Origin of the sequence: Alistipes senegalensis JC50 (genome assembly GCF_025145645.1) — a bacterium.
In the GTDB taxonomy this organism is placed as follows: Bacteria; Bacteroidota; Bacteroidia; order Bacteroidales; family Rikenellaceae; genus Alistipes; species Alistipes senegalensis.
Window position 1 is genome coordinate 807,253 of sequence record NZ_CP102252.1, and the last position, 57,392, is coordinate 864,644.

Here is a 57,392-nt window from a genome sequence, read left to right on the forward strand (position 1 = left end):
CGAACTCAAGCAGCAGTTCGACTTCATCACCAAAGGGCTGAGCGCCCGTGTGCTTTTCAACACGACGCGCTACTCCTATTCCGACGTAATGCGCTATTACGAGCCATTCTATTACATGGCCACCGGGTACGAGCCGGTTACCAATTCTTACCGCCTGACGCAGTTGAATCCCGACGGGGGAACCGACTACCTCGGTTACCACGAAGGTGCGAAGGACGTAACTACGACGAACTACATCGAAGCGTCGGCCAATTATAACCGGGAGTTCGGCGACCATGGCGTAAGCGCCATGCTCGTGTATACGCTGAAATCGTCGCAGTATTCCAATGCCGGCGACTTGCAGAAATCGCTCCCCTACCGGAACCAGGGATTGTCAGGCCGTATAACCTACGATTATGCTAAACGTTACTTCCTGGAATTCAACTTTGGCTATAACGGCTCCGAACGCTTCTCTCGCAACGAACGCTACGGGTTCTTCCCTTCGATCGGTTTGGGATACATCATTTCGAACGAACCCTTCTGGGAAAAGCTCGAAAAGGTAGTGAGCAAGCTGAAATTCAAGGCAACCTACGGGTTGGTCGGCAACGACGCCATCGGAAGCGCGAATGACCGCTTTTTCTACCTCTCGAATGTGAACATGAACAACGGCAATCGCAAGCAGTACTTTGGCCAGGACTATGCTTTCGCCCCCGACGGGATCTCCGTGATGCGCTATGCCAACGACAAGATCACGTGGGAGACCGCCCGCAAAACTAACATCGGTATCGAACTGGAGCTTTTCAACAAACTGGAGATACAAGCCGACTTTTTTCATGAATACCGCAGCAATATCCTGATGGACCGCACATACATTCCCTCGACCATGGGACTGACAGCCGGCGTGAAAGCCAACCTGGGCGAGGCCTCGTCGCGGGGCGTCGATATTTCGGTCGACTATTCGTTCGTCAACAACAAAAGTTTCTGGATTAGCGGTCGCGGCAATTTCACCTATGCCACGAGCCGCTACGAGAAATACGAAGAGCCGGACTATGCCGGACAGGGAGCACCCTACCGCACCCACATCGGGCAGAGCATCTCCCAGCATATGGGCTATATCGCAGAACGGCTCTTCGTCGACGAGGCGGACATCGCCAATTCGCCCCGCCAGAACTTCGGCGAATACAAGCCGGGCGACATCAAGTACAAGGACATTAACGGCGATGGCCAGATAACCGACCTCGACCAGGTCTTCATCGGCTACCCAACGATTCCCAAAATATCCTACGGATTCGGCGTTTCGATGGGTTACAAGGGATTTGACCTTTCGGTCTTTTTCCAGGGCAACGCCCAGGTTTCGTTCTGGCTCAATCCGAACACCATCGCCCCCTTCATCGACCCGCACACGGCGGGGCAGAAGAGCGGAATGCTCATTCCGTCGAACAGCCGCCTCTCGAACGGCCTGCTCCGCAGGATCGCCGACGACCACTGGTCCGAATCCAATCGCAACAGCTACGCCTTCTGGCCGCGTCTTTCGGACCGCGAAGTCAAGAACAACTCGCAGCCGAGCACCTGGTGGATGCAGGACGGCAGTTTTTTCCGCCTCAAATCACTCGAAATCGGCTACTCCATTCCTTCCAAGGCACTCAACAAGGTACGGATCGACGCATTGCGCATCTATTTTTCTGCCAACAACCTGTTTACCAGCAGTCCGTTCAAGATGTGGGACCCCGAAATGGGCGACAACGGACTGGGATATCCCATCCAGCAAGTCTACAACATCGGACTTACCCTGAACTTTTAAACGACGCACAAAATGAAAAGAATATTTACCGCCCTGATCTGCTTAGGCTCGCTCTGCTCGTGCGTGGATTATCTCGACGTGGTCCCCGACAACATTGCGACGCTCGACATTGCGTTCAACAACCGTTCCAGCGCGGAACGTTACCTCACGACGTGTTATTCCTACGTACCGCTCTACGGCGACCAGGATTGGAATCCTGGACTCACCGCAGGGAACGAGATCTGGTACTATTCGATGGACGACAATGTTTATGTCCAGAATCTCTGGGCATTCGGGATTGCCAATGGATTGCAGAACATCGTAACTCCGCTCAACAACTATTGGGACGGGGAAGAGCGCGGAATGCCGCTCTTCCAGGCTATACGCGACTGCAACATCTTCATCGAATACGTTTCCGACCGTAACCGGGTGGCGGGGTTGTACGAAACCGAACGCCGCCGGTGGCTCGCCGAAGCAAAGGTGCTCAAGGCCTTCTTCCACTACTACCTGTTTCAGCTTTACGGCCCGATTCCGATTATCGACAAGAGCCTGCCCATCGATGCGTCAGTCGAAGAGGTACGGGTGTCGCGCAACAAAGTGGACGATGTGGTAGACTACATCGTCCGGACGATCGACGAATGTTATACCGACCTGCCGAAAGTGATACAGATGGAGGCCGTCGAACTCGGCCGTCTGACCCAGGCTGCGGCGCTGGCCATCAAAGCCAAGACGCTGGTGCTGGCGGCGAGCCCATTGTTCAACGGCAATACCGATTATGCCAACTTCCTCGACCACGATCACAAGCCGTTTATCAGCCAGGAACAAAGCACGGAGAAATGGGAGCGTGCAGCGGAAGCCTGCCGGGACGCAATCCGGTCGGCAGTGGACGACGGAAAGCACGACCTGTACGATTTCTCACTCGATGCGACGTACCCAATGCCGGACGAACTGCTGTACGGTATGAACACCCGCCAGGCCGTTACTGAACGATTCAATAAAGAACTGATATGGAGCGTCGGTACACAGTCGACATTCGACCTGCAAATCAATGTGATGCCGCTGATTACACCCGGCACGAACAATATCAACGCGTCCAATGCGAACAGTTATTGCAAGGCAAACTATGCACCTACGCTGGCAGTCGCCGAACGCTTCTATTCTTCGAACGGCGTGCCGATCGAAGAGGACAAGGTCTGGAACGATCCGGCCAACGATTACTACAACCGCCGTTACCAAACGCAGAGCACAAACGGTTACAGCGAATACCTATTCAAGCAGAATTACGAGACGGCGATCCTGCACTTCAATCGGGAACCCCGTTTCTACGGTTCGCTCGGATTCGACGGCTCGACGTGGTACGGCAACGGTTGGAAAAATCCGGACGATGTGGATACGCGCAATTACGTGGAGGCAAAGAAGAACCAGCGGGCAGGCCAGACTAAGATGGGCATCTATTCGATTACGGGCTATTATGCGAAGAAACTCATCTATTACGACAATACTTACGGATCTTCGGTTTCAGTCCGGGAGTATTCTTTCCCGATCATCCGGCTCGCCGATCTCTACCTGCTCTACGCCGAGGCGATGAACGAAGCCAACATCGACAAGAACGTCCCCGACGATGTATATATCTATGTGAACAAGGTACGCGCCCGCTCGGGGCTGAAAGGGGTTGTGGAGTCGTGGCAGAACTATTCCATGAATCCTTCGAAGCCCTTGACTTCGCTCGGGATGCGCGAGATCATCCGGCGCGAACGTTCCATCGAACTCGCATTGGAAGGACAGCATTACTTCGACGTGAGACGCTGGAAAACGGCCGTAAAAGAGTTCAACAAACCTGTGAGCGGCTGGTCGGTGGACCAGGAGACCGTCGAAGGGTATTACAATGTAAGGAATATTTTCAACCAACGGTTCTATCAACGGGATTATCTCTGGCCGATAAAAGAGTACGATCTGGTGATTAACCCCAACCTGGTTCAGACCAAAGGATGGTAGACCCAAACCTGTAAAAATCAGAAGAATTATGAAAAATAGCATGTTATATGTGATATTCGGGGCTGCCGTCTGGTTTTCGGGGTGCGAAGAGCACAACCACCTGAAACCTTTTGGCCCGAACGACAGCCAGGCGCCCGGCGCAGTATCGATGGTCTCTTACGAGCAGTTGCCCGGGGGCGTTGAAATCACCTTCCTGGCTCCTTCCGATGAAGATTTCATGTACGCGAAAGCCACCTACACCCTCGATACCGGCGAACGCCGGGAGGCAATCTCTTCCGCCTATACCAACAAACTCGTGATCGAAGGTTTCGGCAATACGGAACCGAAGGAGATCACCCTTTCGGCCGTAGACCGGATGGAGAACGAAGGTCCGGCGAGCACGTGTACCGTTGTTCCGGGACGGCCGGTTTACCTCGACGCCTTCGAGTCGATGCAGCTCGGTAGTACGTTCGGCGGAGTCTACGTTTCGCTGTCGAACCCCGACAACGGAAACCTCATCATCGAACTGCTCCAAAAGGACAAATTCGGGGAGTGGCAAAGCCTTCACACGGAATATACGTCGCGAAAGGATATCCGCTTCGCAGTGCGCGGCATGGAGATCGAGGAGCAAGAGTTCGGCGCATTCGTGCGCGATCCGTGGTCGAACAGCACGGATACGATCAAAGCCAGAATTACCCCGATTTTCGAACAGGAACTCGACCGGTCCAAATTCTCTGAGCGGTTCGAGAAGGGGGATATCCGCGTCGACGAGTTCGGATTCCGGATGGCCAATATCTGGAATGGCAATTACGGCTGGGGCGTATGGAACATGCTCCATACCCCGGAACAGGGCAATACATGGCCGGCCCATTTCACGTTCGATCTCGGGGTACAAGCCGAGCTGAGCCGCCTGAAATACTGGCAGCGGCTCGACTCCGGCGGAGGATGGCTCTATGCACACGGAAACCCGCGGATATTCGAGATCTGGGGGCGGGCCGATGCGCCCGATCCTAACAGCGAATGGGACGGATGGATCCTGCTGACGACCTGCGAGAGTGTCAAGCCGTCGGGGCTTCCCCTCGGATTGGGCATGTGGAATGCCGAGGATCGGGAGTATGCCGAAAAAGGGGAGGAATTCGAATTTCCGGCAGGCTTGTCACCCGTCAGATACATTCGCATAAATGTACTGACCAACTGGAGCAACACGCAGTTTATCTGTTTCCAACAGATGTGGTTCTGGGGGCGTGAAGTGGAATAAACAAATCTGTTTTTAATCGAGAGACAGCTATGAAATCACTGAAACTATTTTCGGCAGGAGTGCTGGGATGTCTGCTCGTCTCCTGCGGAGACATGCTCGAAAACATCGAACAGTATATTGACAAGGGCGAAACCATCTACGTGGGCAAGGTTGATTCCCTGAAACTTTATCCCGGCCGCGAACGAATCGGACTTCGGGGCGATTTGCGCTACGGACTCACGCAGACCCGGTGTACGATCTCTTGGTTACACCCTTCTGGGGAGGAGCAAAGCAAGAGCATCGACATCGTACGCACGTCGCCCGACGATAAATTCGACGTCGTCCTGACCGACATGCAGGAGGGCCCCTACGAATTTACGGTCATCACCTACGACGGTCTGGGCAACAAGTCGATACCGGTTACGGCCAACGGCTATGTATACGGCGATCTGTATGAGCAGTCGTTGGTAAACCGGAGCATCGAAGGCGATATCGTCACCTCCTACGAGGACGGGGAGTTTATCGCCACCATTAAGTGGTTGCCCCTCAATTACGAAGAGGCGCAGGAAACTTGCTTGACCTACGAACTGGCCGACGGAAGCGGACAAAAAAGCATCAAAGTGAACACCGGCGATAACAGAAGCGTCATTACCGGTGCGAAGCCGGGCGGCGAGTTCGAATGGTATACCGTCTACAAACCGGATTCGCTTGCCATCGACATGTTTCGTTCGGACGTGAGCTCGCAACGGAGCACAACGCAGTACAGGATACCGGTCGTGAACGCCGGAAATCCCTTTGTGCACGATGACCGGGGATTGGTCATACACCAGCGCTTCGGTTATGTCAAAGGGTGGATTGCAAATGCCGCCGCCGAGGCCAACGGAACATTCGACACGTGGGGTGGACGCAATTCGCTGAGTTTGTGGACCTACCCGAATTACTCGCCGGTAGGCACCATCGAAAATGGCAAAATATACCAGGAAATCGAACTCCCGGCAGGCAGTTACCGATTCGATGTCTACATGAACAGCTTCAATCCGAACGGGTCTCCTTATGAAATTTACGCAGCCGTGGCAACCGGACTCACGGAGGGGCTGCCCGATGTAGCCGAGGTGCATACCAAAGCGATCGGGTCGGCAAAATGTCCCGATGATGTGACGGATAATCGGCTTTCCGTATCCTTTACATTGGACAAACCCATGAAGGTCGCTTTCGGCTTCGTGGGAACACTTGGCGGTGATGCCGATTTCAACGTAAGTTATGTCGAACTGTGGAGCAACTGAACCGACTCCGATTAAACAACCCAAATAATTACTTCAAACCAAAATCACGAGAGATGAAAAAACAATTTTTGATTGCATTGCTCGCTTTCGCGGCGCTTTGTCCGGCGTTCGGACAAGAAACGGAGAAGATTCCGTCATGGGCCCGAGAAACCAAGGAACAGAAAGCCGAGCGCATGGCCTGGTGGACACACGACCGTTTCGGACTGTTCATCCACTGGGGCGTTTACAGCCTCCCGGCGCGTGGCGAAGGTGTCAAACGCAGCGAATGGATGTCCGACGAGAGATACCAGCGTTATTTCGAGAATTTTAACCCCGATTTGTACGATCCGGCCGAATGGGCGGCAACAGCCAAGGCTGCCGGAATGAAATATCTTGTCATCACGACCAAGCACCTTGACGGATTCTGTCTTTGGGACACCAAATACACGGACTTCAAGGTAACCAACACTCCTTATGGCAAGGACCTCATCCGGCCACTCGTCGACGCTTTCCGCGCCGAAGGCATCCGCATCGGATTCTACTATTCGCTGATCGACTGGAACCATCCGGATTTTCCTTACGACTGGCTGCATCCCAACAGCCCGCGGTCTGACGAGGAGCGTATCGAGGCCAACAAACACCGCGACCTGAAAAAATACCAGCAGTATATCAAGAACCAGTTGACGGAGCTCTTGACAGAGTTCGGACAGATCGACGAACTATTCCTCGACTACTCCTATCCGGGCGAGAACGGCAAGGGGCACAAGGAGTGGGATTCGGAAGGCATCCTGAAGCTGGTGCGCAAATTGCAGCCACAGATTATCGTCGACAATCGTGCCGACATGCACCACACCACGTGGGGCTGGGACTTCATGACGCCCGAGCTCTATGTCCCCTACGAATGGCCCAAATTCAACGGCGAGCGGGTTCCCTGGGAGATCTGCCAGACTTTGGATGCATGGTCGTTCGGCTACCACCGCGATGACGAAGCGTGGAAATCGGTCCGGCAACTGGTTGTAATGCTTGCCGAAACGGTCAGCAAGGGAGGCAATCTCCTGCTGGACGTAGGACCTACGGGACGCGGCACGTTCGAGGGACGGGCCATGGACCGGCTGGCGGGCATCGGCAAGTGGATGAAGTACCACTCGCGTTCGATCTATGGTTGTACGCAAGCTCCCGAAGAGTTCGAAGTTCCGAAAAACTGTCTGCTCACCTATAATCCGGAAACCCGCCGACTTTACATCCATGTATTGGAATGGCCGTTCAAGTCGCTCCATCTTCCGGGATACGAAGGCAAGGTCAAATACGCTCAGTTGCTGAACGATGCTTCCGAACTGACGTTCTATGCGCAGACGCATGCAGACCCCGGAGCGCACACAGTCGAGACCTCCCGTCCGGGCGACCTCATCATGCCCGTTCCCGTGAAGCAGCCGGACGACGTACTGCCTGTTATCGAATTGATTCTCGAATAGTTTTTTATCGGGGCATGCAGCCGGACGATCCGGACCGTACGCATGCCCCGATTTTTTATCGTACCGTTCAAAATGTCTCTCCTAAAAAAATCGATTCTCTTCCTGTTCATGGTCGTATTGGCCGGATGTGGTTCGCACACGTACCGGAATCCGCTCGATGTGGCATTCGGCGACCCGTTCGTACTTCATGCCGCCGACGGCAAATTCTACATGTACGGCACGAGCGACGATATCAACGGCTTCCGCGTCTACGTCTCGGACGACCTCGTTACTTGGCAAAAGGGCGATGTCATCTATGACGGCAATGCCTCGACATGGGGGACCGACTGTTTCTGGGCTCCCGAAGTGTACGAACGTGACGGCCGGTATTACCTGTTTTTCAGTGCCAACTGGCGGCATAACCCGAACGGCGACTCCGAAACGTTCCGCATCGGAGTGGCGATTGCCGATTCGCCGACGGGCCCCTTTTCCGACCTGTATGACCGTCCGGTCTTCGATCCCGGCTATCCGGTGATCGACGCCAATGTATTGTGGGACGATGACGGCCGGGTGTATCTCTATTATTCGCGCTGCTGTTATAAGCATCCTGTCGAAAGCGAACTTTCTGCGTGGGCACGCGACAAGGGGCTTTTCGACGAGATCGAGGAGAGCTGGGTATACGGCGTGGAGATGAAGCCCGACTTCAGCGGCGTCATCGGCGAGCCGGTCGCACTGCTGACACCCCCGCAGTCTATTTCTGACCCGCAAACCCGGTGGGAGAGCCGTTCGGTCACCGCGGGAGAGGTCAACCGGCGCTGGACCGAGGGGTCGTACGCCTTCAAGGAAAACGGGATGTATTACATGATGTATTCCACCAACTTCTACGGCGGACAGCATTATGCGGTGGGCTATGCTACGGCCGGTTCGCCGCTGGGTCCCTTCGTGAAATCCCCGGACAATCCGGTTCTCGAAAAGAATACGGACAAGGGCGGCAAGGTCACGGGAACGGGGCACAATATGGTCCTGAAGCTTCCTGGTGGCGGAATGTATTGTGTCTATCATGGCAGGACGATTCCGACGGGCAATGCTCGTATGGTCTTCATCGATCCTATGGAGGTAACCGAGGACGGTCATCTGAAGGTTTTCGGTCCGACTACCTCGCCTTGCCCCGTACCGATCAAATGACAAAAAAACGGGTCTTGTCTTCGGGCATTCTCGCGGGACGGTCAGCGGCCTATTCAGTGATGTTAAAAAAAGTTCCTGTCACCCGTCGGCGAAAAGCGTCTCCCATTACCGGATCAGACCGGCATTCGCCAGCAACGTTTCCGAGAATTCGATCTAACGCTCTTACAGTCAATGTTTCCTGAATTATTTTTTTACACAATGTAACTTTTAAGTTATAACCTTATTCAATATTATTACTATCCGCTAAACATTTTTGAGCTAAAACAAAATTAGGGCACACCCGATAAATATAGGGAAATGATTCTTTCAATCAACCGCAAAGCCATATCTTTGCCGTATGAACAATCAAGACCTATTAGCCTTGGTGTAGTTAATTCTGCCATTAGAGATGCTTTCAAATTTTGAAGTGGTACGTGTAGAGGAAGAAGTCTCCCTAATTCGTATTTACCTTGACAAGGCTGTTAAGGAAGAATACAAGGATAATCCCAATGTGGAATCCAAGGGTTTCTGCGATGCCGTGACCATTCGTGATTCCCCGATCCGAGACAAAGGCGTGGATTTGGTTGTCAGAAGGTGCAGATGGTATGACAGACAGAGCAACCGGTATTTCAGGCACTTATACAAGGCAGCAAGAACCCATAGATGGGATGCCATTCAGGCCGATACGGATGCCAAAGAGGAGGCCAAATGCCTGAGGAAGACATACACCCCGGTCATACTTGCAAATGAGAATACGCACAAGTAGCTACTGGCACGTTGCAGATACCTGCTTTTCAAGTCTGCCGATAAATAGACGGAAAGTCAGAGGCAAAGGGCGTAGGTTCTCTTTGAAGTATATCCGGATTTGAAGAAAGTTTATTCATTCACGCATTCTCTTCTGATAATATTCTCCAGAAGCACCATTAAAGACGCTGCGAGGCTGTCGCTTGTACGATGGTACAACAAAGTGGACGATTCCGGCTTCAAAAGCTTTAATGTCATTGCTGCCACTTTGTACAAGCATTATGATGAGGTCTTGAATTTCTTTGTCAACAGAGCTACAAACACATTCGCAGAATCATTTAATGCTAAAATCAAAGCGTTTAGGACTTCGCTGAGAGGGGTGACGAATTATTAGGTTCTTACTCTCCAGACTTACAGGACTATATACTTAATCCCTCAGAATTATCGGGGGCCTATTACCGGGTCAAGGCTGACGTTGCGGAGTTTGTCCTCCGGGAGATCACTCGCATCGAGGCCGATCCAAAATTATCGCAGTTGCTCTCCAAGAAAAACAAGGATGAGTGTGGGCATTTTCTGGAAAAAAGTTATCTTTGCCGTCCGAATTTTTTAATGCCGGAAACGGATACATGCCGCCGTTTTTAGTAAATTTTCCCGGTCGGAAAATTTTTCGTATCTTGCAGTAGGTTATTTGAAATGCGGTATTTCAGCGCAACAGACTGAAAACAAACCGTTGCCTTCTCGTTACCTATTCTTCTATACAAAAATGTAACTACCTGATATATCAGGTAGTTACATTACTTTAATCCCATACCGGAAACGGACCCTGCCTTTAATCATACACCTGCCTGCGGTCACCTCCCGGCGACGCGGCAGTATCTGTCGTAACGTCCTATCACGTCGTTCACATAAGCCAGCGTCTGCCGGCTGCCGGTGAAACGTCCGCATTTGACCACTTCGCTCTCGTAATACGCGGGATCGGCTTTCAGACTGAGATAACGCGCCACGACCTCCCAAGAATCGGGATTCTCTCCGTCCAGCTTCGCCAGACGGCGCGCGTCGTTCACATGACCGACGCCGCTGTTGTACGACGCCAGGATGATGCTCATCCGGTCCTTCTCGGAGATGTCCTCGGGAAGGCAGAGCGTCGATGCGATCTTCGTCAACAGCTTGTTCGCCAGCCAGATATTGGTCTCCGGATTGGAAACCTCCGTCACGGGAACGTCGAACTGGCGTGCCACCGAAGGCATGATCTGCATCAGTCCGCGGGCCCCGCGGCGCGAGATGATGTCGGGTCTGAAGCGCGATTCGTGGTAGGCGATGGCGCTCATCAGCCGCCAGTCGTTGCCCTCCTGTTCGCTGATATGGCGGATCACATCGTCGTAAGCCGAGATGACGTAGCTGCCCTCGGGGAGCAGCGAACGGTTCATCGCCTCCATTCCGTTCGGCGCGCCGTCCGTCGCAGGTGCGGCGAACCGGGCGTTGAAGCCGTAGAAAGTGGTCAGAATGGTCAAGAACGCAAACGTTAATACGGTCTTTTTCAACATAAAAGGTTGTTTTGCGGGCAGCTTACACCGCGCAGAACAGCACGCTAATCATAGAATCCCCACGAGATACCGATTTTGAACATGCCCGGATTCAGCGGATAACGAGCCGCCGAGAAATACTCTCCGTTACCGAACAGTCCCTTGTTCACATGCTGATATTTCAAGAATATCCGCATTCTCTTCCACTTCGCCATTGCGAAGGCGTCCACGTAGGGATAGTTCCCCACTTCGACCTCGCGCTGGTTGTAATACACCGACAGAGCCGGATTGTAACCGGGCGCATAATACCGCGTATTATAGCGTCCGTCCAGACCGATCTGCAAGCGCAGCACGTCGCGCACGACCCAGAACTCGTAGTAATACGAAAGGAAGGCGCTCAAAAGCGGAACGGGTACGACATCCTGATCCGTACTCCACTGCAACAATACCCTGTTGTCCAAATGAAGTCCGCCCAAGCGGAAATCTTTGCGAGCATACACACTCGTGAGGCTGACGTTTCCGCCGTGCTGGGCGACGTTGCTGTCCGACGCATAATAGATCTTGTCGGAGACGACTCCCTGCCATGCCCCCGCTTCGAAAGCGAAATCGGGGACCGAAAACTTGACCTCGAACCGAGTTTCATTCTCCTTGTCCAAAGGAGTGTTCCATATATAATGGTTCGAGAATAGATTCTCCTGCCAGTAGTTGGGCGAACGGCGGTCCATCGTGAACCGTCCTTCGAGAATCAGGGGGTGTCCGCGGAGGTAGCCTTTCAGCGCGAGGTGCGCGCCGATCGAAAGGTCTCCGCCTCTGTATCCCGACGGGTAGAATCTGAGATTCCCGTCCCAATCGACATACTTTTTTATCTTTCCGCTGACCGAGCCGTAAAAGAAGTAACTCGTCTTGTTGACCTTCGTGTACTTGCCCGTCAGGTAATCTTTCAGTTCGAACTGCGAGTAGGTGTGCATGTCGATGCCGACGCCGGCGTCGATCGTTCCCACCACCCCGTTTCGGTCCCAGGGCTGCGCCTGCACGAAGAAGCGGTTCGAGACGACCCGTTCGTAGATCGAGTCGCGCGTCTCCGTGGGGTTGATGTACCAGTTGTCGTAGTAGCGGCCCTCTGCCGACACGTAGTTGCCGTTCTCGTCGCGGTGGTCGCGTTCGTTGGTATAGGGCTCGTTCCTGTCGGTGTAGACCTTGCTCCACGAACTGTACTCGAACGAGTGGCCTATATAGACCGCCGAAAGGTTAGCCATCGAGAAATCGTGCTCGGTGAGCCGTTGCAGCGGAATGCCGTAGGACTGCGTGACGAAGAAGGCGTTGTTGCGGTAGAGGTTCTTGGCCTCGGCGTCGGCCAGCCGCATCGGAACGCCCGAGGGCATCTCGAAAACGGTGTCCGCAATGGCCCAGTTGCCGACCACGCCGCCGTTCTCCTGCTGCTCGATGTGGTTGTTGTAGTAACCCGCATGCACCGAGTAGCGCTTTCCGGTATGGCTGACGGCCACCGAGAGGTTGTGGTTCTTGGTCCGCGACCACACATACTGCCCGCGCGTGCCCCGCGCCTTGTAATCGACGTTGAATCCCGTCGTCGGCGAGATGTTCTGCGCGTGCATGATGTTGAAATTCTCCTCGCGGAAACGCTTCTGCCCCGACTCGGCGTAGCTCATGCGGATGATCGGCTTCTTCGTGTTGTAGAAGGGCACGTTCTCCATGTTGTAGGTGTACGCATAGTAGGGACTCGCAAAACTGAAATCAAAGAACTGAGGCCGCCGGAAGTAGTTCAGCGGCAGCGACGTTTGCCCCAGGGCTCCCTGGGCGATGTCGCCCACCTCCTCCCGGTAGAACGGATAGTCGATCCGGTAATCGGTCAGCGTGGTGTCCAAAGGTCCGATCTCGACGCGGTTGAAATCGCGGCTCACGTGCCATTTGAAGTTGTTCAGCGCACGTATCGAGTCGTTGAACAGATAGGACTCCAGCGGCTTGCGGATCTTGCGCTCCTTCTTGGTCGTATCCTGCGGCTGCTCCCCCTCCTCGCCCTCGGGCTGTTCGAAAGGGTTGTTGCCGTAGAGATTTCCCGACTGGCCGTTCTGCTGGGCGCGCATCAGGGTCTTCGCATCGAAGCCCTGGCAACGCCCTGTCTGAGGCACTGCAAAAAACAGGCCGAACAGGAGCACCAGCAATATGCGATTCGAAAATCCCGACATATCCAACCTAAAGAGCGGAAATCCGCGACAAAGGTAATTAAAATTTTTTAATAAACTATTCGGCTTTCCCACAGCCGTTTGCCCGGCAGGCGAACCCCCGGACGAGCGAAATCAGGACGTAAAGCACGATGATCAGCGGCACGGCGTATCCGCGCAGGACGACCGCCATCGCGGCGCTGACGAGAATGAACGTATAGCGCAAACCATTCCCCTTCCAGCCGAATCCGTGGAATTTGAGGGCGAACATCCTCACGTCCGAGATCATCAGCAGCCCCACGACCACGGCCACGGCCAACACCGTCTCGCGCAGGAGCGTCAGCCCGTAACACTCGGCCAGCATACCGAGCGAGGCGCAGAGCATCGCGGCGGCCGGCGAAGGCAGTCCGCAGAACTCCGTGCGCTGCGTGTCGTCGATGTTGAATTTCGCCAGCCGCAGCGCAGCAAAGGCCGTGAAGGCGAAGACGACGAGCCCGAGGGCCCCCTCCGGCAGCCAGACGCCCGGCATCCGCTGATAGAGGACGTACATCGCGGCGGCGGGCGCGAACCCGAAGGTGATGTCGTCGGCCAGCGAATCCAGTTGTAGCCCGATGGGCGAACTCTGGTCGAGCAGGCGCGCCGTGAAGCCGTCGAAAAAGTCGAACACGGCAGCCAGGATCATCAGCCCGAAAGCCAGCGTCAAGTTGCCCCAGACCAGCGCGGCGACCGCTGCGACCGAACCGCAGAGCAGGTTCGAAAGGGTCAGCAGGTTGGGTATGGTGAAGAATTTGATTTTCATTGCCGGGTCGAAAATTAATTTTCCAATAGGCGGCAAAGTTACTAAAATATTTTTATCTTTGTCGAACTTAACTCCATATAATAACTATGGCAAGCAATAAATATTGTGTCATCATGGCGGGCGGCATCGGATCGCGTTTCTGGCCCAAAAGCCGGCAGTCGATGCCCAAACAGTTCCTCGATATTCTGGGAACGGGGAAATCCTTTATCCGCCACACGTACGAACGCTTCGCAAAAATCGTCCCGCCGGAGAATTTTCTGGTGGTGACGAACGACAAATACAAGAAACTGGTGCTGGAACACATTCCGGAGATCGGCGAAAAACAGGTGCTCTGCGAGCCCGTGGGCCGCAACACCGCCCCCTGCGTGGCCTATGCGGCCTATACGCTGATGAAGCGCAATCCCGACGCCGAAATGATCGTCACCCCGGCGGACCACCTGATCCTCAACGAAGACGACTTCCGGGAGATCATCGCCGAATGTCTCGCTTTCGCATCGGAGCACAACGCGCTGATGACCGTGGGCATCAAACCCACGCGCCCCGACACGGGCTACGGCTACATCCAGGTCTCGGACAACCGCCCCATCAGCAAGGTCAAGTGCTTCACCGAAAAGCCCGACCTCGAACTGGCGCAGGTGTTCCTGCAATCGGGCGAATTCTACTGGAACTCGGGAATCTTCGTGTGGACCGTGCGCGCGATCGTCGAGGCTTTCGAGAAATACCTTCCCGAGCACCACGCGATGTTCAGCGGCGTGATGCGCGCCATCGGCACCGACGCCGAGCGCAACGTGCTGGAAATCGCCTATTCGGAGTGCCGCGCCATCTCGATCGACTACGGCATCATGGAGAAGGCCGACAACGTCTACGTCCGCTGCGGGGAGTTCGGCTGGAGCGATGTCGGGACGTGGGGCTCGGTCTACCAGCACTCGCGCAAGGACCGCTACGCCAACGCCATTCCCGAGAAGGGGTGCTACCTCTACGACACGCGCTCGTCGATCGTCTCGCTGCCGAAGGAGAAGATCGCCGTCATCAGCGGCCTGAAAGAGTACATCGTCGTCGATACGGACGACGTGCTGCTGATCTGCCCCCGCGCCGAGGAGCAGAACATCAAGAAATTCATCGACGAAGTGAAATTCAACAACGGCGACAAGCACATCTGATCCCGGATCAGATATGCCGTCGTCGCACCACCCATCCCCGGAGGCGGTCTGCGACCGTCCTCCATTTATTTTTCACCAGCCATGAGCGAACTTTACGACCTCTTCCTGAAACACCCCCGCATCTCGACCGACACCCGGAAGATCGAGCCCGATTCGATATTCTTCGCCCTGCGGGGCACCAACTTCGACGGCAACCGCTTCGTCGCGGAGGCGCTTGAGAAAGGCGCCGCCTTCGCCGTTTCCGACGACGCCGGTGCGGCGGCCGCCGACGAACGCATCCTCTATGCCGGGGACACGCTGCAAGCCCTTCAGGAGCTGGCCCGGGAACACCGCCGGGCGCTGGGCATCCCCATCCTCGCCATCTCGGGCAGCAGCGGCAAAACCACCACCAAGGAGCTCGTCAGCCGCGTATTGGGCGAACGGTTCGCGGTCTGCGCCACGCGCGGCAATCTCAACAACCATATCGGCGTTCCGCTGACGCTGCTTTCGATGACCCGCGACACGGAATTCGGCGTGGTGGAGATGGGCGCGAGCGCCTGCGGCGAACTGGCCCTGCTGACCTCCGTCGCCGAACCCGGCTACGGCATTCTGACCAACATCGGACGGGCGCATCTCGCAGGTTTCGGAGGACCCGAGGGAATCCGCCGGGGCAAGGGAGAGTTGTTCGACTATCTCGCCGCGAACGGCGGCCGCGCCTTCGTGCCGTCCGACGACCGGGTGCTGACGGAGATGGCCGCCGAACGCGATTCGCTGGCTGCGGAATACTATCCCGTCTCGCTGGCCGACGGCATGGAGAACCACCTCGAAGGGGCCTACAACCGCTACAACATCGCCGCCGCGGTAGCCGTGGGACGCTATTTCGGCATTCCCGACGAACGCATCCGCCGCGCCATAGCCGGCTACGTCCCCGACAACAACCGTTCGCAGCGCACCGAGACGGCCCGCAACACGCTCGTCATCGACTGCTACAACGCCAACCCGCTGAGTATGCGGCTGGCCGTCGAAAGTTTCCTCGCCGAACCGCTCGGCCGGCGGCAGCGCCGGGTGCTGATCCTGGGCGACATGCTCGAACTGGGCGAATGGTCCGCGCACGAGCACACGGAGATCATCCGCCAGGCGGCGCAGTCTCCCGACGCCGAGCTGCTGCTCGTCGGCAGCGAATTCACGCAAGCCTGCGCCTCGCTCCCCGAAAAACCGGCCCGCACGACCCTCTGCCCCACGCGCGAAGAGCTGCTTTCGCGGCTGCGGCTCTCCCCCGTCGAAAACGCCCTCGTGCTGCTCAAAGGCTCGCGCGGCATCGGGCTGGAGAAGGCGATCCCCGAACTCTGAATCCCCCGCCCCGCCCGAAAGGCGGGCGTCCGGAGCGGCGGCAGACCGCGACGGCACAGCACAAATACCCGCCCCGTGCAATCGCCGGGGCTTTTTTCGGCTTATTTCGAAATTATTTTGTTATTTTTGCCTGTTGTAAACCTTCAAATCAAAGCTATGACACTCAACGAATACCAGCAGCACGCCCTCGAAACGGCCATCTATCCCAACGAACGCCGCATCATCTACCCCACGCTCGGGCTCACGGGCGAAGCGGGCGAAGTCGCCGACAAGGTGAAGAAAGTGATCCGCGACGGACACGAGGAGTTCACCCCCGAAAAGAGACTCGAAATCGTCAAGGAGATCGGCGACGTGCTGTGGTACTGCGCCACGCTCTCGCGCGACCTGGGCTACGAACTCGAAGAGGTGGCGCAGATGAACGTCGAAAAACTCCGCTCGCGCATGCAGCGCAACCACATCTCGGGCAGCGGCGACAACAGGTAATCTTTCGGCGACACCGAAAGATTGCGATTAAAAATTCAAAATTCAGCATTCACAACTACACATGGAACAGGACAAGCAACTCACCTCGCTGCCCGAAAACGCCTACCGCGAACTCAAACCGGGCGAAGAGTACACGCCCGTGATGCCCGCCTCGTCGAACCCGAAGGAGGTGACGCCCTACTCGGTCACGATGGGCGTCATCATGGCCATCGTCTTCTCGGCCGCCGCGGCCTTCCTCGGCCTCAAGGTCGGGCAGGTCTTCGAAGCCGCCATCCCCATCGCCATCATCGCCGTAGGCATGGGCTCGGTGCTGGGCAAGAAGAACATGCTGGGACAGAACGTCATCATCCAGTCGATCGGCGCCTCGTCGGGCGTGATCGTCGCCGGAGCGATCTTCACCCTTCCGGCCCTCTACATCCTGGGGCTCGACGCCGCCTTCTGGCAAGTGTTCCTTTCGTCGCTGTTCGGCGGACTGCTGGGCATCGTGCTGCTGATCCCCTTCCGCAAATACTTCGTCAAGGAGATGCACGGCAAATACCCCTTCCCCGAGGCCACGGCGACCACCGAAGTCCTCGTCTCGGGCGAGAAGGGCGGATCGCAGGCCAAACTGCTGGCCGTCGCGGGCCTCGTGGGCGGTCTCTACGACTTCGCGGTCGGCACGTTCGGCCTCTGGACCGAGTCGGTCTCGACGCGCATCTGCGCATGGGGCGCCGTCGCCGCCGACAAATTCAAGGTGGTCTTCGGCCTCAACACCTCGGCCGCCGTGCTGGGACTGGGCTACATCATCGGCCTGAAATACGCCATGATCATCACCGCCGGATCGTGCCTCGTGTGGTTCGTGATCGTCCCGGTGGTGGGCTCGCTGGCCGAAGCCGTCGATCCCGCCGCGATGATCTCGCTGTTAGGCGTGACGCGCGCCGACATCCTCGCCGACCCGCAGTCGATCTTCACGGCCGAGAACCTCTTCGCATTCATCGGCAAGCCCATCGGCATCGGCGGCATCGCTATGGCGGGCATCATCGGCATCATCCGCCAGTCGAAGATCATCCGTCAGGCCGTGGGCCTCGCGGTCTCGGAGTTCGGAGGCGGCAAAGGCTCCGCCGAGATCGCCGAGCGCACGCAACGCGACCTTTCGATGAAGCGCATCCTCACGATCCTGATCGCCACGCTCGTCTCGGTCTTCGTCTTCTTCCACTTCGGACTGCTGGGCGGCGACTGGACCCAGTCGCTGACGGCGATCCTGATCGTCTTCGTCATCGCGTTCCTCTTCACCACCGTGGCGGCCAACGCCATCGCCATCGTGGGCACCAACCCCGTCTCGGGCATGACGCTGATGACGCTGATCCTCGCGTCGCTGGTATTGGTGAGCGTGGGTCTGAGCGGCACGACGGGCATGACCGCCGCGCTGGTGATCGGCGGCGTGGTCTGCACGGCCCTGTCGATGGCCGGAGGCTTCATCACCGACCTCAAGATCGGCTACTGGCTGGGCACCACGCCCAAGAAGCAGGAGGCATGGAAATTCCTCGGCACGTTCGTTGCTGCGGCGACGGTGGCCGGGGTGATGATCATCCTCAACAAATCCTACGGATTCGTGGGCGAAGGCGCGCTGGTGGCCCCGCAGGCCAACGCTATGGCGGCCGTCATCCAGCCGCTGATGACCGGCGGACAGACCCCGTGGATGCTCTACTTCTGCGGTGCTGCGCTGGCGCTGGTGCTCACGTCGATCGGCATTCCGGCCCTCGCGTTCGCGCTGGGCATGTTCATCCCCATGGAGCTGAACGCCCCGCTGGTGGTGGGCGGACTGGTGGCGTGGTTCGTCTCGAACCGCTCGAAGGACGAAGGGCTGAACAAGGCCCGCTTCGACCGGGGTACGCTCATCGCTTCGGGATTCATCGCCGGCGGCGCGCTGATGGGCGTGGTGAGCGCCGTGCTGAAATTCGCCGGCGTGGACTGGTTCCTCTCGGGCTGGGCCGCATCGAACGCCGCCGAATGGGTGGGTCTGGCCATGTACCTCGTGCTGATCGGCTACATGGCCTGGCACACGATTAAAGCAAAAAGTGAAAAATGAAAAGTGAAAGGTTAAAAGTGGAGTGTAAAAAATGCAGATAGCCTGTTTTTCACCTCTCACCTTTAACTTTTAACCTTTAACCTGTTGAAATTATGGAACTCAAAGAACGTTTTCTGAAATACGTATCGTACGACACGCAGTCGGACGAAAACAGCACGACATTCCCCTCGACCGAGAAGCAGAAGGTCCTTCTGGCGGCCCTGCGCGACGAGATGGAAGCCCTCGGCATGACCGAGGTGACGATGGACCAGTACGGCTACGTGATGGGCACGATCCCTGCCACGGCGGGGTGCGGGAACGCCCCCGTGATCGGCTTCATCGCCCACGTGGACACCTCGCCCGACATGAGCGGCAAGGAGGTGAAACCCCGCGTGATCGAGGAGTACGACGGCGGCGACATCGCCCTGAACGGCCAGCTGACGATGAAGGTTTCGGAGTTCCCGGAGCTGGCCTTCTTCAAAGGGCACACGCTGATCCACACCGACGGCACGACGCTGCTGGGCGCCGACGACAAGGCGGGCGTGGCGGAGATCATGACCGCCGCGGAATATCTGCTGACGCACCCCGAGGTGAAACACGGAAAGATCCGCATCGGCTTCACGCCCGACGAGGAGGTGGGCCGGGGCGTGGATTTCTTCGACGTGAAAGCCTTCGGCGCCGATTTCGCCTACACCGTTGACGGCGGCATGGAAGGCGAACTGGAATACGAGAACTTCAACGCCGCGAGCGCGAAGATCGAGATTCAGGGCCGCAACGTCCACCCGGGCTACGCCAAGGCGAAGATGATCAACGCCATCGACGTGGCGTGCGAACTGCAAACGATGCTGCCCGCCGCCGAGCGTCCGCAGCACACCGAGGGCTACGAAGGTTTCTACCACTGCGTCGGTGTGAACGGCACGGTGGAGAGGGCTTCGCTGAGCTACATCATCCGCGACCACGACGCCGAGAAGTTCGAGCAGAAGAAGGTCTTCATGTGGGCCTGCGTCGATCTGCTGAAAAAGAAATACGGCGACGAGGTGCTGACCCTCACGCTCAAAGACCAGTATTACAACATGCGCAAGATGGTCGAGCCGCATCCGCAGGTGATCGACAAGGCGTTGCGGGCGATGGAGATGGCCGGCGTGAAGCCCCTCGTGCGGCCCATCCGCGGCGGCACCGACGGCGCACGCCTCTCGTTCATGGGCCTGCCGTGCCCCAACCTCTTCACCGGAGGCATGAACTTCCACGGCAAGTTCGAATACTGCTCGCTCACGACGATGCGCAAGGCCCAGCAGGTGATTCTGAACCTGACAAGCCTGTGGGCTAATTAAAAATGAAAAATTAAGAATTAAAAATTGAAATTCGCTATCGCCTGCTCCGGGCCATCGATCCACCCGGGATCACCGAAAGCGAGGGTTCGCCCCGACGCTTCGGGATTTCACGACGCTAAGACAAAAGCCGAATTTTTCATTTCTAATTCTTAATTCTCAATTGCGATAGCTATGGATTCCTTTGGATTTCTGAAAGTGGCCGCGGCGATCCCGCATCTGCGGGTCGGCGACTGCGACTACAACGCCGAGCGCATGGCGGCGATGGCCGAGGAGGCCGCCCGGCGGGGCGTCGAGATCGCGGCATTCCCCGAACTGGGCGTGACGGCCTACACGTGCGGCGACCTCGTGCTGCAATCCACGCTGCTCGACGCGGCCGACGAAGCGCTGGAACGCCTCGTGCGCGCCACGCGCAAACTCCCCCTCACGCTGATCGCCGGGGCCCCCCTGCGCCACGGATCGGCGCTCTACAACTGCGCCGTGGTCTTCACGCAGGGCAAGGTGCTGGGCGTGGTCCCCAAGACCTACATCCCGAACTACGGCGAATTCTACGAAAACCGCTGGTTCGCCTCGGGAGCCGGGATTTCGGACGAACACATCGCCGTCGCGGGCCAGCAGGCCGACTTCGGCGCCGACCTCACGTTCGAGGTCAACGGCGCGGAGTTCGGCGTCGAGCTCTGCGAGGACCTCTGGAGCGCCGTGCCGCCCTCGTCGCAGCTGGCGCTGAATGGCGCGAAGGTGATCTTCAACCTCTCGGCCTCGCCCGAGGCGGCGGGCAAGCACGCCTACCTGCGGCAGCTGGTCGCCCAGCAGTCGGCCCGCACGATCGCGGCCTACGTCTACTGCTCGGCAGGCTTCGGCGAATCCACCACCGACCTCGTGTTCGCCGGCAACGGCATCGTCGCCGAGAACGGCACGATCCTGCGCGAAGCCGAACGCTTCTCGCCCGAGGAACAGTTGGTCGTCGCCGACGTGGACCTCGAACGGCTGGCGTTCGAACGCCGCCGCAACACCTCGTTCCGCATGAACGAAGGGGCCACGGAGAACACCGTGATCGAGATGGAGATACCCGAGGGGCTCCGCGGCGTGGTCCTCGACCGCGACATCGACCCGATGCCGTTCGTCCCGAAGGACGAGGCGCACCGCAGCGAACGCTGCGAGGAGATCTTCCGGATACAGTCGCACGGACTGGCGCAGCGGATGGTCCACACCCGCGCCGGAAAAGCCGTCGTCGGCATCTCGGGCGGGCTGGATTCGACCCTCGCCCTGCTCGTGACGGCCCGCACGTTCGATTTCCTGAAAATGGACCGCGCGGGGATCATCGGCATCACGATGCCGGGCTTCGGCACCACCGACCGCACCTACAACAACGCGCTGGAGCTGATGCGCGGGCTGGGAGTCACGATCCGCGAAATCCCCATCCGCGACGCCTGCACGCAGCACTTCCGGGACATCGGCCTCGATCCCGACGACCGGGGCGCGGCGTACGAGAACGCCCAGGCCCGCGAACGCACGCAAATACTGATGGACGTGGCCAACATGGAAGGCGGACTGGTGGTCGGCACGGGCGACCTTTCGGAACTGGCGCTGGGCTGGGCGACCTACAACGGCGACCAGATGTCGATGTACGGCGTCAACGCCTCGGTTCCCAAGACGCTGGTGCGCCACCTCGTGAAGTGGGCCGCCGACACGGAACGAGACGCCGCGACGCGCGCCACGCTGCTGGACATCATCGACACGCCGGTCAGCCCCGAACTGCTTCCGGCCGACGCCGAAGGGAAGATCACCCAGAAGACCGAAGACCTCGTGGGCCCCTACGAGCTCCACGACTTCTTCCTTTACAATTTCCTGCGCGCGGGTTACGGTCCTGCGAAAATCCTGCTGCTGGCCGAGCAGGCTTTCGAGGGGAGCTACGACCGTGCGACCATCCTGAAGTGGCTCACGGTCTTCGTCCGCCGCTTCTTCACCCAACAGTTCAAACGCTCGGCCATGCCCGACGGCCCGAAAGTCGGTTCCGTGTCGCTCTCGCCCCGCGGCGACTGGCGCATGCCCTCCGACGCCTCGGCGGCGGCATGGCTCCGGGAAGTCGAAGAATTATGAATATGAAAAGAACCCTCTTGCTTGCAGCGTCCCTGCTCCTGCTCGCCGGCACGGCTTCGGCGCAGGACTGGAAAGACGCGCTGAAAAAAGCCGCCACGGCGGCCGCCGACAAGATCACCGACGGCAAACTCACCCAGTATGCGCTGGCTGGCACGTGGAACTACACGGGCCCGGGCGTCAAGTTCGAAGGCGGGGACCTCGCCTCGGAACTCGGCGGCGCAGCCCTCGAAACCACGGTCGTCAAACAGCTGGAAAAAGCCTATGCGCTGGCCGGACTCAAAGCCGGCGCCGGAACGTTCACCTTCGAACGCGACAGCGACGATTTCTCGGCGACGCTGGGCAAGCACAAACTCACGGGAACCTACGAATACGACGCCGAGACGCACGTCGTGACGCTCCATTTCGCCAAGGGCAAGATCAACCTGGGATCGGTGCCGGGCCACGCCTATATCAGCGGCACTGAACTGGTGCTGGTCTTTCCGGTCACGCGGCTCGTGGAGATGATGACCGCCCTCGGCAGCCGGATATCCTCGCTCTCGACGGCCGCCGCCCTGCTGTCGAAGTACAAGGATGTTTACGTCGGGTTCGCCTTTTCCAAGTGACAGGCAGGCGTTTCCGGGGAGGAAGCGCAAAAAAATCGAAAAAAAATTTCAATGACGGATTCATAGCGAATCCGTCTTTTTTCGTTACGGATTTTCAGCCCCGCGACCCGGCTGCCCCGCAGACAGTAAGCAAATGCGCGGCACAGGTAAATAAAATATTTTATGAAATTCTTAAAGAAGTTGCGAAACTCGAATGAATGTACTATTTTTAGGGGCGAGAAACGATTACAAACCCCTCAAAATCCATTCGCTTATGAACGAGCAAGCCCGACAGTACGTCGAAGATTTCATGGCCCGGCTCATCGCCCGCAATCCCGGTGAACCGGAGTTCCACCAGGCCGTCCGCGAGGTGGCCGAATCGCTGGCACCGCACATCGTCGCCAGCCCGATCCTGCAAAAGATGAAGGTGCTGGAACGCATCGCAGAGCCCGAGCGCGTCATCATCTTCCGCGTGCCGTGGCTCAACGACAAAGGCGAAATCGAGATCAACCGCGGCTACCGCATCCAGATGAACAGCGCCATCGGCCCCTACAAGGGCGGCATCCGTTTCCACCCCTCGGTCAACCTCTCGATCCTGAAGTTCCTGGCCTTCGAGCAGACCTTCAAGAACAGCCTCACGACCCTCCCGATGGGCGGCGGCAAGGGCGGTTCGGACTTCAACCCCAAGGGCAAGTCCGACAACGAGGTGATGCGCTTCTGCCAGTCGTTCATGACCGAATTGCAGCGCCACATCGGTCAGGACACCGACGTTCCGGCAGGCGACATCGGCGTCGGAGGCCGTGAAATCGGCTTCATGTTCGGCCAGTACAAACGTCTGCGCGACGAATTCACCGGCACGCTCACCGGCAAGGGCCGCGACTGGGGCGGCAGCCCGCTGCGCCCCGAAGCCACGGGCTACGGAACCTGCTATTTCGCCCAGGAGATGCTCGCCACGCGCAACGACTCGTTCGAGGGCAAGACCGTCTGCATCTCGGGTTCGGGCAACGTCGCCCAGTACGCCTGCCAGAAGGCCACCGAACTCGGCGCCAAGGTCGTGACGCTCTCCGACTCGTCGGGCTACATTCACGACCCCGAAGGCATCAGCTCCGAGAAACTGGAATATGTCATGGAGCTGAAGAACATCTTCCGCGGCCGCATCAAGGAGTACGCCGAAAAATACCCGTCGGCCACCTACTACCCCGGCGAGCGTCCGTGGGGCGTGAAATGCGACATCGCCATGCCGTGCGCCACGCAGAACGAGCTGAACGGCGACGAGGCTCAGGCGCTGGTTGACAACGGCTGCATCTGCGTCGCCGAGGGAGCCAACATGCCCTCGACGCCCGAAGCCATCCGCATCTTCCAGCAGCACAAGCTGCTCTATGCTCCGGGCAAGGCGGCCAACGCCGGCGGCGTAGCCACCTCGGGACTCGAAATGACCCAGAACTCGATTCGCCTCACCTGGTCACCCGAAGAGGTCGATGCCAAGCTGAAATCCATCATGCAAAACATCCACTCGGTCTGCGTGCACTACGGCACCCAGCCCGACGGCTATATCAACTACGTTGTGGGCGCCAACATCGGCGGCTTCATGAAGGTAGCCAACGCCATGCTCGCACAGGGCTGCGTCTGACGGCCGGCCCCGGGAATCCCCGCCAACGAAACACCCCGGAAGCACGAGACTTCCGGGGTGTTTTCGTCGCAGCGGCGGCCGATCGCCCGTTAAGACGTACCGGGTAAGGGAAAAAGATCGGCAGATGCAAAAAAAGGCACGGCCGCTCGGTATTTCAGGCGCACCCATACCACATTCGGGCAAAGGTGTTGCGTGTCACGAAAGTTTGTCTATCTTTGTCGGCACAAAGAGATCGGGCAATGCCGGGAGGCATGCCTGCGATCTCTCGATTCTTGCGACGGCCCTAAAAATCTGTGTGAAGTTGCGTCACTACTCTTTGAATTCTTCAAAACGGGCCGTCGCAACTTTTTCTACCCCTTTGCAAAAATCCTGCCGTTTTCAAGCCTCGACCGCCGCACGTTCGAGCGCCGCGCGCATCGCCGCGCGTCCCGCCTCGATCAGTTCTTTCGAACGGTAGAATTCGAAAATGCCGTAGCTGTCGGCAGGCATCTCGACCAGGATGTCGGGTTTATGAAGCCGGCACATCAGCCGGGCGATATGCTGCTGCATGATCTCCGACGAGGCGATCAGCACCTTGTAGTAATTGAGCGACACCTTGGTTTTCGGCGCGGGAGAGGCAAACGGAGCGCTGACATCCACGCCCACCAGCATGTCGCCCTTCTCGCGGTGCACGCGGTTCAGCGGCAGCGGGTTGACCGTACCGCCGTCGATCAGCACCTGCCCGTCGCGGTGCACGGGCTTGAAGACCGAAGGGATCGAGATCGAAGCCCGGATGGCGTCGTACAGCCCGCCGCGGTCCAGCACCACTTCGCGCCCCGTGAGCAGATCGGCCGCCACGGCCGCGAACGGCACGGGCATCCGCTCGATCTCCACATCCGGAACCAGCTCCTTCATGGCATTCATCACGCGGTCGCCCTTGACCAGCCCCTCGGTGCTCAGGGCGAAGTCCACCAGACTGAAAACCTTGTATTTGTCGAGTTCGCACAACCATTGCTTGAAAGGTTCGAGATGCCCCGAGGCATAGACGCCCCCGACCAGCGCGCCCATCGACGTACCGGCGACGGCGCTGATCTCGAAACCCTGACTTTCCAACTCTTCGATAGCTCCGATATGGGCCACTCCCCGCGCCCCGCCGCCGGCCAGCACCAGCGCCACTTTTCTTTTCTTCATAAGATTCATTCATTTATACGGTCCCGGACCTCGTTCCAGACGCGGGCACCGCACGCATAACTGCACGCATCGTGCCGCGCATCAATCCGTTATCACACAATCCATCGCCACGTCGTGCGGCTCCGAGGGCAGCTCCCCGACCAGTTGGTGAGCGTAACAAACGCCGATCTTCACGGCATGCACCTCCGGCTGCGCGAGGTATTTGTCGTAGTAGCCGCGCCCGCGGCCCATCCGGGCTCCCGCGGCGGTGAACGCCGTGCCGGGAACGATCACCAGATCCAGTTCCCGGGGCTCGCACAGCCGTGCCTCCGGCCCCGGTTCGGCAATGCCGAAGGCCCCCGGACGCATCGTCCGGGGATCGTATTCATAAAACCGCATCACGTCGCCCTCGACGCGCGGCACGGCCAGCCGACGACCGGTCGCGGACCACCGCGCCAGCGCCTCCGACGTGTCCGGCTCGTCGGCCAGCGAACAGAAAACACCCACCGTGCGGGCCCTGCCGAAAGCCTCCGAAAGCTCCGCCCGGGCGAAAATACGCCCCGACGCCGCGGCCCGCTCCGACGGAGTGATCCCGAGGTTCTTTCGGCGCATCGCGGCGCGCAGTTCTTTTTTGGTCATAAAACCCTCCTTTCAGGCATAAAATTCCCGTCTGTTTTCATTGTTATTCCGCAAACAATGGCTATCTTTGCGCGTAAATTCGAACATACCGGAACACAAACTATCACAAATATAAACAAATTAAAATCATTATGAGCTGTTTTCTATCTAATTCCTCGCTCGGCAAGAAGCTGGTCATGAGCGTTACGGGGGCGTTCCTCGTGCTCTTCATCCTCTTCCACATGTCGATGAACATCACGGCGATCATCTCGCCCGAGGCGTACAACACGATCTGCGCGTTACTCGGCGCCAACTGGTACGCGCTGGCCGGTACGGCCGTGCTGGCGCTGGGCGTCCTGATCCACTTCATCTACGCCGTCGTCCTCACGCTGAACAACTACAAGGCGCGCGGATCGCAGCGCTACGCCGTGACGGTGCAGGAGCCGGGCGTGGCATGGGCCTCGAAGAACATGCTCGCACTGGGCTTCGTCATCCTGGGCGGCCTGCTGATCCACCTCATCAACTTCTGGTCGAAGATGCAGCTCGTGGAGATCATGGGCGGACACGTCAACTCGCTGGGATACAGCCCCGCCGACGGCGCCGCGCTGATCGCCTACACCTTCTCGAAATGGTATTACGTGGTGATCTACCTCGTGTGGTTCTTCGCGCTGTGGTTCCACCTCACGCACGGCGTATGGTCGATGTTCCAGACCGTGGGCTGGGCCAACGACACGTGGTATCCCCGTTTGAAGTGCATCGCCAACATCGTGGCCACGATCGTATTCCTCGGGTTCGCCGCCGTGGTGCTCGTCTACTTCTTCTGCCCCTGCATCGCAGGCGCATGCTAATCACCCCATTCAGAGAACAATAAACACACAAACGATATGGCTTTCAAATTAGATGCTAAAATTCCCGCCGGGACGCTCGCCGAAAAGTGGAGCAACCACAAGACGGCGATCAAGGTCGTAAGTCCCGCCAACAAGCGCAAACTCGACATCATCATCGTCGGCACGGGTCTGGGCGGCGCCTCCGCAGCCGCTTCGCTCGGCGAACTGGGCTACAACGTCAAGGTGTTCTGCATCCAGGACTCGCCCCGCCGCGCCCACTCGATCGCAGCCCAGGGCGGTATCAACGCCGCCAAGAACTACCAGAACGACAACGACTCGGTCTACCGGCTCTTCTACGATACGATCAAGGGCGGCGACTACCGCGCCCGCGAGGCCAACGTCTACCGTCTGGCCGAGGTCTCCAACCTCATCATCGACCAGTGCGTCGGCCAGGGCGTTCCCTTCGCCCGCGAGTACGGCGGCCTGCTGGCCAACCGTTCGTTCGGCGGCGCGCAGGTTTCGCGTACGTTCTACGCCCGCGGCCAGACGGGCCAGCAGCTTCTGCTGGGCGCCTATGCGGCCCTCAACAAGGAGATCGCAGCCGGCACGGTGAAGAGCTACCCGCGCCACGAGATGCTGGACATCGTCATCGAGGACGGCGAGGCCAAGGGCATCATCGCCCGCAACCTCGTGACGGGCGAGATCGAACGCCACGGCGCACACGCCGTCGTGATCGCCACGGGCGGCTACGGCAACGTCTTCTTCCTTTCGACCAACGCTATGGCGTCGAACGGCTCGGCCGCATTCCAGTGCTACCGCAAGGGCGCCGGCTTCGCCAACCCCTGCTTCACGCAGATCCACCCCACCTGCATCCCCGTTCACGGCGACCAACAGTCGAAGCTGACGCTGATGTCGGAGTCGCTGCGCAACGACGGCCGCATCTGGGTTCCCAAGAAACTCGAAGACGTGAAGGCGCTCCGTTCGGGTGCCAAGAAACCCTCGGACATCGCCGAGGAGGACCGCGACTACTATCTGGAGCGCCGCTACCCGGCCTTCGGTAACCTCGTGCCGCGCGACGTGGCTTCGCGTGCCGCCAAGGAGCGCTGCGACGCAGGCTTCGGCGTGAACGAGACCGGTCTGGCCGTATTCCTCGACTTCAAGACCGCCATCGAGCGTCTGGGCAAGGATATTATCAAACAGCGTTACGGCAACCTCTTCGACATGTACGAGGAGATCACCGATGTGAGCCCCTACGAGCAGCCGATGCAGATTTTCCCCGCCGTGCACTACACGATGGGCGGCATCTGGGTTGACTACAACCTGATGACCACCATCCCGGGCCTCTACGCCATCGGCGAGGCCAATTTCTCGGACCACGGCGCGAACCGTCTGGGCGCTTCGGCCCTGATGCAGGGTCTGGCCGACGGATACTTCGTCCTGCCCTACACCATCGGCGACTACCTCGCGCACAAGATTCAGGCCCCGAAGGTGAAGACCGACACCAAGGCTTTCGACGAAGCCGAGAAGGGCGTCCGGGAGAAGATCGCCAAACTGCTCGCCATCAACGGCAAACAGTCGGTGGACGACATCCACAAGAAGCTGGGCCACATCATGTGGGAGAACGTCGGCATGGCCCGCACGAAGGAGTCGCTCGAAAAGGCCATCGCCGAGATTCAGGCGCTCCGCAAGGAGTTCTGGAAGGACGTGAAGGTCGTCGGCAAGGAGAACGACTTCAACGTCGAGCTCGAAAAGGCGCTGCGTCTGGCCGACTTCCTCGAACTGGGCGAACTGATGGCCCGCGACGCCCTCAACCGCGAGGAGTCGTGCGGCGGCCACTTCCGCTCGGAGCACCAGACCGAGGAGGGCGAAGCCAAGCGCGACGACGAGAACTTCGTATACGCCGCCGTATGGGAGTACAAAGGCATGGACGAGGCTCCGGAGCTCACGAAAGAGCCCCTGAACTTCGAGTTCGTGCACCCCGCACAGCGCAACTACAAAGACTAAGGCCATTTGACGTTGAACTTTAATATCGAATCGAAACTATGAATTTTACATTAAAGATATGGCGTCAAAAGGACGCTAAATCCAAGGGGGCGTTCGAGAGCTACAAGGTGGAGAACATCTCGGCCGACACCTCGTTCCTCGAAATGCTCGACATCCTGAACAACAACCTCATCCACGAGGGCAAGGAGCCCGTGGCCTTCGACCACGACTGCCGCGAGGGCATCTGCGGCATGTGCTCGCTGCACATCGACGGACAGGCCCACGGCCCCAGCCAGGGCGCCACGACCTGCCAGATCTACATGCGCAAGTTCAAGGACGGTGCGACGATCACCATCGAGCCGTGGCGCTCGGCGGCGTTCCCCGTCATCAAGGACCTCGTGGTGAACCGCTCGGCATACGACCAGATTCTGCAAGCCGGAGGCTTCATCTCGGTGCGCACGAACTCGGTGCCCGACGCCAACGCCATTCCGATCTCGCAGGCCGACGCCGAAGAGTCGATGGACGCCGCCGCCTGCATCGGCTGCGGAGCCTGCGCCGCCACGTGCAAGAACGGTTCGGCCATGCTGTTCGTCGCTGCCCGCGTGTCGTCGCTCGCCAAGCTGCCGCAGGGCCGCGTGGAGGGTGCCCGCCGTGCCAAGGCGATGGTCGCCAAGATGGACGAGCTGGGCTTCGGCAACTGCACCAACACGGGTGCCTGCCAAGCCGAATGCCCCAAGCAGATTTCCATCGCGCATATCGCCCGTCTGAACCGCGAGTTCCTTTCGGCGAAGTTCGAAGACTAAGAACCGTCGAAGGTGATAAGACCAAGGGCCGGACACAATGTCCGGCCCTTTTCTCTTTCGGGCGATATGCGCAGAGCGCATCCATATCGACAAACCCTCCCGGCCTCCCTTTGAAAAGGGAGGAGACTGACCCGTCTGAACCACGAGTTCCTCTCGGCAAAGTTCGAAGACTAAACTCCGGTCAAAGACAACACGAAGCAAAGGCGGGGCTCAATGAGTCCCGCCTTTCTCGTGAGTCATCAGCTGAAAAATCGGTTTTAGCGAGGCGGGAACGCAAAACAGGATAGTCAGCGTGAAAACCCGCAACCGCCCACAACACGGGCTTTTTAAGCCCGTGGTTTTGGATACCTTTTGACATCAAAAGGTACAGAGCTATTTCTTCGGCCGGATCGTCGAGAGGCGCGCAACCTGCTTGAGGTCGAACTTGCCATAGATGTTCACCACGACCGTCTCTTTCGTACCGCAGGTCAGCATCAGCAACTCCGAATTATCGGTGACCGACGCCTCGCGGATGTAGAATTTCGTGGTCTGCCCCTCTTCGGTCCCCGACATCACCAGCTGGAATTCGAGGTCCGGATCGGCGGCCAGTCTCTCCGCATCGGCGACGAACTGCGCTCCGTCGCCCTTGTCGAGCGACACGATGCGGATATACTCGATGCCCCCAAGCAATTCGGCCAATCCCCTGTCGCCCTTTTCAGCCGCCTGACGGCTCATCATCCGCATCATCTTCCGCTCCAGCTGGATGCTGGTGAAGCCCTCGGCCTTCGTGTAGCGGTCGAAGAATCTCCACGAGGCGTTCTGCCCCCGAACCAGGAACGGCAGCAGGACCAGCAGGATCAACAGCAATCGTTTCATGGCCGCGAGTTTTTACATGAAGACGCAGACTCCCAACGACAGCGGATGGCAGGAGGGCCCCGCGCTGCTCTTGAAAAGCCGCGTCACGCCGTAACGGACATAGACGCCGACCCCGTGGTAAGAGACCGAGCCCCCGACCCCGAACTGGACGGGATTCAACCCAGAGAGGGAGTTCTTCACCTTCGGCTTCTTGTAGATCGCATTGGACCCGAGCGTGAAATCGCAGTATCCCACGACCGCGATACGCAGCTTCCGGACCGGATCGAACGAGAATTGCAGCGGAATGCCCAGCGAGGTGGTGCGAAGTTTCGACTTGTCGGCCCTCTCATCCAGCGTCACGGGCACGATCAGACCGTCCTCACGGCCCAGCGTGATCGTGTTGTCCGAAAGGCGGTAGTTGTTGACCGTATAGCGCAGACCGGTCGCAAACTCGAATTTTCCCTGTCTGTCCAGACGCACCGCCAGCCCGATGGGCGTCACGCCGAAGTGGAACGAATTGCCGGCCCGCAAATCGAGAAAATCCGCCGTTTCGGCAGGATAACCCGCATAATCGACACCCGTGAGGAGATTGAAACCCATCTCGATCCCGTCGAACAGCAGCCCCTTGACCCTCGAATGCGAGCGGGATTTCTGCGACGAACCGCGGTGCGGCGCCTGCCCGAGCGTGATTCCGAAGCCCGCCACTTCGAGAACCATATCGTTCCCGTCGGCGGCGCGGCGCATGGTGACCGGCCCCGTATCGACATCCCCGATCCGCCGGAGGGAATCCGCCGGCTGCGCCGAGGCGCACAGCCCCGGCAACATGAAAACACCCAAAAGAATAAGCAATCTGTTCATGGCATATCGTTTTTAATTGTTCTCTATCAATTCGTCCACCATCCGCCCCGACTCCTCCAAAGCAGAGAACGATTCGAGATAGACCGTCGTTTGCATGGCCACCTCCGCGTCGTACACCGCCACCCCGTCGATATAGCAGTAGGGCTTGCGCAGCAGGTCGGCGCAGACGAAAATCCCGAGCGCGACGGCCGCCGCCGCGGCAATTCCCCAAAGCGGCGCCATGCGCCGTATCCGGCGGGGCTTCCAGCGTTCCGGGGAATGCTCCCCGGCCAGCGCGTCCAGTCCGCCGAACAGGGTCCGCACCTCCCGCAGCGACTCCGGCACGTCGGCCGCCCGCCGCATCCATTCGCGCAATTCGCGCTCCTCCGCATCGGTCGCCTGCGCTGCGAACCAGCGCTCCGCGAGCCGTTCAATCCGTTCTTGCCGTTCGTTCATCGTCCGTCATTTTTTTCAGTACCTCTCGCAATCCGTTGCGGGCGCGGGAGAGGATCACGCGCACCTGCGCTTCGTCGCAGCCGACCATCCCGGCGATCTCGCGGGTGGAGTAGCCCTCTATATCTTTCAGGTGGAGCACCTCCCGCTGGCGTCCGGGGAGGCAGGCCAGCGCCCGCCGCACCAGTTCGCGCATCTCCCAGCGGTCGGCCTCGGCAGCCGCCGAACGCTCCGTCCACCCCGCCACCGCATCGTCCCGGCGGCCTGCGGCCCGCTGCCGGCGCAGCAGGTCGAGACAACGGTTGCGCACGGCGGTCATCACGAAGGAATCGACCCGGCGGCACCCTTCCAGCCGCCCCCGCTCGCGCCACAGACGCTCCAGCAGATCGTGTACGGCATCCTCCGCCTCGGCCGGCGAAAGCAGCAGGCTTTGGGCGTAACGGAACATGCGGTCGCGGAGCGGCAGGACAAGCGAGGTGAATTCGGACTCCTTCATTGTATCTGTAAGACGAAGCTGAGGGGCGAAACGCAACAATGCGAACCCAAATATCGGAATTTTTTCACCGAATATCCCCCGTTTCATGGACGGAGGCTCATTTTTTTGAAAAAATTCAGTATTTTGTATTGCATAATACTAAAATCCGTATTATATTTGCATTATCAAAATAGTAGGAATCGCAAGACATCCGACTGCGGCAACACTTAGACGACTATGAAAGAGACTGTAAACGCGAACATCGGCTCCCTGGCATTCACCCTCGACGAGGATGCCTACCGGGCGCTGGGCAACTATTTCGACGACATCCGCCGCCGTCTGCCCGAGGACGACGCCGAAACGATGAGCGACATCGAAACGCGCGTGGCGGAGATCTTCCGCGAGAAGGTCGCGTCGCCCATGCGGGTCATCACGCTCGACGTGGTCCGCGCGACGATGGAGCAAATGGGCTCCCCGGCCGACTTCGGAGAGCCCCGCGACGCAGCGCAGGACGGAACGGAACCCGCCGGCGGGGAGTCCTGCGAACCGGCGCCCCGGAGGCTCTACCGTTCGCGCACGGAGCGTTCGATCGCCGGCATCTGCGGCGGACTGGCCGCCTATTTCGACGCCGACCCGACGCTGATCCGCCTCGTGACGCTGCTGCTGATCCTCTTCGGAGGGCTCTCGATCTGGGCCTACATCATCCTCTGGATCGTCATTCCCGAGGAGCCCGCCCGCAAATTCAACATCAACCGCAACCGATAAAAAACCACGAATATGGCAACGAACGACAACAAGCGGTTATTCCGCTCGCAAGACAGCATCATCGCCGGCGTCTGCGCCGGACTGGCCGAATATTTCGGGCTCGACACCTCGCTGGTCCGCATCGGGACCCTGATCCTGATCCTCTTCGGAGGACTCTCGCTCTGGATCTACATCATCCTCTGGCTGATCGTTCCGAAGGCTCCCAAAAGGTTAAACGCATAGCATCATGGCCGAAGACAACGTAAAAGCGCAGATGCGCAAAGGAATCCTGGAGTACTGCATCCTCGCCATTCTCTCCCGCGAGGATTCGTATGCTCCGAAGATCATCGCCGAACTCAAACAGGCGGAGATGATCGTAGTCGAGGGTACGCTCTACCCGATCCTCACCCGGCAGAAGAACGCCGGACTGCTGACCTACCGCTGGGAAGAGTCGCCGCAAGGTCCGCCCCGCAAGTACTACACGCTCACGGACAAGGGCCGCGAATACCTTGCGACGCTCGACGAGACGTGGGACGAACTCGTCGGGCAAATACGGCTCATCCGCCACGGAAAATAACCCAAGATCAACCCTACTAAAAAACATACGCCATGAAAAAAATCCTGCTGACAGCCGTTCTGATCGGAGCCATGTTCTCCGTAAGCGCCTATGTCGTCTGCGTCGCAGCGCCGCTGCTGGGCAAAAACATCAAGGGCAGCGGCCATATCGTCACGAAAACCCTTCCCGCCCCCGATTTCGACGCCATCGACGCATCGCGCGCCGTGAAGGTCGTCGTCTCGGCCGGGGCGTCGGACATCCGCATCGAGGCCGACGACAACCTGATCGACCTGGTGGTCGCCGAAACCCGCGGCAAGACCCTCGAAGTGACGCTCGACAAAAAGGCGTCCAACATCCAGAACGCCGACATCACGGTAACCATACCGGCCAACGGCGGGAAGATCCGCTCGCTCAAAGCATCGAGCGCCTCGAAAATCACGAGCGATGCGACGCTCCGGGCCGACAGGTTCACGATCGAGGCTTCGAGCGCCGCCAAGATCAAAGCCGCGGTGGAGGCCGCCTCGTGCTCGATAGACGCTTCGAGCGCGTCGAAAATCAGCGCGGAGGTGAAGGCCGCGACCTGCACGGTCAACGCTTCGAGCGCCTCGAAGATCGCGCTCGCCGGCTCGGCCGAGGATTTCACGGCCGATCTCAGTTCGGCGTCGAAACTCGACGCCGAAAAGTTCACCGCCGTCAACGCCTCCGTCAGCACGTCGAGCGCTGCCAAGGCCGACATAGATTGCAGCGGAAAACTCACGGCCAGCGCATCGAGCGGCTCGTCGATCGGCTACACGGGCGGCTGCCGGACCTCGCTGAGCAAATCGAGCGGCGGCAGCGTCCGCAAAAACTAATCCCCGAAGCACCCGACAACCATGAAAGAGGTTAAAAAATGCAGCATATCGGGCGTGGCGTTCACGATGGACACCGACGCCTACGAAGCTCTCGCGGCCTATCTCGACAGCCTGAAAAAGAGCTACAAGGACACGGCCGACGGCGCGGAGATCGTCGCCGACATCGAGGCGCGCATCGCCGAGCTGATCCTCTCGGCGCAGGACAACACCCGCGTCGTGGAGAAGCCACTGATCCTGAACATCATTCAGCAGATGGGCTCCGCCGAGGACATCTCCGACCAGGGCGCCGACCGCGACCTGCACTGCGACACCCCGCGCATCCCCCGCCGCCTCTACCGCGACACGGAGAACGCCAAGCTGGGCGGCGTCTGCGCCGGCATCGGCAAGTATTTCGACATCGACCCCGTGTGGGTGCGGCTCGGGCTGTTCCTGCCGCTGCTGCTCACCTGCTTCGGATGGCTTCCTTTCCTGCACTGGTTCAGCCCGATGTTCGGCAACCTGTTCGGCATCTTCCTGATCTGCTATTTCATCATGTGGTTCGCCGTTCCGGCGCCCCGCACGGCACGCCAGAAGCTCGAAATGAACGGCGAGAGAATCACCGCGCAGTCCATCGGCGATGTCACCTCGGCCGCAGCCTGCGCCGACCCCGACGCCCGGGCCAAACCGATCATCGCCGAGGCGGTCTCGGTCTTCGGCAAGGTGGTGCTGATCCTGCTGAAAATCTTCGCCGGATTCCTCGTCTTCGGACTCATCATGGGCGCCTGCGCGCTGATTATCGGGCTTTTCGCCGTCATCGTCGGCGGAGAGAGCCTCTTCGCCCCCGAAATACTGGGCAATACCGTTTCGATCTGGGTCGCAAGCCTCGGCATACTGGCCGTGCTGATTCCGCTGATCCTGCTGATCTACGTGCTGATGTGCCTGATCGCCTCGCGCAAACCCGGCGGCAAGACCGTCCTGGCCATCTTCCTCGTGTGGCTCGCCACGATCATCGCCGTATCGTGCGTGGCGATCCGCGAGAACGTGGGCGACAAGTTCCGCAAGAAGCGCGACGCCATCGAACAGGTGTTCCGGAGCGAGATCGTCATCGACGGCGACACCACGACGCTGGAACGCCTGCTGGAGGATTACGACGACGAGAGCGTGATCGAAGAGGGCCGCAAGACCCTGCATATCGCCGTGCCTTCGAAGTCGATCGACATCACCGTCGATAAGAACCGGGGAAGCCTGCACGTCAACGCCGACGGCCGGGAGGTATCGGTGCAGGCCGGAGAAAAAGACGGAAAAGCCTCGGTGAGCATCTCCGCGGGGGAGAAAACCGGCTCCGCGGCCGAAGCTGCGGAATAACCGCAGCGCAATTTCAAATAAAAAGTTCTCTTCCGACAGGGCGGCATCCTTTTTGGGCCGCCCCTGTTTTTTGAATTTTTTTTGTATCTTTGGACGGTTTTGTCTTAAAAACAAAGTAAAGTATGGCCGGAATCAAATGTATCGGCATCCTGACCTCGGGCGGCGACGCCCCGGGCATGAACGCCGCAATACGCGCGGTGACGCGCAGCGCGATCTTCAACGGATTCACCGTGAAGGGAATCATGCGCGGATACAAGGGTCTCGTGTTCAACGAGATCGTCGAATTCAAATCGCAAAGCGTCAGCAACATCATCCAGCTGGGCGGCACGATCCTCAAGACGGCGCGCAGCCAGGAGTTCACCACCCCCGAAGGCCGCAAGGCCGCCTACGACAACATGGTCGCCGCAGGCATCGACGCGCTGGTGGTGATCGGCGGCGACGGTTCGCTGACCGGAGCGGGCATCTTCGCCGAGGAGTTCAACGTGCCGATCGTGGGGCTTCCCGGAACGATCGACAACGACCTGGGAGGAACCGATTCGACGATCGGCTACGACACGGCGCTGAACACCATCATGGAGGCGGTGGACAAACTGCGCGACACGGCGTCGAGCCACGAGCGGCTGTTCTTCGTCGAGGTGATGGGCCACACGGCGGGCTACCTGGCGCTCAACAGCGCCATCGCCACGGGCTCCGAGGCGGCGATCATCCCGGAGATGGAGACCGAAGTAGACCAGCTGGCCGAGCTCATCAACCACGGCTTCCGCAAGAGCAAGAACTCGGCGATCGTGATCGTCGCGGAGAACCCCAAGACGGGCGGCGCCACGGCGCTGGCCGAGCGTGTGAAGAAGGAGTTCCCGCAGTACGACGCCCGCGTGACGATTCTGGGACACATCCAGCGCGGCGGCTCGCCGACGGCCGTGGACCGCATCCTCGCCTCGCGCATGGGCGAAGCGGCCATCGAGGCCATTCTCGACGGGCAGCGCAACGTGATGATCGGCACGATGAACGGCAAGATCGTCTACGTGCCCTTCGCCAAGGCCGTCAAGCACGACAAGGGCATCGACCGCGGCGCGCTGGACCTGGTAAAGATACTGTCGATATAGAAACAACACCCCTAACCCGAACAAATGAAACGCGTCATCGGCATCGGCAACGCCCTCACGGACATGCTGGTCAACCTGAAAACCGACTCCGTGCTGGGGAGGTTCAAATTAGCCAAGGGCTCGATGAGCCTCGTGGACACCAAGCTGCAAACCGAAATCTCGAAATCGGTGGCGGGACTCCCCTATTCGCTCTCGCTCGGCGGATCGGCCGGCAACACCATCCGGGCCATGGCGCAGCTGGGATGCAGCGTCGGCTTCATCGGCAAGGTGGGTCCCGATACCACGGGCGATTTCTTCGTGCAGGCGTTGGACAACCTCGGCATCGAGCCGGTCATCTTCCGCGGCAGGGAACGTTCGGGCAAATGCGTGTCACTGATCTCCGCCGACGGCGAGCGCACGATGGTCACCCACCTGGGCGCGGCGCTGGAGCTCTCGGCTCCGGAGATCGAACCGGCGATCTTCGAAGGCTACGACTGCCTCTATGTCGAAGGCTATCTGGTGCAGAACCACGAACTGATCCTCAAAGCCGCCCGCACGGCCAAGGAGTGCGGACTGAAAGTCGCCATCGACCTGGCGAGCTTCAACATCGTCGCCGAAAACCTCGAATTCCTGCGCGGGCTGGTGCGCGACTACGTGGACATCGTCTTCGCCAACGAGGACGAAGCCAAGACCTTCACCTGCGAGGGCGAGCCGCTGAACGCCCTGCAAGCCATTTCGAAGCTGTGCGAACTGGCCGTGGTCAAGATCGGCATCAAGGGGGCGCTCATCAAACAGGGCGACGAGGTCGTGCACGTGGGCATCATGGCCGCGGCCAAGCGCGTGGACACCACCGGAGCCGGGGATTTCTACGCCGCGGGGTTCCTCTCGGGGCTCTGCGATGGGCTTTCGCTCCGCCAGTGCGGCACGATCGGCGCCATCACCGCCGGCAAGGTGATCGAGGTCGTGGGCACGACCTTCGGCGAGGAGGGCTGGAAGGACATCCACCGGCTGGTGAACAAAGTCAAAAACGAAAAGTACCTGTTCTGAATACAAAAAACCGCAGTTTCCGACTGCGGTTTTTCATTTATCCAACTTAATACAGGAAATCGGGAATTACCTTTATATAGAATAAATTAATCAGAAATACCAGCAGAATCGACACCGGAAACAGGATCACATACATACGTACCGGAACCGGCTTCTTACAGAAAAACACGATCAGCGTAACCAAAGCCGCCAACAAAGGGGAAAGCCAGATATACGCATTCGATGCGTACATGATACCGAACAGAAGTTCCATCAACGATGACAATAGGAATCCCACAGCAAAAAAACACAGCAGCACCCAGCCCCAAACCTCCCTCTTCACCGAAGCCAGCACCAAAACAGCCCCGACGATTCCCGACAGCATCCAAATTGCATCCCGAGAGACGTATTGCAAAGGTTTGTAGGCAAACAGATGGAGAATATGTGCATTGTCATAAGCTCGATCGAGCGGACTATAAATAAAAAAGACACACCCTAAGGCGATGAGCACAACTAAAAACAAATCAGTCAATTTCATTTTTCGATCCATCGCCGATTCGAATATTATACGTTCATTTTTTGAATTTTCGTGAACAGCCCCCGGCTGATCCCGCTGCGCATGCGCAGCAGCCAGACCGACCTGCGGGGCGGCATCGTCAGGCACAGCCCGAGCGTCGCGGCCCATTTGGCCAGCTCCAGCGCATAAGTCTTCGGCAGCCGGCGGTGGATCTGCGCCCGGAGGCGCTGGCTGACGCCGACATTGTAGCTCAACCGCCGGAAATAGGCCACGGTGAGCTTCGACGGGGGGATGATGTGCCACATCACGGCGTCCGGCACATACCAGATCGTCTCACCGCCCGCAAGGAGCCGCTCGAAAAAGTCGTTCTCCTCGCCGCCGATCAACTCGCCGTTCACGCGCCCCAGCGAAGGGTCGAATCCCCCGTACCCCGCCAGTCCCGCACGCCGGAAGGCCATGTTGCCGCCCCCCGGAACCCGTCCCGCAGGAAACGGACGCACGTCGGGGCCGAAATCCATCGGATTGGCGATCGGCATCTCAACGTATTTCGACATCCAGTCGGGACGCCCCGTCGGATATTCTGCGATGATGCGCCCGCCGGCCACGACGGCTTCGGGATGCGCATCGAAAAAATCGAGGTAGGCGCGCAGAAATCCCGGATTCACCCGTTCGTCGTCGTCGATGAAGGCCACCAGCGGCGCCTGCGCCTCCCGCAGCCCCCGGTTGCGGGCATACGACACCCCGGGCCCCGGCTCCGAGACGAGCCGCAGACCGATGTCCGGATGCGCCCCGGCGAACTCCTTGAAACGCATCACGGTGTCGTCCGTGGAGTTGTTGTTCACCACCACGCACTCCCACACGTGCGGCGGCAGGTCCTGACGCACGACCGATTCGAGCGCCGCGACAAGCTGCGCGGCACGGTTATGGGTGGGAATGACGAGCGACAACCGAATCATTGTGCGAATATACTGATTTTCCGCAAAAAACCGTATCTTTACACCCGAATTAAACGCGTTACGACTATGTACAAACTGATTCGCAGCCTGCTGCCGGTCGTCGCGGCGCTCCTCACCGCCGCAGCCGGAGCGCAGAACGCCGCCTGGACCGGCACGGCGGAACCCCTCGAGGAGAACGCCTACCGCATCGTGCTCGAAGCGTCGATACCTCAACCCTACCATATGTACGACATGGGACCCTACGAAGACGGTCCCAACGCCACCTCCATCGTCTTCACGCCCGGCGAGGGCGTCACGCTCGAAGGCGGCGTCGAACAGCTCGACACGCCGCACCGCTATTTCGACGAACTGTTCGGCATGGAGATCGGAACCTTCTCCGGCAAGGCCCGCTTCGCCCAGCGGGTGAAGCTCTCCGTGCCGGCATCCTCCGTCAAGGCGCAGATCGAATGGATGCTCTGCGACGACACGAGCTGCATGCCGCCCGACGACACGGAGCTGACCATAGCCATTCCCGCCGGCCCAACGTCCGCGAATACGGCAGCAACGGCGGAGCCCGAGAAAACCCCGGCGGCGGAGATCGCCCCCGCGCAGAAAGATGCCGCGGGCGGAGGTACGCTCTGGGCGCTGATTATCGAGGCGATCCTCTGGGGATTCGCCGCCCTGCTCACCCCCTGCGTCTTCCCGATGGTTCCGATGACCGTCTCGTTCTTTATGAAGAGCGCCGGAAGCCCCGCCGCGGGACGCCTGCGCGCCGGCATGTACGGATTCTTCATCGTAGCCCTCTACACGCTGCCCATCGCGGCGATCATTCTTATCACGCGCATCCTCGGCGGCGACGCCGTGACGGCCGACATCTTCAACTGGCTCGCCACGCACTGGCTGCCGAACATCCTCTTCTTCCTCGTGTTCATGGTCTTCGCGGCGTCGTTCTTCGGGGCGTTCGAGATCACCATGCCCTCGTGGATGGTCAACAAAAGCGACTCCAAAGCCGACTCCAAGGGGCTGGCCGGCATCTTCTTCATGGCCCTGACCCTCGTGCTGGTGTCGTTCTCCTGCACGGGACCCATCGTCGGCTCGGTGCTCATCAAATCCACCGCCGGAGAGTTCTGGACGCCGATCATCACCATGCTGGCATTCTCCCTGGCCTTCGCGCTGCCCTTCACCCTCTTCGCGTTCTTCCCCGCGATGCTCAAAAAACTGCCCAAGAGCGGCGGATGGCTCAACTCGGTGAAAGTCGTGCTGGGATTCATCGAGGTGGCGCTCGGCATGAAATTCCTCTCCGTGGCTGACCAAACCTATCATTGGGGACTGCTCGACCGCGAAATCTACCTCGCCGTGTGGATCGTCACCTTCTCCCTGCTGGGACTCTACCTGCTGGGAAAGATCCGATTCGCCCACGACAGCGACACGCCTTACCTGGGTGTGGGACGCCTCGCGCTGGCCATCGTCACCTTCTCGTTCGTCGTATACCTCATCCCCGGCATGTGGGGAGCCCCCCTCAAAGGACTTTCCGGATACCTCCCGCCGCTCCATACGCAGGACTTCGTCATCGGGCAGGGCGGTCCGGTGTCCACCGGGAACGGAGATGCGCGCATGCTGCTGACCGCCGACGGACGGAAACCCAAGCACAGCGACTTCCTCCATCTGCCGCACGGACTCGAAGGGTTCTTCGATCTCCCGGAGGCCGAAGCCTATGCCGCAAAGGTCGGAAAGCCGCTCTTCATCGACTTCACGGGACACGGATGCGTCAACTGCCGCGAAATGGAGGCCCGCGTATGGTCCGACCCGCAGGTGCTGGAGATTCTGCGCAACGACTATGTGATCGTCGCGCTCTACTCCGACGACAAGAAGGTGCTCCCCGAGAGCGAGTGGGTCACGACCGATTCGGGGAAAGTGTTGAAAAGCCTCGGCAAAATCAATTCCTATTATGCGTTGAAGACCTTCGGGGTCAACGCTCAGCCCTACTACGTCTTGCAGGGGCGCGACGGGAAGCTACTCGTTCCGCCGCGCGGATACGACCTCAGCATCCCCGGATTCGTCGCATTCCTCCGAAGCGGCCTCGAAGCCTACCGCAACGGGCAATAGGCGCTTCGGGCGTATGAAAAAATTCCGCTGCCAGATTCCGGCAGCGGAATTTTTCGTATAGGTCCGGGCCCGAACGGTCTGCCTCGTATCAAACAAAAAGCACAGGTTCTTGGCCTGTGCTTTTACTATGAGGAGGTGGAAATACTAAGATGTAATGGGATAATCATTCTTCGATTGGCAATATTGTTCCAAAATCTTTCCAACCTGCAGTAGTCTTGTAATTACTTAAGCTTTCTTTAGGCACTTTTAAAGCGATATTGTCCACATTATATTGGTGAAATGAATTAGCCTCACAATCATTACCAGAACTATCTACCCATATTTTAGGAGGAATTGACGCCAAACAAATTACCGTATCAATATCTATTATATCATTACTATACATACTATTGCAAGAAAAAGCAAACATTGAAACCTTTTGCGTTGACTTAGGTAAAATAACTTGTGGGAAATCGCATGATTGAGATGGTATATATGTAATGCCTTCCAAAAATTTAATAGTTTTTCTGTTATAGCAATATCTTAGTTTTAGCGACAAATTATAACCACAGCTATCTGCGGTTATAATTAATTCTTCCAAATTTCTGCATCCACTAAATGAAGCGCCATAGGATTTAACATTTTTGAATGAAATGAATTTACGAAGAGTTCGATTTCCCTCAGATGCAGTTGATCCTTGGTTAAACATCTTCGAAACAGAAGAGCCCCCATAATACGTCGCTTCTGACAAATCCACGACCTCTACCGCATGTATATTATCAATTGTCCGAATATCTGCATTATTCATTTCTCCTATAACTTTAATATTAATCAGAGATCGTTTTTGTTCCAATGTAAGTAAAGAATTTAGTGTTCCCGGTTCTTTAACTTCTACGGTAAGTTCACTATCCGATACAAAAGAGAGTTTAATGACCGTTGATTCTGTGTCATTCAAAATAAAGCAAACATAACCATCCTCAATAGATACCCCTTTGAAAAAATTATCTCCATCCGGTCCATTAAGGCTACTATCACCTGTTGCTTTACCAAGTTTTGTCCAAGATAACTCGTTATCATAAGAAATATACCAATACCCATCTGTTATCTTAAATTGAGGAGTAGTGCCGTCTTTTCCATTAGTTCCATCTTCTCCATCTATGCCCGGTTCTCCATTTGTACCATCAGTACCTTCTGCCTTGACTTTCTTTCCATCAACCAAAAGCCAGTCGTTATTGACAGTCCAATAGTAGATGCCATCCGCATCCTTTTTGACGCTGATAACCGGAGTAATAGCATCTTTACCATTCTCTCCATCTTTCCCGTCTTCACCAGCCACTCCATTCTTACCGTGATAGATAGTGATAGTTTTACCGGAAGAAAAAGTTATTAGATAGCCACTTCCATCGGGTAGTGTCGCTACACTTTTAATGGATTCGTTTTTCTGCAAGGCCGTAACAATTTCCTGCAACGAGGAAATATTGGTATTCATCTGTTTGCATAACTCTTCGAGTTTTGTTACCCGATTTTCCAATCCATTGACGCTGTCCCACAATTTGGAATCATCGTAGCTATCACTACAATTTGCTAATGTAATAGCTGATAAAAATATTAATATCTTTTTCATACCTATCTGTTATTCATTGTTATCTATTATTTCACAAATAAAATCTGTTACTGATTTGGTGTGAATATTTACCTCATTGTATATTTGTACTTAGTTAATTAAATTTGAATAGTAAAGACATCAGAGTATGGAATAAGTCCGATCTCTCATTGGTCTTCTAAACCGGGAATTATGTTCTGACCCCATACTCTTTACATCAGAATCCGGATAGTTCGTAAGGTGTTTGAGCCCGCATTCGCAATGAAGGACCAAGATGTAAGCGATGTCGTTAGAACCAAAAAACGAACGGCCATGAGGTACATTGGAATCGACGTGAGCAAGGCTACATTCGTGGTAGCTTACTCCTCCGACAAAGGCGGGGAGATCCGTACTTTTAACAACACGACCGCTGGTATCAGACAGTTTATCGGGACTCTCCCCAAAGATGGCAGTATCCACTGTGTTATGGAGGCGACAGGGAACTACAGTGCCTTGCTGCTGTATATGCTCAATGTCGCCGGAATTACTGTCAGCATGGAGAATCCGCTGAAGGTAAAGAACTTCGCCAAAGCCATGCTCTCTACGATCAAGACCGATAAGAGCGATGCACGACTCATTACCTTGTACGGAGAGAAGATGAACCCGCGTCCTTTCAAGGTCCAGGGAGAGGCCATCCTGCGGCTCCGACAGAAAAGAACCGTCATTCGCCAACTTACTAAGCAGATTACCGCCATGTCGAACCTTCGTGGCTCTCTCGCATGTCTGCCTGTCCCGGACAAAGGTGCAACTCATACCGTAGACGAAACGATCAAGTTCCTTGAAAAGAAGCGTGACAGGCTTCAGTCGGAACTCACGGATCTTGTCGAAGTCGAGTTCAGCCGGCAACTCGCACTCCTGACAACCATCAAAGGTATAGGCATAACGCTCGCCACGGCGCTCATCATCACTACCGGAGGATTCACTTACTTCCAGAATGCCAAGCAGGTGTCCCGCTATCTCGGTATCTGTCCCACTTACGAACAATCCGGAACTTCGGTAAACATCAAAGGGCATATCAACCGAAACGGAGACGCATACACCAGAGGACTTCTCTATATCGCCGCTTGGCCTGCCAGTAGGTTCAATGCCCAATGCAAAGAGACTTATACGAGGCTCAGGCAAAACGGAAAGTCGGGAAAACTCGCTATGATCGCTGTCGCAAATAAACTCGTCAGGCAGGCTTTTGCTGTTGTTGCGCACGATAAAGAATATGTCGACGGATTCGTCTCCAACAGACCTTAGCAGGAACCATTCTCCGATATTATTACTCTTTTTCCGCATTTTTTAATATAGTTCGTAATTCGCTCCATGCTGTTTAGGCGGATTCTCAGTAAGAAATGCTTGATAATTGGGAATCATTTTCAACTCTTCCAATTCTTTGTCCGTTAAGAATGAACCTGTGGATAAAAATTTACGAACAAACCATTTGGCACACTCATTTGCAGATTTCATAACAACAATTTATTTTCCCCCAGCCAACTCCGAATCAAGGGAATTATAAAAAGAAAGTGTGGAGTTGTTCGTTTATCTGACGACAGGCATTTGGCGCAGCCCAAGCACAAATAAACAATACCCCACACCGAATAGTATATATCGAGAATGATATATGCCTATACACGGTGATGAATGTTTGTATTGCCTATCCTTGTGCTTTTCAAAATCGCCAAATTTTGTCGTCAAGGATTAGCGAAACACTTTCACTAAACTATATGTCACCACCCATCAGGATGATGCCACAAAGTTAGAAAATGTTTCTTAAAATACAACGCACTCGCGGGGTATTGCAGATGCAAATTTCAGCTAAAAGTTTCTGAAAATCAAGATTGACCTTATAGAATGTTTATCATAACTTTCGGGGAAATACCGACGATGATATTTATCGAGTTCCACAAGAAAGTCCCGTCGGAATCTGAAATACCGGGATTTCAGATTTTGCCCGGTATTCCAACGAACCCCTAAAAGCCCGGCTTTGATTATCTGCCAAGACCTTCAGCCACGTTACAAGAGGAGCTAAAAAAACAGGGGACCGAACATTGCTGTTCGGCCCCTTTGGTAGCGGGAGGAGGACTCGAACCTCCGACCTTCGGGTTATGAGCCCGACGAGCTGCCAACTGCTCCATCCCGCGATATATTTTTCAGATAAGATCTATCGCTATTGCGTGTGCAAAGATAAGACGAATTTTTCATTCCGCCAAATTAATTTCGGCAAAATCCGCCCGGCAAGCGACCTGTCGCCTATCTGTCAACCGATTACGGCCTCAAATTATTTTATGGCCGAAACCACGATCTCCGCCAGGTCGCGGATTTCGCCCTTCGTGCCGCGCCCGAGGGCCTTCTTGCAGAGCGGGCAGGCGGTGACGATCACGTCGGCCCCCGTGGCGTCGAGCTCGGCGGCGACAGACTGCGCGATGCGGACCTGCTGGCCGTCGGATATGGCCGTATTGGCCACCGAAGAGCCGCAGCAGAGGGCGTTCTCGCGCGTCGAGGCGGGTTCCAACAGTTCGCCCACGGCCTCGATCACGGCCCGCGGCTCGTCGTAAATGCCGCTGCCGCGCCCCAGTTCGCAGGGATCGTGGTAGGTGAAGCGCGTCGCGCCGTGCTCCAGCGCGAGGCGTCCGGCACGGATCAGGCGCAGGATGTATTCCGAATGGTGCAGCACCTCGATGCCCGGCAGGCTGTAATCCTCGCGGAAGACTTTGAGGCAGATCGGACACGATGTCACGAGCGTCGTGATGCCGTGCTTGCGGAACAACTCCTCGTTGTAACGCATCATCTTGTGCGCCGAATCGGTTTCGCCGGCCAGTTTGAGCGGCCGCCCGCAGCAGACGCCGCCTTCGCGGTCAGCCCACCAGACCTCCTCGCCCGCGGCGTCGAAGATCGTCGCCATCGCCGACATCGTGCGCGGCGTCAGCAGGGTCATGCAACCCGCGAAATAGCCCACCTTGCCCTCGCCCGCGGAGCGGTCCAGCCCCTTGAAATAGCCGTAGCGGCGTTCGTCGGGGACGTTGCGCATCTTGTCGCGCGAGTTGACGCGCAGCGTATTGAGGTCGATATTCACGGGACATTTCTCGGCGCAGCGTCCGCACATCAGGCAGTTGTCGGCCGTTTGCAGGCGCAACATGTTGTAGCGGCGGTCGCGCAGGAAGTAGACCGACTGCACGTCGTCGATCCCCAGCACGCTCTGCAACTGGCAGGGGTCGATGCAGATGCCGCAGCGCGAGCAGGCTTCGACCTGGAAATTGTCGTAGGAGGACTCCTTTTCGCCCGATTTCAGCCGGTAGTGACGCAGGAAAATCAACGGAATCTCCGTGAAGATGTGCATGTAGCGCGAGAACGGCAGCGCCACGAAGAAGACCCCGAGACACGACGAATAGAACCACCACGCCGCGGTTTCGAGATTCATCAGCGGCATCATGCCGATATGCGCGGCCATCCACGCCCCGAGGCCCCCGGTGAGGAATCCCCCGCCGCCGTACAGCGCACACGTGGCGCTCTCGGCCACCAGACGCGCCGGGAAGATGAACCACAACGCCGACAGGGCCACGCGGTCGCCCGGAACGTGCTTCGTGGTGCGCCGCAGGCCCATCGCCCGGGAATAGAAGCGCTTGCCCCAGGCCAGCGCCACGCCCGAAAGAACGAACAGCAGCAGCAGGTCCATCACGAAATCGAAGACGGGCTTATGCTCCAGCCCCATGCCGAAATATTTGAAAAAGACGTGTCCCTGCAACGGCACGTAACGGAATCCGAGATAGGCGATGGTCTCGGCCCACCCCACGGCGATCAGCAGGAACCACCCGAAGGCCAGCGACATGTGCATATACCCCAGCAGGGGATTGACCCGGAAGATGCGGCGGTGAAGCAGCGATTCGCTCACCACCTCCCACACCGCGGCCAGGGTGCGGCGCGTGGGTATTCCGAACAGAATCCGTTTCTTGTCGTCGCGGGGCAGCAGCCAGAGCCACTTGCCCCACTTCCACGCCAGCGTGAGGAACATCACCGAGGCGCCGAGGATAAACGGTATGCAGAAAGGTGCGTAGAAAGTCATCGTCAGAAATCTCCCAGTTTACGTTTGATAAGCATCACCACGCCGCGCGTGTTGATGCCCCGCGGGCACACCAGCCGGCATTTGCCGCACAGCATGCACTTGTTCATCTCCTCGTAGGCGCCCTGATACTCGCCGCGGCGCACCAGCGTATGGACCTTGCGGAAGTTGAATTCCGTGAGGTTGCCCGCCGTGCAGACCGCCGTGCAGGCCCCGCATCCGATGCAGGTCTGCAACTCGGGCATCTCGCGCAGAATCTCGTCGCTCTTGCGCAGGTTGTTGCGGTCGATGTCGATGGCCCGGGGCTTGGAGATGGTATATCCGAAATTGATCGCCGCCATGATTACATCCCCACGTATTTGGCCGCGGCGTCGGCCGCGACGATCCCTTCGTTCAGCGATTCGCCGATGTTCTTGGGCGCGGTGACGGTCCCGGCATAGAAAATACCCTCGACGTTGCTCTTCACGTTGTTCAGAAACATGTCGCGCGGAGCCATGAAGCCGCTCGGAGCGCGGTTCAGTCCGGCACCCTCGGCGAAAGCGGCGTTGTCGTCGTTGGCCCGCATGCCGACGATCAGCACGAGCATATCGACGCTCATGCGCAAAGGACGGCCCGTCAGCGTGTCCTCGGCCTTGATCTGCACCCGGCCGTCGATCGTCGGGCTGGCCTCCGAGATACGCCCGCGCAGAAAATGGATGTTGTATTTCTGCTGCGCCTCGCGGTACATCTCCTCATAGCCGGGGCCGAACATGCGGATGTCCATGTAGAAATTGAAGACATCGGCTTCGGGGAAGAGCCGCTTCATCTCCATAGCCTGCTTCACGCCCGTGATGCAGCACACCTTCGAGCAGTGCTGCTGGCACACCTTCTCGTCGCGCGAACCCACGCAGTGCAGAAACGCGATGCGCTTGGGACGCGCCCCGTCGGCCCGGGCCACGCGGCCTTCGTTGAGCATGCGCTCGATGTCCACCGTCGTGAAAACGTTGTCGTAGATGCCGTAGCCGTACTCCTCCTTGATCGAGGCATCGAAGAGCGTGAAGCCCGACGCCACCACCACCGAATCGCACGTCAGCATCCGTCCGTCGGCGAGCAGCACGCCGCCCGCCGTGAATCCCTTGGCCTCGGCGGAGGTCAGCACCTCGATGCCGCTCTCGTTGACCCTCCGGCGCAACTCGGTCAGCACCTCCTGCGCGGGCGTGAACGACGGGAACAGCACGTGCCATCCCCGGAGCTTGCCGCCCAGTTCGGGCTCCTTCTCGATGATCGTGGGCTCGACGCCCTGCTCCGCCAGACGCAGGGCCGTCTGCATGCCTGCGACGCCGCCGCCTATGACTATTACCTTCTTCTTCATTACTCTCTGATGTCGTAAATGGTATCCGTCGGACAGCAGTTCACCACCGCCGACGCGGGTTTTCCGATATATTTTCCGTTCCGGCCGAGGTACTTGGCCGCGGGATCGTACTCGATGCCCATCTTGTCCAGCAGGGGTTCCACATCGACCTGGTGCATCTGCATCCCCAGCTCCCAGGGGTCGTAGCCCAGCACCAGCCCGGCCATCTCCTCGTAGGTCAGCACCGGGATGCCATGGCCGTTCTGGCCGTAGGTCGTGCCCTCCATCTCGGCGATAGCGTATTGCCACTTGTCGAGGAACATCGCGCAGCCGGGGCAGTTGGCCACGATGAAATCGGGTTTGTAGGGCGCCATGCTCTCCAGCTTCTTGTGCGAATTGGCGATCGAATAGCCGCGGTTAGCCTGCACGAGGTAGTTGCGGAATCCGAATCCGCAGCAGTGGCGGCGTTCAGGGTAATCCACGCACTCGCCGCCCCACGACTCGACCATGCCGGCCAGCACATAGGGAAATTCCGATCCTCCGATGCCCGATTTCGGGAATATCTTGGCGTAGTGGCAGCCGATGTGCTCCACGACTTTCAGCGGTTCGCCCGTGACGGCGTTCACCAGCCGTTTTTTGGCCCGCGCGGCGATCTCCTCGCGGAAGTGGAACACAACGTCCGACGTGTGGGCCAGGCTCGCGGGCTTCCGGAACTCGCGTTTGGTGGCTTTCCAAAGGTTCTCGCGGGCCTTCTCCTCCGTCTCGGGGAACTCGTTCCACGTAGCCAGAATCTCCGTGTACACGCCAAAGGAGGTGATGCACGAGGTCACGAAATTCTCATACCCCGCTTCGTTCATCAGCGCGAACTGCCGCGCCACGACGGTCATAATGGTCTCCAGCGGCACGATGTCCGAGTGATACCCGATGCCCGTGCACGACGAGTGTTTGGGGTCGTCCAGCAGGTCTTTCCCCAGGTCGTTGTGCAGCATGTCGATAAAGAACTTCTCGCTTCCGGGGAAGAAATTCTGCCGGATGCAGCTGCGCGCATAGTAATAGCGGTCGTCGGCGATCTCCTTCTGATAGTCCTGCCAACTCTTTCGTTTCATCGTCATCGTCAATAATGTTCGTTGCTGTTCGAAAGGAAGACATCCATCATGTACTGCTGGTCGGCGCCCTCCTCGTAGCCCATTTCGCGGGCCTTGCGGTCGGAGTGCTGCTCGATGGTGTCGAACATCTCGCTGCCGCCGCTGACCTTGAATATCTCGTTGATCTCGGCGAGCGACTCCTCGTCCAGCCGGCGCAGGGCCCCGGCGCCGTGGCGCATGTAGACGGGCGTGAACTGGCCGTAGATCTCCTTGTCGTTGTCGTAAATCCATTTCCAGACGGTGCCCTGCTCGGGGTGCAGTTCGGGTTTCACCAGCCGCGGCACGATGCAGTAACCCGTGCGGAGAATGTTTTCGCCGATGATGCGCTTCAGGGCCAGTTGCTGACGGCCCTTTTCGCTCTCGACGAAAAACCCGAGCTTCTGCGACAGGGTGCGAAGCGCCTGAATCACATACCCCGGGGTATTGCCCCGCGGACAGCGCGGACGGCACGACATGCATTCGCCGCAGTACCAGATCGTATCGCTTTTGAGCAGCTCCTCGATGGCGTCGTCGTCGCGCGTCTGAACGATGCAGACGATCTGCCGCGGATCGTAGTTATAGAACTCCGCCGCGGGGCAGACGCCCGTACAAACGCCGCAGTTCATGCAGGCATGAAGGCCCTCCTTCATCCGCACGTCTTCCATGAGCATATCGAAATACTTCCCCATACCTATATACAAAAAACCTTTGCACTGCAAAGGTAGGGAATCCGCCCGGCTCGGGCGGTGGTATAAATGCGTAATTTACCGCCGTTCGTAAAGCTCGAAGACGAAAGGCCAGGGGTAATCCTTCCCGCAGGGGAACGATTCGGACGACACCGCCCGCCACTCGCTCTCGTCCCACGCCGGAAAGCGCGTGTCGCCCTCGTAGGAGTGCCGCACGCGCGTGAGGTAGAAGCGGTCGGCCAACGGCAGGGCTTCGGCGTAGATCTGCGCCCCGCCGATCACGAACACCTCCTCGTCCTCCGGAAACAACCGCACGGCCTCCTCCAGCGAATGCACGACCGTGCAGCCGGGAATCTCGATATTCTGGCGCGTGATAACGACATTGGTGCGGTTGGGCAGCGGCCGCCCGAGCGACTCGAAGGTCTTGCGGCCCATGACGACGGGATGGCCCATCGTGACGGCCTTGAAATGTTTCAGGTCTTCGGAAATATGCCACAGCAGGGCATTCTTGTCGCCGATAACGCCGTTCTCGGCAACGGCAACGATAATTGAGATCATAGGGTTCAGAATGACATCGGGGCTTTGATCGCCGGCCACGGATCGTAGCCTTCGAGCGTGAAATCTTCGTAGCGGAAATCGAAAACCGACTTCACGACGGGGTTCAGCCGCAGGCGCGGCAGCGGACGCGGTTCGCGCGCGAGCTGTTCATCCGCCTGCTCCAGGTGGTTCAGGTAGAGGTGCGCATCGCCCAGCGTATGAACGAACTCACCGGGTTCGAGCCCGCACACCTGCGCCATCATCTGCGTCAGCAGAGCGTAGGAGGCGATGTTGAACGGCACCCCCAGAAACGTGTCGGCGCTGCGCTGGTACAACTGGCACGAAAGCCGCCCTTCGGCCACATAGAACTGGAACAGCACGTGGCACGGCGGCAGGGCCATCGCTTCGACCTCCGCGACGTTCCACGCCGAGACGAGGATGCGCCGCGACTCGGGGTTCGTGCGGATCAGTTCGACCGCCTGCGCGATCTGATCGACGGCGCCCCCGTCGGGCCGGGGCCACGAACGCCACTGGTAACCGTAAACGTGGTTCAGATCGCCGAAGCGGTAACCCTCGATCGGCGACTCCACGCCCGCCGCCGCGAGGAAAGTCTCCCGATCGACGGGCAGCACGCCGTGCCGCACGCACAATTCGTTATAGTAGCGATAGGCGTCGTTGTCCCAGATATGGACCCCGTTTTCGACGAGGTATTTGATATTGGTGTCCCCGCGCAGGAACCACAGCAGTTCGTGGATCACCCCTTTCAGAAAGACCTTCTTGGTCGTCAGCAGGGGGAAACCCTCCGCCAGGTCGAAACGCATCTGATGGCCGAAGACCCCTTTGGTCCCGGTTCCCGTGCGGTCGCCCCGCACGACGCCTTCCGCCTTGATCCGGCGCAGCAAATCGAGGTATTGTTTCATGATTCAAGGGTCATTTCGCCCGCCGCGTCCAGCACGGCACAGGCGGGATTCTTCTCCCAGCAGCCGAGATTCACCACGTGCAGACGCCCTTCGCGGTAGTCGCGCGGGAAGTGCATGTGTCCGAAAACGAAATGGTCGATGTCGTGGGTCGCGGCGTATTGGCGGGCATAGTCGATCAGCGGCTCGGTGAGCGAAGCGTCGAAACCGCCCCCGCGGCCGGTCCGCACGGCCTCCTCGTCGGCGGCGTTGTGCCGCTTGCGCGATTTGCCGCTCCACCAATGGCCGAACTTCATCGCCAGGTCGGGATGCACGCCCCACGAAAAGAGCCATTTCAGCGTCCGCGACCGGAATATCCGGTTCAGGAGTTTCAGCATCGGCTGTCCGTCGATATTCATGTTGTCGCCGTGGGCGATGAAGACTTTTTTGCCCGCGAGGGTCATCACCTGTGGAGAGGTGCAGACCTCCATCCCGCACTCACGCGTGAGGTAGTCGCCGACCCACATGTCGTGGTTGCCCGTGAAGAAGACCACCCGCACGCCCCGGTCCGTCAGCTCGGCCAGTTTCCCCAGCGTGCGCACGAAGCCCTTGGGCACCACACGGCGGTATTCGAACCAGAAATCGAAAATGTCGCCGACCAGAAATATCGCTTCCGCATCGCCGGAGACCTTGTCGAGCCACGCCACGAAGCGTCGTTCGACCGCCCGTGCGGAATGCTCGTCACCCGCCCCCAGATGTATGTCGGATGCGAAATAATACATTACTTCGTCAGTTCGTCCAGTTTCTCTTCGAGGCTCTTGCCGTAGATGTCCCGGGCGACGATCGAACCCTCCTTGTCGATCAGGAAGTTGGCGGGCAGTTTCTGCACGTTGTAGAGTCCCAGCGCCGAGGAGCCGCGCCCGCGCAGGTCGCTCACCGAGATCCACGGCAGCTGCTGTTCCTGCACGGCGTTGATCCACAGCGGCTTCGACGTGTCGATCGCCACCTGGTAGACCTCGAAGCCCACGGGAGCGTCTTCGTATTTCTTATAGAGTTCTTTCAGATCGGCGTTCAGCGCGTTGCTCGATCCCAGCTCCGCGGACCAGAAATCCAGCAGTACGACCTTGCCCGTGAGCGACGAAAGGCGGATCTTCTTGCCGTAGATGTCCGTCATTTCGAGGTCGGGATACCCCGCTTCGGAGATCTGCGACGTCAGGCTGATGCGCGCATCCATGCGGGCGATCTCGGCCGTCAGCGACTGGAGATAGGGCGAATCGGGATAGCTCTTTTCGAGGGCTTCGGCCACGGTGCGGAAATAGACCACGTCGCTGTCGCCGTTGAACAGATAGCGGTCCCCCGGAAGACGCTGGTAGAGGGCGTAGACCGCCGCCAGCGAAGACTTGTTCTCGATGATGAACCGCAGCTGCTCGCGGCGGATGCGGTAGTACTCGGCCGTGTACTCCTCGACCAGCGACTTGCGCTCCTCCTCCGTAAGGCCGGGCTTGGCGAACTGTGCGGCGATGTTGTCCAGCCGCTGAGCCCCCGTGACGAAATCCTGATAGAACTGGCGCAGCAGTTCCGATTCGGCGGAGCCTTCGACCGTGTAGTTGCGCACGACGCTGCCCACCGAACCGACCGTCACGCGGTCGCCCCCGGCGATAAGCAGCGGAATCCGCTCGCCGTTGTAGATGATATTATACAGGGAGGGCGTCTTGGGCACGCCTTTGAGTTCGAAACGGTAGCTGCCGTCACCGGCGAGCACGGCCGAGTCGATGACCGCCTGCGTCAGGGGCGAGGCATTTTCCAGATAGACATTTTTCGCATCGCTGCCGACGAAGCGGCCCGAAATCTTCACTTTCGACGACTGGCAGCCACACACCAGAACGGCCGCCGAGAGCGTCACGAAAAGCGTTTGCTTGTTCATTTACGATCGTTTTCGCTGTTATTAATACACAAAGATAGCAAAAAACCCGATGGTTCCAAACCCGAATCGCATACGGCTTTGCAAAACCATCCGACCCCTAAAAGTGTCGTTACGACACCAAAGATAGCAAAAAACCCGGTGGTTCCAAACCGTGCGGCTTTGTAAAACATCCCGGCCCCTAAAAGGGTCGGTGCGGCCCCGCCCCTACTTCGGCGAATTTCGGTGGGCGCCGTTGTTCTTCGTAAAATTCCGGTGTTGCTGCTGGCCGCGGTTTTTCTGCTGCTGCCGCTGCTGATGAGGCGGACGGTGCTGCTGGGCACCCTTCTGGGGACGTGCTGAAAAGGGCTGTTTATAGTCGCTTCGGAGATTATTTAAGGCAACTTCATCGATTTGGATCGTCCCTCCGGACATGCGTTTGATGTCTTTTACGATCACTTCGTTGTTCGGATGCTCCTGGTTGTATTCGTAGCTTTTGGTACGCATGTAACGGGCCAGATTATCCACCGTCCGGGCCACCGTCTGGGGGTTGCGCTCGTCGGCCAGACCGCGGATCATCCGCTCGACATATTTGCCGTAATGCTTGTAGGCGATCCGCCCCTGCGAATAGGGCATGCGATGGGGCGCGACGGTCAGTTCCTGACGCGACGGCTGCGGATAGGGAGAATCCACATCCAACTGAAAATCAGACATGATGAAGAGGTGGTCCCACAGTTTGTGGGTGAAGTCGGCCGTATCGCGCAGCAGGGGGTTCAGATTGCCCATGACGGCGATCACGGCGCGGGCCTGACGGTTGCGTTCGCGGCGGTCCTCGATCGCCAGCAGCGAGTCGATCATCTCCTGGATGTGACGCCCGTATTCGGGCAGGTACAACTTGCGTCGCGTGTAATTATAGTTCTTTCTCATAAATTGTATTTACGGTCTTTCCCGTTGCTCCGATTCGTCCGCCGGACCCTCCGGCAGGGCCTTCGCAATAGACCTGTTCAAGATGTTTTTCAAGACCTTCCGCTCCGTCGGGCGAGACCCCCCGGGATTGGTTTTACACCGCAGAAAGCCCTAACTTTGGGACAGAGGCAGCGCAAACCGAACATCCGGGATACCGCCTGTCCAAGCCGAAGATCGACTTCGCAAAAGTAGGTAAAATTTCAGGAAAAACAAGCTATGGCAAAGGTTTTAATTTTGGATCAATCAAAAAGCGTGCGAAACATTTTGCGCGAGCGGTTGGAATATGAAGGATTTTCGGCGGAAGCCGTTGAGGACGAGGCGGCAGCCACGGATATATGCGGGAAGGTTCCGTTCGACCTGATCATTTCGGACACCGGATGCAAGGTCCCCGATGCCGGCATTCCGTTCATAGCCCTTTCGACCGACGCCTCGATCGACTCGGCGGTGAAGGCCGTGCGCAGCGGAGCGCAGGACTTCCTGACCAAGCCGATCGACATGAACCGGCTGCTGCAATCCATCCACCGCACCATCGCAAATCCCGCGACCGCACCTCCGGCCGCCGCCGCGGCTCCCGTCGTGCGCCGCAGCCGCCGCGCGCATCCCGCGCAGGCGGAAAACATCATCGGCATCTCGCCCGAGATCGAGCATGTCCGCCAGCTGATCGACAAGGTGGCCCCGTGCGAGGCCCGGGTGCTCATCACCGGCGAGAACGGCACGGGCAAGGAGCTGGTGGCCCGCTGGCTCCACGCCAAGAGCGCGCGCTCCGCGGCGCCGTTCGTCGAGGTCAACTGCGCGGCCATCCCCTCGGAACTGATCGAGAGCGAGCTCTTCGGCCACGAACGGGGTGCATTCACCTCGGCTATCAAACAGCGCAAGGGCAAGTTCGAGCAGGCCGACGGCGGCACGCTCTTCATGGACGAGATCGGCGACATGTCGCTGGCGGCGCAGGCCAAGGTGCTGCGGGCGCTGCAAGAGAGCCGTATCAGCCGCGTGGGCAGCGACAAGGATATCGAGGTGGACGTGCGGGTGATCGCCGCCACGAACAAGGATCTGCGCGAAGAGATCAGAAAGGGCAATTTCCGCGAAGACCTCTACCACCGCATCGGCGTGATCGTCGTGCGGGTCCCGGCGCTCCGGGAGCACGCCGAGGACATCCCGACGCTGGTGGACCATTTCATCCGCACCATCTCGGCCGAATACGGCACACGGCCCAAAGCCATCGACCCCGACGCTCTGGCGGTGCTGCGGCAGATGCCGTGGACGGGCAACATCCGCGAACTGCGCAACGTCGTCGAGCGGCTCATCATCCTCTCCGAAGACCGCATCACGGCCCGCGACGTGAAAGAGTATTGTTAGGGGCGAAACGACAGGTGCTTGTCATTGCGAAGCCCGCCGGCGTAAAATGCCGGCGGGCTTCGTCATTCCGCATAAACGAGGTGAGCGCGGGAATCCGGTGAATACGTTGTAAGGTCCCGGGCTTCGACCGGATTGCCGCGGCATCTGCGAAGCCTCGCAATGACAGAAGCGAAATCGGGGTGGAAAGCGTCCCGGCAGGCCGTCACCTCCTAAATAAGCGGGCAAAACTACAACAGCGCCAGCAGTTCTTCCGGTTTGTCAACCAGCTGCCGGGCCCCGGCGGCGAGGAGCTCCTCCCGGTCGCGGAATCCCCACGTCACGCCCGCCGAACGGACGCCCGCGGCAGCCGCGGTCTCGATGTCCACACCCGAATCGCCGACGTAGAGCACATGCTCCCTCGCCACGCCCGTCAGCGCCAAAATCTCCTCCACGACCGCCGGCGAGGGTTTCAGAGGCACGTCGGGACGCTGGCCGAAGACCGCCGCGAACTCCACCCCGGGGAAGAACAGCCGCACGAGCTTCTCGGTCCCGGCCTGGAACTTGTTCGACGCCACGGCCAGCCGCACGCCCCGGCGTACGAGCTCGGCGACGAGGTCGGGAATCCCCTCGTAAGGCCGGGTGTAGGTGTCGATATGTTCGGTGTAGTATTTCACGAAATCGGCACGCACGAGCGCCACGTTCCCGGGCGTCCGCAGCGGCTCGGGCAGGGCCCGTTCGACGAGCCGCATGATGCCGTTGCCGACGAAATGGCAGTACTCCTCGTAGGAGTGCTGGGGAAGCCCCCGCAGGGCCAGCACGGCGTTGCAGGCCACGGCCAGGTCGCCGATGGTATCGAGCAGCGTGCCGTCGAGGTCGAAGATGACGAGTTCGGTTTTCATGGTTTCCGTTTTATTTTCCAGCCGACAGCCGCCACGAACAGCGACATCAGCGGCGAGACGATATTGAAGATGCAGTAAGGCATGTAGACGAAGGTAGAGACGCCGAGCACCGTGGCCTGCGTCATGCCGCACGAGTTCCACGGGATCAGCACCGAGCAGACCGTG

Annotated in this window: 54 protein-coding genes and 1 tRNA gene (2 of these 55 only partly in view); 29 read left to right on the plus strand and 26 right to left on the minus strand. The window is 58.3% G+C overall.

What is annotated here, in order from left to right:
• The 8 genes from NQ519_RS03140 to NQ519_RS16235 all read left to right on the plus strand — a co-directional run.
• Positions 1–1,780 carry the 3' portion of a SusC/RagA family TonB-linked outer membrane protein gene (locus NQ519_RS03140; protein WP_147513190.1) on the plus strand. The gene continues 1,394 nt to the left of window position 1, outside the view, so 1,780 of the gene's 3,174 nt are visible here — the last part of the coding sequence; its start codon lies beyond the left edge, outside the window; it ends in the stop codon at positions 1,778–1,780.
• Between the two features lie 12 nt (positions 1,781–1,792).
• Positions 1,793–3,754 carry a RagB/SusD family nutrient uptake outer membrane protein gene (locus NQ519_RS03145; protein WP_026076286.1) on the plus strand — a complete coding sequence of 654 codons (1,962 nt, stop codon included), beginning with the start codon at positions 1,793–1,795 and terminating at the stop codon, positions 3,752–3,754.
• Positions 3,755–3,782: 28 nt separating this feature from the next.
• Positions 3,783–4,991, plus strand: coding sequence for a DUF5000 domain-containing lipoprotein (locus NQ519_RS03150; protein ID WP_044118572.1), 1,209 nt, complete (start codon positions 3,783–3,785; stop codon positions 4,989–4,991).
• A gap of 29 nt (positions 4,992–5,020) precedes the next feature.
• On the plus strand, positions 5,021–6,253 hold the full coding sequence (locus NQ519_RS03155; protein WP_083870891.1) for a DUF4998 domain-containing protein: 1,233 nt from the start codon (positions 5,021–5,023) through the stop codon (positions 6,251–6,253).
• A 53-nt stretch (positions 6,254–6,306) separates the two neighbouring features.
• A complete protein-coding gene (locus NQ519_RS03160) occupies positions 6,307–7,704 on the plus strand; it encodes an alpha-L-fucosidase (RefSeq protein ID WP_044118571.1) in 1,398 nt (465 codons plus the stop codon).
• A 108-nt stretch (positions 7,705–7,812) separates the two neighbouring features.
• The gene (locus NQ519_RS03165; RefSeq protein WP_044118658.1) at positions 7,813–8,868 is read left to right on the plus strand and encodes a glycoside hydrolase family 43 protein; all 1,056 of its coding nucleotides are present in this window, start codon (positions 7,813–7,815) and stop codon (positions 8,866–8,868) included.
• Positions 8,869–9,244: 376 nt separating this feature from the next.
• The gene (locus NQ519_RS16230; protein ID WP_458693195.1) at positions 9,245–9,613 is read left to right on the plus strand and encodes an ISAon1 family transposase N-terminal region protein; all 369 of its coding nucleotides are present in this window, start codon (positions 9,245–9,247) and stop codon (positions 9,611–9,613) included.
• A gap of 99 nt (positions 9,614–9,712) precedes the next feature.
• Complete coding sequence (locus NQ519_RS16235) at positions 9,713–9,985, plus strand: transposase (RefSeq protein ID WP_019149511.1); 273 nt, start codon at positions 9,713–9,715, stop codon at positions 9,983–9,985.
• A gap of 457 nt (positions 9,986–10,442) precedes the next feature.
• Here NQ519_RS16235 and NQ519_RS03175 read toward each other — a convergent pair whose 3' ends face one another.
• From NQ519_RS03175 to NQ519_RS03185, 3 genes are read right to left on the minus strand one after another with little or no spacing between them, the layout of a single operon-like run.
• Positions 10,443–11,135, minus strand: a complete 693-nt coding sequence (locus NQ519_RS03175) for a transglycosylase SLT domain-containing protein (protein ID WP_026076284.1) — start codon at positions 11,133–11,135, stop codon at positions 10,443–10,445.
• 44 nt (positions 11,136–11,179) lie between these two features.
• Positions 11,180–13,318 (minus strand): putative porin, encoded by a 2,139-nt coding sequence (locus NQ519_RS03180; RefSeq protein WP_019149509.1) that lies wholly within the window; start codon positions 13,316–13,318, stop codon positions 11,180–11,182.
• Between the two features lie 55 nt (positions 13,319–13,373).
• Positions 13,374–14,093 (minus strand): CDP-alcohol phosphatidyltransferase family protein, encoded by a 720-nt coding sequence (locus NQ519_RS03185; RefSeq protein WP_019149508.1) that lies wholly within the window; start codon positions 14,091–14,093, stop codon positions 13,374–13,376.
• 86 nt (positions 14,094–14,179) lie between these two features.
• Here NQ519_RS03185 and NQ519_RS03190 point away from each other — a divergent pair, with 86 nt between their 5' ends.
• The 8 genes from NQ519_RS03190 to gdhA all read left to right on the plus strand — a co-directional run bounded on the left by NQ519_RS03190 (position 14,180) and on the right by gdhA (position 24,751).
• On the plus strand, positions 14,180–15,253 hold the full coding sequence (locus NQ519_RS03190) for a mannose-1-phosphate guanylyltransferase (protein WP_019149507.1): 1,074 nt from the start codon (positions 14,180–14,182) through the stop codon (positions 15,251–15,253).
• 81 nt (positions 15,254–15,334) lie between these two features.
• On the plus strand, positions 15,335–16,582 hold the full coding sequence (locus NQ519_RS03195) for a UDP-N-acetylmuramoyl-tripeptide--D-alanyl-D-alanine ligase (RefSeq protein WP_019149506.1): 1,248 nt from the start codon (positions 15,335–15,337) through the stop codon (positions 16,580–16,582).
• A 156-nt stretch (positions 16,583–16,738) separates the two neighbouring features.
• Positions 16,739–17,065: a nucleoside triphosphate pyrophosphohydrolase family protein gene (locus NQ519_RS03200; RefSeq protein ID WP_019149505.1), complete on the plus strand. Its 327-nt coding sequence runs from the start codon at positions 16,739–16,741 to the stop codon at positions 17,063–17,065.
• A 61-nt stretch (positions 17,066–17,126) separates the two neighbouring features.
• Positions 17,127–19,133, plus strand: a complete 2,007-nt coding sequence (locus NQ519_RS03205; protein WP_019149504.1) for an OPT family oligopeptide transporter — start codon at positions 17,127–17,129, stop codon at positions 19,131–19,133.
• Between the two features lie 92 nt (positions 19,134–19,225).
• The gene (pepT, locus tag NQ519_RS03210; protein WP_019149503.1) at positions 19,226–20,443 is read left to right on the plus strand and encodes a peptidase T; all 1,218 of its coding nucleotides are present in this window, start codon (positions 19,226–19,228) and stop codon (positions 20,441–20,443) included.
• Positions 20,444–20,614: 171 nt separating this feature from the next.
• Entirely contained in the window at positions 20,615–22,540 is a 1,926-nt protein-coding gene (locus NQ519_RS03215; RefSeq protein WP_019149502.1) for an NAD(+) synthase, read from the plus strand.
• A complete protein-coding gene (locus NQ519_RS03220; RefSeq protein WP_026076283.1) occupies positions 22,537–23,142 on the plus strand; it encodes a DUF4923 family protein in 606 nt (201 codons plus the stop codon). Before NQ519_RS03215 ends, NQ519_RS03220 begins: the two co-directional genes overlap by 4 nt.
• A gap of 253 nt (positions 23,143–23,395) precedes the next feature.
• Entirely contained in the window at positions 23,396–24,751 is a 1,356-nt protein-coding gene (gene gdhA, locus NQ519_RS03225) for an NADP-specific glutamate dehydrogenase (RefSeq protein ID WP_019149500.1), read from the plus strand.
• A 378-nt stretch (positions 24,752–25,129) separates the two neighbouring features.
• Here the strand turns inward: gdhA and NQ519_RS03230 are convergent, their stop codons facing one another.
• Positions 25,130–25,921 carry a patatin-like phospholipase family protein gene (locus tag NQ519_RS03230; RefSeq protein ID WP_019149499.1) on the minus strand — a complete coding sequence of 264 codons (792 nt, stop codon included), beginning with the start codon at positions 25,919–25,921 and terminating at the stop codon, positions 25,130–25,132.
• An 81-nt stretch (positions 25,922–26,002) separates the two neighbouring features.
• A complete protein-coding gene (locus tag NQ519_RS03235) occupies positions 26,003–26,539 on the minus strand; it encodes a 5-formyltetrahydrofolate cyclo-ligase (protein ID WP_019149498.1) in 537 nt (178 codons plus the stop codon).
• A gap of 131 nt (positions 26,540–26,670) precedes the next feature.
• On the opposite strand from NQ519_RS03235, the gene NQ519_RS03240 reads away from it, so the two are divergent.
• The 3 genes from NQ519_RS03240 to NQ519_RS03250 are packed head-to-tail and all read left to right on the plus strand — an operon-like array spanning position 26,671 to position 30,131.
• On the plus strand, positions 26,671–27,366 hold the full coding sequence (locus NQ519_RS03240; protein ID WP_026076281.1) for a succinate dehydrogenase cytochrome b subunit: 696 nt from the start codon (positions 26,671–26,673) through the stop codon (positions 27,364–27,366).
• 36 nt (positions 27,367–27,402) lie between these two features.
• Positions 27,403–29,349 (plus strand): fumarate reductase/succinate dehydrogenase flavoprotein subunit, encoded by a 1,947-nt coding sequence (locus tag NQ519_RS03245; RefSeq protein ID WP_019149496.1) that lies wholly within the window; start codon positions 27,403–27,405, stop codon positions 29,347–29,349.
• A gap of 38 nt (positions 29,350–29,387) precedes the next feature.
• Positions 29,388–30,131 carry a succinate dehydrogenase/fumarate reductase iron-sulfur subunit gene (locus tag NQ519_RS03250; RefSeq protein WP_015548041.1) on the plus strand — a complete coding sequence of 248 codons (744 nt, stop codon included), beginning with the start codon at positions 29,388–29,390 and terminating at the stop codon, positions 30,129–30,131.
• Positions 30,132–30,503: 372 nt separating this feature from the next.
• On the opposite strand, the gene NQ519_RS03255 is transcribed toward NQ519_RS03250, so the two are convergent.
• Genes NQ519_RS03255 through NQ519_RS03270 form a run of 4 tightly spaced genes read right to left on the minus strand, consistent with a single transcriptional unit; the run spans position 30,504 to position 32,751 of the window.
• Positions 30,504–30,986 carry a DUF4252 domain-containing protein gene (locus NQ519_RS03255; protein WP_019149495.1) on the minus strand — a complete coding sequence of 161 codons (483 nt, stop codon included), beginning with the start codon at positions 30,984–30,986 and terminating at the stop codon, positions 30,504–30,506.
• Between the two features lie 12 nt (positions 30,987–30,998).
• Positions 30,999–31,823, minus strand: a complete 825-nt coding sequence (locus NQ519_RS03260) for an outer membrane beta-barrel protein (RefSeq protein WP_026076280.1) — start codon at positions 31,821–31,823, stop codon at positions 30,999–31,001.
• A gap of 12 nt (positions 31,824–31,835) precedes the next feature.
• Positions 31,836–32,258, minus strand: a complete 423-nt coding sequence (locus NQ519_RS03265; RefSeq protein ID WP_019149493.1) for a hypothetical protein — start codon at positions 32,256–32,258, stop codon at positions 31,836–31,838.
• The gene (locus tag NQ519_RS03270; RefSeq protein ID WP_019149492.1) at positions 32,233–32,751 is read right to left on the minus strand and encodes an RNA polymerase sigma factor; all 519 of its coding nucleotides are present in this window, start codon (positions 32,749–32,751) and stop codon (positions 32,233–32,235) included. Before NQ519_RS03270 ends, NQ519_RS03265 begins: the two co-directional genes overlap by 26 nt.
• 216 nt (positions 32,752–32,967) lie before the next feature.
• Here NQ519_RS03270 and NQ519_RS03275 point away from each other — a divergent pair, with 216 nt between their 5' ends.
• From NQ519_RS03275 to NQ519_RS03305, 7 genes are all read left to right on the plus strand, one after another.
• Positions 32,968–33,495 carry a PspC domain-containing protein gene (locus NQ519_RS03275; RefSeq protein ID WP_019149491.1) on the plus strand — a complete coding sequence of 176 codons (528 nt, stop codon included), beginning with the start codon at positions 32,968–32,970 and terminating at the stop codon, positions 33,493–33,495.
• 12 nt (positions 33,496–33,507) lie between these two features.
• The gene (locus NQ519_RS03280; RefSeq protein WP_019149490.1) at positions 33,508–33,717 is read left to right on the plus strand and encodes a PspC domain-containing protein; all 210 of its coding nucleotides are present in this window, start codon (positions 33,508–33,510) and stop codon (positions 33,715–33,717) included.
• 4 nt (positions 33,718–33,721) lie between these two features.
• A complete protein-coding gene (locus tag NQ519_RS03285) occupies positions 33,722–34,051 on the plus strand; it encodes a PadR family transcriptional regulator (protein WP_019149489.1) in 330 nt (109 codons plus the stop codon).
• A 32-nt stretch (positions 34,052–34,083) separates the two neighbouring features.
• Complete coding sequence (locus tag NQ519_RS03290) at positions 34,084–34,881, plus strand: GIN domain-containing protein (RefSeq protein WP_019149488.1); 798 nt, start codon at positions 34,084–34,086, stop codon at positions 34,879–34,881.
• Positions 34,882–34,902: 21 nt separating this feature from the next.
• Positions 34,903–36,225 (plus strand): PspC domain-containing protein, encoded by a 1,323-nt coding sequence (locus NQ519_RS03295; RefSeq protein WP_019149487.1) that lies wholly within the window; start codon positions 34,903–34,905, stop codon positions 36,223–36,225.
• Between the two features lie 122 nt (positions 36,226–36,347).
• Positions 36,348–37,328: a 6-phosphofructokinase gene (gene pfkA, locus NQ519_RS03300; RefSeq protein WP_019149486.1), complete on the plus strand. Its 981-nt coding sequence runs from the start codon at positions 36,348–36,350 to the stop codon at positions 37,326–37,328.
• Between the two features lie 24 nt (positions 37,329–37,352).
• Positions 37,353–38,354: an adenosine kinase gene (locus NQ519_RS03305; RefSeq protein WP_019149485.1), complete on the plus strand. Its 1,002-nt coding sequence runs from the start codon at positions 37,353–37,355 to the stop codon at positions 38,352–38,354.
• A 46-nt stretch (positions 38,355–38,400) separates the two neighbouring features.
• Here NQ519_RS03305 and NQ519_RS03310 read toward each other — a convergent pair whose 3' ends face one another.
• Positions 38,401–38,883, minus strand: coding sequence for a hypothetical protein (locus NQ519_RS03310; protein WP_019149484.1), 483 nt, complete (start codon positions 38,881–38,883; stop codon positions 38,401–38,403).
• Between the two features lie 14 nt (positions 38,884–38,897).
• Complete coding sequence (locus NQ519_RS03315) at positions 38,898–39,806, minus strand: glycosyltransferase family 2 protein (RefSeq protein ID WP_026076278.1); 909 nt, start codon at positions 39,804–39,806, stop codon at positions 38,898–38,900.
• Positions 39,807–39,872: 66 nt separating this feature from the next.
• Here NQ519_RS03315 and NQ519_RS03320 point away from each other — a divergent pair, with 66 nt between their 5' ends.
• Positions 39,873–41,891 (plus strand): protein-disulfide reductase DsbD family protein, encoded by a 2,019-nt coding sequence (locus tag NQ519_RS03320; protein ID WP_019149482.1) that lies wholly within the window; start codon positions 39,873–39,875, stop codon positions 41,889–41,891.
• Between the two features lie 163 nt (positions 41,892–42,054).
• Here the strand turns inward: NQ519_RS03320 and NQ519_RS03325 are convergent, their stop codons facing one another.
• On the minus strand, positions 42,055–43,494 hold the full coding sequence (locus NQ519_RS03325) for a PL29 family lyase N-terminal domain-containing protein (protein ID WP_083870888.1): 1,440 nt from the start codon (positions 43,492–43,494) through the stop codon (positions 42,055–42,057).
• A 291-nt stretch (positions 43,495–43,785) separates the two neighbouring features.
• Here NQ519_RS03325 and NQ519_RS03330 point away from each other — a divergent pair, with 291 nt between their 5' ends.
• On the plus strand, positions 43,786–44,754 hold the full coding sequence (locus NQ519_RS03330; RefSeq protein ID WP_009597560.1) for an IS110 family RNA-guided transposase: 969 nt from the start codon (positions 43,786–43,788) through the stop codon (positions 44,752–44,754).
• A gap of 42 nt (positions 44,755–44,796) precedes the next feature.
• Here NQ519_RS03330 and NQ519_RS03335 read toward each other — a convergent pair whose 3' ends face one another.
• The 12 genes from NQ519_RS03335 to NQ519_RS03390 form a co-directional block, all read right to left on the minus strand.
• Positions 44,797–44,964 (minus strand): hypothetical protein, encoded by a 168-nt coding sequence (locus NQ519_RS03335; RefSeq protein WP_227901034.1) that lies wholly within the window; start codon positions 44,962–44,964, stop codon positions 44,797–44,799.
• A 598-nt stretch (positions 44,965–45,562) separates the two neighbouring features.
• Positions 45,563–45,638, minus strand: a tRNA-Met gene (locus tag NQ519_RS03340).
• Between the two features lie 137 nt (positions 45,639–45,775).
• On the minus strand, positions 45,776–47,557 hold the full coding sequence (locus NQ519_RS03345; RefSeq protein WP_019149479.1) for a (Fe-S)-binding protein: 1,782 nt from the start codon (positions 47,555–47,557) through the stop codon (positions 45,776–45,778).
• A gap of 2 nt (positions 47,558–47,559) precedes the next feature.
• Positions 47,560–47,895 (minus strand): 4Fe-4S dicluster domain-containing protein, encoded by a 336-nt coding sequence (locus tag NQ519_RS03350; RefSeq protein WP_015547654.1) that lies wholly within the window; start codon positions 47,893–47,895, stop codon positions 47,560–47,562.
• 2 nt (positions 47,896–47,897) lie between these two features.
• On the minus strand, positions 47,898–48,905 hold the full coding sequence (locus NQ519_RS03355; protein ID WP_019149478.1) for an FAD-dependent oxidoreductase: 1,008 nt from the start codon (positions 48,903–48,905) through the stop codon (positions 47,898–47,900).
• Entirely contained in the window at positions 48,905–49,996 is a 1,092-nt protein-coding gene (locus NQ519_RS03360; protein WP_044118568.1) for a CoB--CoM heterodisulfide reductase iron-sulfur subunit B family protein, read from the minus strand. The genes NQ519_RS03355 and NQ519_RS03360 overlap by 1 nt, the downstream gene beginning before the upstream one ends.
• Before the next feature lie 2 nt (positions 49,997–49,998).
• On the minus strand, positions 49,999–50,697 hold the full coding sequence (locus NQ519_RS03365) for a 4Fe-4S dicluster domain-containing protein (RefSeq protein WP_019149476.1): 699 nt from the start codon (positions 50,695–50,697) through the stop codon (positions 49,999–50,001).
• 75 nt (positions 50,698–50,772) lie between these two features.
• Entirely contained in the window at positions 50,773–51,252 is a 480-nt protein-coding gene (locus NQ519_RS03370) for a dihydrofolate reductase (protein WP_019149475.1), read from the minus strand.
• Positions 51,253–51,257: 5 nt separating this feature from the next.
• Positions 51,258–52,151: a thymidylate synthase gene (gene thyA / locus NQ519_RS03375; RefSeq protein WP_019149474.1), complete on the minus strand. Its 894-nt coding sequence runs from the start codon at positions 52,149–52,151 to the stop codon at positions 51,258–51,260.
• Positions 52,148–52,909, minus strand: a complete 762-nt coding sequence (locus NQ519_RS03380; RefSeq protein WP_019149473.1) for a UDP-2,3-diacylglucosamine diphosphatase — start codon at positions 52,907–52,909, stop codon at positions 52,148–52,150. The genes thyA and NQ519_RS03380 overlap by 4 nt, the downstream gene beginning before the upstream one ends.
• Positions 52,909–54,051, minus strand: coding sequence for a TlpA disulfide reductase family protein (locus NQ519_RS03385; RefSeq protein ID WP_019149472.1), 1,143 nt, complete (start codon positions 54,049–54,051; stop codon positions 52,909–52,911). The genes NQ519_RS03380 and NQ519_RS03385 overlap by 1 nt, the downstream gene beginning before the upstream one ends.
• Positions 54,052–54,255: 204 nt before the next feature.
• The gene (locus NQ519_RS03390; RefSeq protein WP_026076277.1) at positions 54,256–54,954 is read right to left on the minus strand and encodes a DUF4290 domain-containing protein; all 699 of its coding nucleotides are present in this window, start codon (positions 54,952–54,954) and stop codon (positions 54,256–54,258) included.
• 255 nt (positions 54,955–55,209) lie between these two features.
• Here NQ519_RS03390 and NQ519_RS03395 point away from each other — a divergent pair, with 255 nt between their 5' ends.
• Positions 55,210–56,349, plus strand: a complete 1,140-nt coding sequence (locus NQ519_RS03395; protein WP_026076276.1) for a sigma-54-dependent transcriptional regulator — start codon at positions 55,210–55,212, stop codon at positions 56,347–56,349.
• A gap of 227 nt (positions 56,350–56,576) precedes the next feature.
• Here the strand turns inward: NQ519_RS03395 and NQ519_RS03400 are convergent, their stop codons facing one another.
• Together NQ519_RS03400 and NQ519_RS03405 are read right to left on the minus strand one after the other, a co-directional pair.
• Positions 56,577–57,227, minus strand: a complete 651-nt coding sequence (locus NQ519_RS03400) for an HAD family hydrolase (RefSeq protein WP_019149469.1) — start codon at positions 57,225–57,227, stop codon at positions 56,577–56,579.
• Positions 57,224–57,392, minus strand: partial view of a Na+/H+ antiporter NhaC family protein gene (locus NQ519_RS03405; RefSeq protein ID WP_019149468.1) — the final stretch only. The gene runs 1,271 nt beyond the window's last position; 169 of the gene's 1,440 nt are visible here — the last part of the coding sequence; its start codon lies beyond the right edge, outside the window — the gene reads right to left on this strand; the stop codon is at positions 57,224–57,226. The genes NQ519_RS03400 and NQ519_RS03405 overlap by 4 nt, the downstream gene beginning before the upstream one ends.

Excerpts from the sequence above, each read along its gene's own strand:
- NQ519_RS03235 (WP_019149498.1), bottom strand. The coding sequence starts at position 26,539 with ATGACCAAAAAAGAACTGCGCGCCGCGATGCGCCGAAAGAACCTCGGG.
- NQ519_RS03370 (WP_019149475.1), bottom strand. The coding sequence starts at position 51,252 with ATGATCTCAATTATCGTTGCCGTTGCCGAGAACGGCGTTATCGGCGAC.
- NQ519_RS03190 (WP_019149507.1), top strand. The coding sequence starts at position 14,180 with ATGGCAAGCAATAAATATTGTGTCATCATGGCGGGCGGCATCGGATCG.
- NQ519_RS03280 (WP_019149490.1), top strand. The coding sequence starts at position 33,508 with ATGGCAACGAACGACAACAAGCGGTTATTCCGCTCGCAAGACAGCATC.
- NQ519_RS03400 (WP_019149469.1), bottom strand. The coding sequence starts at position 57,227 with ATGAAAACCGAACTCGTCATCTTCGACCTCGACGGCACGCTGCTCGAT.
- NQ519_RS03345 (WP_019149479.1), bottom strand. The coding sequence starts at position 47,557 with ATGACTTTCTACGCACCTTTCTGCATACCGTTTATCCTCGGCGCCTCG.
- pfkA (WP_019149486.1), top strand. The coding sequence starts at position 36,348 with ATGGCCGGAATCAAATGTATCGGCATCCTGACCTCGGGCGGCGACGCC.
- NQ519_RS03275 (WP_019149491.1), top strand. The coding sequence starts at position 32,968 with ATGAAAGAGACTGTAAACGCGAACATCGGCTCCCTGGCATTCACCCTC.
- NQ519_RS03290 (WP_019149488.1), top strand. The coding sequence starts at position 34,084 with ATGAAAAAAATCCTGCTGACAGCCGTTCTGATCGGAGCCATGTTCTCC.
- NQ519_RS03390 (WP_026076277.1), bottom strand. The coding sequence starts at position 54,954 with ATGAGAAAGAACTATAATTACACGCGACGCAAGTTGTACCTGCCCGAA.
- NQ519_RS03150 (WP_044118572.1), top strand. The coding sequence starts at position 3,783 with ATGAAAAATAGCATGTTATATGTGATATTCGGGGCTGCCGTCTGGTTT.
- NQ519_RS03285 (WP_019149489.1), top strand. The coding sequence starts at position 33,722 with ATGGCCGAAGACAACGTAAAAGCGCAGATGCGCAAAGGAATCCTGGAG.
- NQ519_RS03195 (WP_019149506.1), top strand. The coding sequence starts at position 15,335 with ATGAGCGAACTTTACGACCTCTTCCTGAAACACCCCCGCATCTCGACC.
- NQ519_RS03255 (WP_019149495.1), bottom strand. The coding sequence starts at position 30,986 with ATGAAACGATTGCTGTTGATCCTGCTGGTCCTGCTGCCGTTCCTGGTT.
- NQ519_RS03395 (WP_026076276.1), top strand. The coding sequence starts at position 55,210 with ATGGCAAAGGTTTTAATTTTGGATCAATCAAAAAGCGTGCGAAACATT.
- NQ519_RS03305 (WP_019149485.1), top strand. The coding sequence starts at position 37,353 with ATGAAACGCGTCATCGGCATCGGCAACGCCCTCACGGACATGCTGGTC.
- NQ519_RS03365 (WP_019149476.1), bottom strand. The coding sequence starts at position 50,697 with ATGGGGAAGTATTTCGATATGCTCATGGAAGACGTGCGGATGAAGGAG.
- NQ519_RS03270 (WP_019149492.1), bottom strand. The coding sequence starts at position 32,751 with ATGAAGGAGTCCGAATTCACCTCGCTTGTCCTGCCGCTCCGCGACCGC.
- NQ519_RS03350 (WP_015547654.1), bottom strand. The coding sequence starts at position 47,895 with ATGGCGGCGATCAATTTCGGATATACCATCTCCAAGCCCCGGGCCATC.
- NQ519_RS03240 (WP_026076281.1), top strand. The coding sequence starts at position 26,671 with ATGAGCTGTTTTCTATCTAATTCCTCGCTCGGCAAGAAGCTGGTCATG.
- NQ519_RS03245 (WP_019149496.1), top strand. The coding sequence starts at position 27,403 with ATGGCTTTCAAATTAGATGCTAAAATTCCCGCCGGGACGCTCGCCGAA.
- thyA (WP_019149474.1), bottom strand. The coding sequence starts at position 52,151 with ATGAAACAATACCTCGATTTGCTGCGCCGGATCAAGGCGGAAGGCGTC.
- NQ519_RS03175 (WP_026076284.1), bottom strand. The coding sequence starts at position 11,135 with ATGTTGAAAAAGACCGTATTAACGTTTGCGTTCTTGACCATTCTGACC.
- NQ519_RS03180 (WP_019149509.1), bottom strand. The coding sequence starts at position 13,318 with ATGTCGGGATTTTCGAATCGCATATTGCTGGTGCTCCTGTTCGGCCTG.
- NQ519_RS03250 (WP_015548041.1), top strand. The coding sequence starts at position 29,388 with ATGAATTTTACATTAAAGATATGGCGTCAAAAGGACGCTAAATCCAAG.
- NQ519_RS03185 (WP_019149508.1), bottom strand. The coding sequence starts at position 14,093 with ATGAAAATCAAATTCTTCACCATACCCAACCTGCTGACCCTTTCGAAC.
- NQ519_RS03320 (WP_019149482.1), top strand. The coding sequence starts at position 39,873 with ATGTACAAACTGATTCGCAGCCTGCTGCCGGTCGTCGCGGCGCTCCTC.
- NQ519_RS03200 (WP_019149505.1), top strand. The coding sequence starts at position 16,739 with ATGACACTCAACGAATACCAGCAGCACGCCCTCGAAACGGCCATCTAT.
- NQ519_RS03160 (WP_044118571.1), top strand. The coding sequence starts at position 6,307 with ATGAAAAAACAATTTTTGATTGCATTGCTCGCTTTCGCGGCGCTTTGT.
- NQ519_RS03360 (WP_044118568.1), bottom strand. The coding sequence starts at position 49,996 with ATGACGATGAAACGAAAGAGTTGGCAGGACTATCAGAAGGAGATCGCC.
- NQ519_RS03330 (WP_009597560.1), top strand. The coding sequence starts at position 43,786 with ATGAGGTACATTGGAATCGACGTGAGCAAGGCTACATTCGTGGTAGCT.
- NQ519_RS03385 (WP_019149472.1), bottom strand. The coding sequence starts at position 54,051 with ATGAACAAGCAAACGCTTTTCGTGACGCTCTCGGCGGCCGTTCTGGTG.
- NQ519_RS03315 (WP_026076278.1), bottom strand. The coding sequence starts at position 39,806 with ATGATTCGGTTGTCGCTCGTCATTCCCACCCATAACCGTGCCGCGCAG.
- pepT (WP_019149503.1), top strand. The coding sequence starts at position 19,226 with ATGGAACTCAAAGAACGTTTTCTGAAATACGTATCGTACGACACGCAG.
- NQ519_RS03295 (WP_019149487.1), top strand. The coding sequence starts at position 34,903 with ATGAAAGAGGTTAAAAAATGCAGCATATCGGGCGTGGCGTTCACGATG.
- NQ519_RS03220 (WP_026076283.1), top strand. The coding sequence starts at position 22,537 with ATGAATATGAAAAGAACCCTCTTGCTTGCAGCGTCCCTGCTCCTGCTC.
- NQ519_RS03265 (WP_019149493.1), bottom strand. The coding sequence starts at position 32,258 with ATGAACGAACGGCAAGAACGGATTGAACGGCTCGCGGAGCGCTGGTTC.
- NQ519_RS03335 (WP_227901034.1), bottom strand. The coding sequence starts at position 44,964 with ATGAAATCTGCAAATGAGTGTGCCAAATGGTTTGTTCGTAAATTTTTA.
- NQ519_RS03380 (WP_019149473.1), bottom strand. The coding sequence starts at position 52,909 with ATGTATTATTTCGCATCCGACATACATCTGGGGGCGGGTGACGAGCAT.
- NQ519_RS03230 (WP_019149499.1), bottom strand. The coding sequence starts at position 25,921 with ATGAAGAAAAGAAAAGTGGCGCTGGTGCTGGCCGGCGGCGGGGCGCGG.
- NQ519_RS03310 (WP_019149484.1), bottom strand. The coding sequence starts at position 38,883 with ATGGATCGAAAAATGAAATTGACTGATTTGTTTTTAGTTGTGCTCATC.
- NQ519_RS03155 (WP_083870891.1), top strand. The coding sequence starts at position 5,021 with ATGAAATCACTGAAACTATTTTCGGCAGGAGTGCTGGGATGTCTGCTC.
- NQ519_RS03145 (WP_026076286.1), top strand. The coding sequence starts at position 1,793 with ATGAAAAGAATATTTACCGCCCTGATCTGCTTAGGCTCGCTCTGCTCG.
- NQ519_RS03325 (WP_083870888.1), bottom strand. The coding sequence starts at position 43,494 with ATGAAAAAGATATTAATATTTTTATCAGCTATTACATTAGCAAATTGT.
- NQ519_RS03165 (WP_044118658.1), top strand. The coding sequence starts at position 7,813 with ATGGTCGTATTGGCCGGATGTGGTTCGCACACGTACCGGAATCCGCTC.
- NQ519_RS03215 (WP_019149502.1), top strand. The coding sequence starts at position 20,615 with ATGGATTCCTTTGGATTTCTGAAAGTGGCCGCGGCGATCCCGCATCTG.
- NQ519_RS03205 (WP_019149504.1), top strand. The coding sequence starts at position 17,127 with ATGGAACAGGACAAGCAACTCACCTCGCTGCCCGAAAACGCCTACCGC.
- NQ519_RS03355 (WP_019149478.1), bottom strand. The coding sequence starts at position 48,905 with ATGAAGAAGAAGGTAATAGTCATAGGCGGCGGCGTCGCAGGCATGCAG.
- gdhA (WP_019149500.1), top strand. The coding sequence starts at position 23,396 with ATGAACGAGCAAGCCCGACAGTACGTCGAAGATTTCATGGCCCGGCTC.
- NQ519_RS03260 (WP_026076280.1), bottom strand. The coding sequence starts at position 31,823 with ATGAACAGATTGCTTATTCTTTTGGGTGTTTTCATGTTGCCGGGGCTG.